Genomic DNA, 57,671 nt, shown 5'->3' with positions numbered 1-57,671 from the left:
TGGCGCATATTGCAGGCTTGGTGGCTTCAGGGTTGCACCCAAATCCAGTTCCGTATGCTGATATCGTAACAAGTACGACCCATAAAACATTGCGTGGTCCTCGTGGCGGTTTAATTTTGACAAATAGCGAAGAATTGGCGAAAAAAGTAAATAGTAGTATTTTCCCAGGCATTCAAGGTGGCCCGTTGGAACATGTGATTGCCGGAAAAGCCGCAGCTTTTAAAGAAGCTTTGGATCCAAGTTTTGCTGAATATAGTCAGCAAGTGATTGCAAATGCGCAAGCGATGACGAAAGTTTTCAATCAAGCGCCAGAAGCTCGTTTAATTAGTGGGGCAACAGACAACCACTTATTACTGATTGAAGTGACAGGTTTTGGTTTAAATGGAAAAGAAGCAGAAGCTATTTTAGATAGTGTAAATATTACTGTCAATAAAAATTCAATTCCGTTTGAACAATTAAGTCCATTTAAAACAAGTGGTATCCGTATTGGAACGCCTGCGATTACTTCACGTGGTTTTAAAGAAGAAGATGCGGTAGAAGTTGCTAAATTAATCGTTCAAGTCTTAAAAGATCCAGAAAATACAGCAGTTCATGATGAAGTCAAAGCAGCTGTAGCAGCGCTAACTAAAAAATATCCATTATATAACTAACATCAGGGATAGCTGAAGCGCGATTCTCTGTACAAATAAGAGTCGGAGCTTAGGATTTAAGGAATTCAACTTGTGTCCTAGGCTCTTTTGTTTTACAATAAGAAAGAATAAAATAATGAAGGAGAATAGATATGGGAAAATTTCAAGTAATTGATCATCCGCTAATTCAACACAAACTAACAATGATTCGCGAAAAGAACTGTGGGACAAAGGTTTTCCGCGAAGTTGTCAACGAAATTGCTATGTTAATGGCTTATGAAGTATCACGGGATATGCCTTTAGAGGATGTTGTCATCGAAACACCGATGGGTAAATCAACACAAAAAACACTTTCAGGGAAAAAAGTAGCAATCATTCCTATTTTACGTGCCGGCATTGGCATGGTTGATGGGATTTTAGAATTAATTCCAGCAGCGAAAGTTGGACACGTTGGACTTTACCGTGATGAAGAAACATTGCAACCACATGAATACTTCGTGAAATTACCTGAAGACATTGCAAGTCGTCAATTATTTGTTGTTGACCCAATGCTAGCAACAGGTGGTTCCGCAATTATGGCCATCGATTCATTAAAAGAACGTGGTGCTAGCAACATTAAATTTGTATGTCTAGTGGCCGTTCCAGAAGGTGTGAAAGCTTTACAAGAAGCGCACCCAGATGTAGATATTTATACAGCAGCTTTAGATGAGCGCTTAAACGAAGACGGCTATATCGTTCCTGGTTTAGGGGATGCTGGTGACCGTTTATTCGGAACAAAATAATAACAAAAAACCGTTAGGTAACCGATTATGGTTACTAACGGTTTTCTTTTGCTTAAAGAACTTTTCTAGGTGTATAATAAAAAATAAAAAAACAAAGGAGGAGCTATGAAAAAGAATAAAAAAGTCTTACACGCTATCGCTGTGATTGCTAGTGTGATGTCAGTTTTGATGTATGTTTCATATATTCCACAAATTTATGGAAATTTACATGGGGAAAAAGGCAATCCGACGCAACCATTAGTGGCAATGATTAATTGTATTTTTTGGACGATTCATGGGTTATATGGAGACGATGGAGAAACACGAGATAAGTCCATTATTTTTGCTAATGTGCCCGGAATTATTTTTGGTTTTTTTGCGTTTATTACAGCATTATAGTTTCCGACGAATTGGAAAGTATTCCAATTCTGTACATAAAAAAGAGCGGGGGAAATTTCCCACGCTTGAAGAATTAAATCTTTTTCAATTGTTTGTAATTAATAACAATCACACCATTGCTGTGCACCATTAAGTGATTGTTTTTTTGCGTTTCGTCAATTTCGACGACAGCGGCATTTTTTAATTGTTTCGTAACAACGCCTGTTTGTGGCTGTCCGTGAACAAGAAAAGTAACATGGGTGTCAACGGCGAAATCCTTACCAGCATCCGATGGAACAACAGGAGTAACCATACCATTAAAATTTGACATACAAAAAACCATCCTTTCTTGATATCTCTATTATACCACATTTTCAGAAAAAAGTTTGTAAAGTCGCTATTTGGCTTATTTTAAAGAGATTTTGCATAAATAAATAACAAACAGACTTTACAAATAAAGTAGAAAGTCCTATAATAGATTTGTTTCAGGCCAGCTTAGCTCAGTTGGTAGAGCAACGCACTCGTAACGCGTAGGTCACAGGTTCGATCCCTGCAGCTGGCATAGATTGAAAAGACAGATACACCAAGCCGTAAAGGTAATAGGTATATCTGTCTTTTTTTGTTTTGAAAGTTTGCGATGCCTAAAATTGCCTACTTATTAAAAATTAGTATTTAAAACATGTTATTTTATAGCTCGAAAATATCATAATTATCAAATTTGTCGCTCATTGATTTTTGAGAATTAGGGTATAAATGACCATAAGTATCAATCGTTGTAGTAATGGATGAATGACCTAATCGTTCTATTTAAATTGTTGAAAGACAATTTTGAAGAGACATACCTTAAACCTTTTGATAGTGCGGAATATGTATTGGGCATAAAAGGAATGATCCATTTACGGTTGCAAAAAATATTATATATGATTTATGCTGAATGTTTACTCAAAGGAGAAAAACTGTTTAAATAAAATCCTGTAGCTTTTACCTATGGACCAGTTTATTGGTCTGTATATCATAAGTATAAGAACGGAAATAAGCAAGTTGAAAAATCTGATATTTCGGAAACAACTGTAAAAAGTTTGTTAGATAATGAAAAATTAAATTGTTTAAATGATGCGATAATAAGGTTTTGTCTGTTACAGAGGGAAAAGAAGATTATGAAATTGTATCAGCGACTCATGCAAAAGACAGCCCATGGGAGTTAGTGTTTGAAGATGGTAAAAATAAAGAAATTACAGATAATTTGATTTTGAGTAATCATAATCAAGTGAAAAAATTTTTAGTTACAAATTAGTTAATTTGAATTGAAAGAGTAGAGTTCATGTATGGGCTCTATACTCTTTTTTTATGTAATTTGAAAAATAAAAACTAGCCGTTAAATATTATAGATATAGTAGAATATTTTGTTGCCGTAATAAGAGTATTTATTTTGAAATGATACATAAATAAAGTATATTTGTTGTAATTTCAACTAATTATATAAAACAAAATGAAAACCCGTCTCATTTGTGTGGAAAGAATACTTTAATTAAAATAAATTAAAGTATTCTATTATTTTTTTTGCTTCAACAAAAAACTTTAGAATAAACTGATGATACTCCATAGAAAAATAAAATGATTTAGATTATTCTATGGTCAGAAGAACGGAGAATATGCCATGAACTTTAATCTTTTTTTAGATGAAGAATTAAGAAATAAATATTATGTTGTGAAATTATTAGAGTTAAAGCAAAATACTTTTTTTTCTCAAGGACAGTTAATGGAACTTTTAGGTATTTCCAAATACAAATTGGAACGATATTTTACTGAGATTATAGAAGAGAGTACAATATTAAATTTGAAAATTGATATTTCAGTAGAACCTTCAGGAGAAATGCATATTAGTGGATTAGATAATTTAGCTACAAAAAAATTTCGTTTGTATTATCTAGAAGAAAGCAAACAATATCAATTATTATTTGAACTATTAACTGGAAGTAATCATAATGCTGAGTTCATAGCTAACAAATTGTTTCTTAGTAGGGCTTCTTTTTATAATGAATTAAAAGTTTTGAAAGAAAACCTAAAAGATTTTAATTTGAAAATTAAAAATCTAAAAATAATTGGTAATGAAGTATGGGTTCGGTCATTTTTTTTCTCTTTATTTACTGAATTTTATAGCGGTTTAGGTATGCCATTTTCAAGTAATATAAAACATAGGATTACTGAGTTTAAACACCTATTTTTAGTAAATGAGGGAATATTCCCAACTAGAGTTCAAGAGTATAGGTTGGATATATTTTTAGGTATTTCCTTTTTGAGAACAGAAAAAAAAGAAGCACTCACACAACCAATACTAGAATTATCTGATATAGAGATATATCCATATGCTAAATTCTACACAAAGTCTTTAAATAAAAATGTTCTTGCACAAAAGACTGAAATTCAACATTTGTATTTTTTCTGCTATACAGAAAATTTAATAAATGAAGTAGCCGAATGGAATGTAAATTTAGACGTGGATAAAGATGTAGAGAAAATAACAAATAACTTTCTTGGAGATTTTGAAGCTTTCGTTAACGTGGAGGAAGAATATAATCAGTTAATAAGAAAAGAACTATATAGAATTAATAGAAAGTGGTTGTATTTTCATTTTCAAGAATCCACATTTATATTTGATTCTCAAAAAAGCTATTTCCAGGAAGTATATTTTCGATGTGATTCGTTGATTCGTTCGTTTTTGAAAAAAACGACTTTGAATGAGTACTTTAAATCTGAAGAAGAACAGGTGAAAATTTATTATGATTACTTATTTTTAGTTACAACAGTAATTCCTATCCATTTTTTAGAAGAAGTTATATATGTGTGCGTAGATTTTTCTCATGGTAAATTTTATAACGAATTTATACAAAATAGTATAGAGTCTTTTCGTAATCTTAATATTGTATTTGAACATAAAGTAACGAATCATACTCAAATATATATATCAGATTTTATACTAGAAAATTTAAACTGTCACCAAGTTGTTTGGAAAAATCCGCCTGGACCAAATGAATGGAAAAAATTTGGTGATCTTGTTGTAAGCTTGAAAGGAGGTGAAGTATGAATAAGTATTTTCTATTTAGTTGTCAATTATTGGCTCCGTTTTTATTGTTGAATGTATCAGTAGGACAAGTACATGTGACAATAAAAAATGAAATAGTTGTTAAACCAAATACAATTGATAATCAAGCAGAATTTAATTATGGTGACAACCAAAAAAAATATTCTGAAAAACCAGATGTGCAAGTAAAAAAAGAAACGGATACTAGTGAAATAGACACAAAAAATCATAAAAAAAAGAAGGAACATCTGGAGAACATAGATCATACGATAACTATTATAGAAAATGCTTCTTGTATAAATGACAAAGATTCAAAGGAGAGTATTTTGGGAGAGATTTTATTTAATCTTTCTGGAACTGTTCTATATGGCTCTAGTCTGGAAGAAAGTTAGTTTATGAAAGGAAGTATATTGATGAAGTGGAAGAAAGGTCTATCAATAGTAGGGACGCTTGTCATGTTATTAGGACAAAATATTGCTGGCGTGGCTGCTTTTGCAGAAACAGTTACAAACAATAATAGTGTAGAAACACAAGATATTTACTTTGAAAACAATGAAACTAAATTAGCGAAACTAGACGTAACTCAAGGTGAGGATACCGCAGTAACCTTAGTTGATACCAATAAGGAAGACCAAGAAGTAACTGTAAGTTTACCTTCTTCAGTAACCTTGAATCAAGCAGTCACTAATACACAATTAGGGGATGCAAGTAGTGCAAATTATGATCAAAACGCGAATGAAGTTAAAGTGATTTTCAAAAACAAAGAACAAGATACAAAAAAAGTAAATCTTGTATTGACAGGAAAGGATGCAAACAAAGGAACAACTACTCCAATGTTTGCAAAAGCAATAAGATTAGATGGGCAAACCTATCGTTCGGTTGTTCTTCCAGTTTCGGTAATTCCAACTGAGACAAATAATAAACAAGCTAATTCAGAAGCTTCAACAACAGAAAATGATGGAGAGCCTGAGCAGAAGATGCCTACGCAGAATGATGTATCGAGCGTTAGATCAGGAAATATGAATGTTGACCTAGACATTTCTCCAGTAAGTGACTCTGTATTATCAGGTGAAGACTTAGTCTATGCTTTAAATTTTAAGGTAACAGGTAGCCAAACAACATATCACAATGCAAAAATATCAGTTACTCTTCCTACAGGGTATTCTTTAAATCAAGACTTGAATAATATTCAAATTGCAGGTGTTACACCAACGTTTGATGCTACTACAGGTGTTTTAAGCTATGTATTCCAAGAATTAACTGCAGGACAAACTGGCACAGTGAATTTAAAAGTAGGAACTATCAATGGAACTACTTCTAATGGATCTGAGGTTAAACTAACTGCTGATTTTTCTGCTGATGAATTTTCAGGTAATGCAAAAACAGAAGCAACAGAAGCGATTAATGCTAGTTCTAGTTTATCTACCTCAAAAACGTATCTAAAGACTTTAGATTCAAATGGAGACGAGAAAGATACACCTCCTTTGGCTGGAGATACAGGTATATGGAATATTAAAGTTTCTGCAGCAAAAAAAACAACAGGACTTTTATACTTTAAAGAACGTTCAAAAATTACAGTAGTTGATACGTTGCCTGATGGAATGACTTATGTAAGTGATAATGCAAATGGAACGTATAACAATAATGAAAAAACAATTACTTGGGAATTCGATGCTCCGAACTTAGCAGAACAACAAGTAGCAATTGATACATTGTTTGAAAAAGAAATTAATGTAACCGTAAAATTCAATAATGATATCGATAATTTTCAAAAATTTACTAATAAGGTACATGCGGAAGGTATAGATTTAGACGGAAATACTGTTCAAAGTGATGCTTCTGCGAATGTTTCCGCAGGGAAAAGTGATCCTAATGTGATTCCTCCAGGTAATCTGTTCTGGCCAAATCATGGTGGACCAGTAGATGGAAAAGCAAACGATGGTGGCGCTTTCAACAGTAACAACCCTGACCCAGTTGTATATGATACAGCATTGTTAAAATTTTCTGTTTCAGCAGTACCCGGCACTGCCAGTAGCCCTACTAAAGATTTTAAGAAATATGATATTACTTATGATGTTGACTCAAATTTAGAAGTATACTCTTTACCATTTGCTGGTGCGATGAGATATCAACCGGACACTTCATATCCTGATAATGTAGATATGAAGAAAGTACCCATCGCGACAATCTATTTAACAGTAAATGGACAAGAACGTAAAGCTTTAGACCATGTTGAAATTAGATCTAAAAATTTTAGTCGAAGTGATCTTGGTTTAAAAGATGGGGAGCACGTTAGTCAGATTCGAATTGTTAATGACTATATGCCAGCAGGCTTAATATCTGGATATTTCTATCCTATTTTTACAATCAAAAAAGATTTTACTGGAACAGTAACAAATAAAGTTAAGTATGACGTTGTCGGTTATAATGCAAATGGGGATGAAGTCTCTTGGAATAGAGATAGTGATTACGATGATATTAATTCATTAACAGGACCTAGAACAGCAGAAGTTGTACCAACTCCAGCTGATACATTACCAATTGTCAGGACTTCAGTAAGATTTGATAATTCGAATGGAGGAATTATCAAAGAAGGTGAAAATAGAGTTACAGGAAATTTTTATACAGACAAGAGTTCTTCAGTGTCTTTAAATAAACCATTAGAGTCTGTGGTTCTACTACCAGTAGGGGTAAAAGTAAAAACAGACGACCCTGAATATTCGGTAAAAAATACGGCGAATTGGGATAATAAAACACAAGATGGAAATAATACTAATGGAACAATCAAAATCATAACTGATAACTATAATAATAGTAATCAGCAATTAGTGAAAATTCAGTGGAATGAAGAGAAGTTAATACCAGGTAAAGATTTAGGATATGGTTTCAATATTGAAGTTAGTAAAGGTGCTCCTACACCATTGAGAGTAGACACATATGGATTTTCTGGAGATGAAAAATTTACTGTGCCTTCTGGAGCATCAACGCTAACGGATTCTTACTTACAAGTAGATTCCGATGATTTGAATTCGAATGGTAATAATACTCAAAATAGAGTTTTATCGTCTAATCAATACAGAATGCTTAAAGAAAACCAAATTAAGACTGAAAAATTAGTTAAAGGTGAAAAAGATACCGATTATTCTAAATTTGGATATACTACTTTAGGTGGACGAATTGATTATCAATTAAATATGGAGAACACTGGGAATGATATTGGCAACTTTGTGATGATGGATGTTTTACCTTCGGAAAACGATTTAGGAATTACAGATAACACAGAGCGCGGTAGTAAATTTACACCTGTTTTAACAGGACCAATTACAATACCAAATGAATGGCAAGATAAAGTAACTATTGAATATAGTGAAGCAATGAATCCAAGTCGTCAAGATTTAGATAAAGATGTGAATTATCCTTCTACTACAGATCATTTAGTTGATCCAGCAGGAGCGCAAGCACCGAATTGGAAAGCTGAAAAGGAAGTAACAGATTGGAGTAAAATTCATTCTTATATTGTGCATTTAAACGATGGACAATGGACGAAAGGGGATAAAATCACATTGACTTTTTCAATGAAAGCACCAGAAAAATTATCAAGTGATTTAACAAACCCTAAAATAGATGAAAAAACAAGAGCAGCTTGGAATTCATTTGCTTATTCAGCAAATAATTCACAAGTAGTTGAACCAGAACGTGTAGGCGTTGTTGTGGACTACGTAGGTTCAGTTATTTTAACAAAAACTGATGGAAAAACAGGAGAAGAATTAAAAGGTGCCGAATTTGAATTACAAGACAAAGACGGCAAAAAATTACAAGAAGGTTTAGTGACAGACGACAAAGGTCAAATCAAAGTGGATAATTTAGCTCCAGGAGATTATCAATTTGTAGAAACAAAAGCACCAGCAGATTATCAATTGGATGCCACACCAGTAACATTTACAATCAAGAATGACCAAACAGAAGCGGTCCAAGTAAAAATGGACAATACCTTGACACCAGGAAGTGTCGTGTTAACAAAAGTAGACGATAAAACTGGTGAAACATTAAAAGGAGCTGAGTTTGAGTTACAAGACAAAGATGGTAAGAAATTACAAGAAGGTTTAGTGACAGACAACAAAGGCCAAATCAAAGTGGATAATTTAGCTCCAGGAGATTATCAATTTGTAGAAACAAAAGCACCAAAAGATTACCAATTAGATCAAACACCGGTACCATTTACCATTGAACGGGGCCAAATAGAAGCGGTCCAAGTGAAAATGGACAATACCTTGACACCAGGAAGTGTCGTGTTAACAAAAGTAGACGACAAAACTGGAGAAGCATTGAAAGGTACGGAATTCGAGTTACAAGACAAAGATGGTAAGAAATTACAAGAAGGTTTAGTGACAGACAACAAAGGCCAAATCAAAGTGGATAATTTAGCTCCAGGAGATTATCAATTTGTAGAAACAAAAGCACCAAAAGATTACCAATTAGATCAAACACCGGTACCATTTACCATTGAACGGGGCCAAATAGAAGCGGTCCAAGTGAAAATGGACAATACCTTGACACCAGGAAGTGTCGTGTTAACAAAAGTAGACGATAAAACTGGTGAAACATTAAAAGGAGCTGAGTTTGAGTTACAAGACAAAGATGGTAAGAAATTACAAGAAGGTTTAGTGACAGACAACAAAGGCCAAATCAAAGTGGATAATTTAGCTCCAGGAGATTATCAATTTGTAGAAACAAAAGCGCCAAAAGATTACCAATTAGATCAAACACCGGTACCATTTACCATTGAACGGGGCCAAATAGAAGCGGTCCAAGTGAAAATGGACAATACCTTGACACCAGGAAGTGTCGTGTTAACAAAAGTAGACGATAAAACTGGTGAAACATTAAAAGGAGCTGAGTTTGAGTTACAAGACAAAGATGGTAAGAAATTACAAGAAGGTTTAGTGACAGACAACAAAGGCCAAATCAAAGTGGATAATTTAGCTCCAGGAGATTATCAATTTGTAGAAACAAAAGCGCCAAAAGATTACCAATTAGATCAAACACCAGTACCATTTACCATTGAACGGGGCCAAACAGAAGCTGTTCAAGTAAAAATGACCAATAAAAGAGTAATTCCTCCAGTTGATCCAGATATTCATAAAGATGTAGAGGATGAACAACATATTGATTTAACTAATAGAAATCAAAAATTTGATTGGCATGTGTATACAACTTTTGGAAGTGATACCTCTAATTGGAAACAAGCTTCGGTTGTTGATCCTGTTAATTCTCTTTTAGAGATTTTAAATGTAACAATTACAGATGAAAACGGAAAAGATGTTTCTAAAAATGGTGAACTTAAAATTGAAGGAAACAAAATTACGTTTACCTTAAATAAAAAAGATGGAAGCTATGGTTATTTAGCAAATCATGTATATAAGATGACAATTACAACTAAAATACGTGATGATGTAACAGATGATCAATTAGCTCCATATATTAATAATGGCAAGGGAATACCAAATCAAGCTGATTTAAATTTTGGAGATGGAGATACAAAATATTCTGAAATTCCTACCGTCACTCCTCCTAAAAACACTGTACCAGATAATAGTCATTCGAGTGATATGGTTGTCCCATCAAAAGGCGTCTTTCCACATACTGGTGAAAATACAACGATGAGCAATCTTTTATTACTTGCAGGGTTAATTATTATTGGTGGTTTAGCAGTATTGGTAGTGATTGTTAATAAGAAAAAAGAGTCATAAAAAAATATATACTAGCGAAATTCATTAATATAGTGTTAGTAGTTTTTGTTTATTTACAATGCTACTAACACGCTTTATAAAAGAGATTAAAAAGATATCATTTTAAAAGGGGAACAAGGAGTAGAATCAATTTGAATATTGATCATGAAGAATTAAGAATGGTTTTAAAAGCACACCCTAATGGGATATTTTTAGATGATATATTAAATGAACTACATTTAGAAGTGAAAAATGTAAATAGAATTCATTTGGTTAGTATTCTGAAATGGGAAAATGTAGAACGATGTTACAGATATCGTTTTGGAAAATTGAAAACAGTTTTTCTTTTGAAACAAGAAAAAATTTTGGAAGAAAGCTAGTAATGTTGTTTAAAGAAATAGAAAAATTTTCATATAGTTTTTGATATAAAATAGTACAGCTTATATACATCACTATGTAAGCTGTATTATTTTAAATTACATAGAAAAAACCTCAACCGACCACTGGCTGAGGTTACATAGATAATATATTAAAGAATAATTGTGTTCCAAAACAAAAGCCAACCAGTTTCCGCTAGTTGGCAAAGATAGATTTGTAACAAAGTGATAATACCTATGCTTCTCAATATATATTCTACAAGTTTATAAAAATAGTTTCAAGGAACTCATAATTTGCTTATTAGAACAAAAAAAAACATAAAAAGATGTTTTTTGGATAATTTGTATATTATTTTCAAATAAATATAGGATATTTAAAAAATATTATAAATTTTCACTTATTTTTTTATATAAAATTTTGGATTAGTGCAAATGAAGCAATGCCTACCAGTACAATAAGCAATAAGTTTTTAGTAAGTATTGCGGCTAAAATTGTAGGAAATGAAGCGAATAAATAAGGAAGATTGAGGCTTGGTAAATGCCCAATTCTTTGTTCAAATAAGCTACTAAACCATAAGGCGGACATAATCACAATGGGAACAAAACTTAGATATTCTAATAATTTCTGTGGCAGACTGATTTTTTTTAAAAGTAAAAATGGCAGTATTCTTGAAAGCCAGGTTGCAACGGTACAGCCTAAAATTGTTAGAAAGAGATACTCAGAAGAAGGCATGTTTTATCATCACTCCTATTCCACACCCGATTAACGTGACAACTAAGACAATTAAATTACTGGGAATAAAAATTAGACCAATAGACATCAACCCAAAAGTAATCAGGACCATGATGAGTTGTAAAGCGATTTTCATGGAACGATCACTAATTATCTGCAGATAAAGTAAACCAATGAACATAGCCACGACCGCAAACTCAAGACCTAATGCTTGAGGGTTTGCAATAAAGCGCCCTAGATAGGCACCGATGATCGTCGAAAAAACCCAAGTCGCATAGGAAATCAAATTGGCAGCATTAAACCACTCAAAACTTAAACGTCCTTTGGTATGGTTTAATTTATTCATTCCTAGTGCAAAACTTTCATCCGTCAGTAAGGTTCCCAACCAGAGATTTTTACCGAGAGATTCGGCTTTAAAGTAAGGCGCAATGGTCATTCCCATAAGAATCATACGCGCATTTACTAAGAAAGTCGCTAACACAATAGATAAGATAGGGCTGCCGCCAGTCAACATACTAACTGTTACAAACTGAGCAGATCCTGCAAAAATAAAAAACGACATCGCACTAACAATAAGAGGGGAAAAACCTGCTGCTTGTCCTACGATACCAAAAGCAATGCCAATACCAATATAGCCAAAAACCGTTGGCAAGGCTTCACGAATGCCAGTGCGTGCATCTAATTGGTGGTTCATTCTCTTTTTTTCCTTCTTTCTGTATAAAATTTAAACACGTGTGTCTGAAAATCTAGACCTTCGATAATGAGGCACAACGAGCGAATGAGCGTTTTCATTATTAACCACTCCTTTTGAACAACTAAGATATATATTGTATAATACAATAAAGAATACTTTTGTTCAATATATTAAACTTTTGGATGATAAAAAGAAACAGAAGGAGCAACTATTTTGGAGATTAATACAATTATTGGCAATAATTTAAAAAAAATTAGACAAGAAAAAAAACTTACGTTAGATGAACTAGCTGGGATAACCGGAGTGAGTAAAGGGATGCTTTCACAGATTGAAAAAGGAACCACCAATCCTACCATAAATACAATTTGGAAAATAAGTAATGGACTCAATGTTCCATATACGTATTTATTAGAAGATGACTATGTTAAAAAAAATCCCGTGGTAAAAAAAACTGAGACGGTAACACAACATTCTGAAGATCACTCCTATCGAGTCTTTAATTACTACTCAGACAACCAGGAAAGAAACTTTGAACTCTTTCAGTTTGAATTAGATTCAGGGAAAAAGTATCAAGCTGTTGGGCATTCAAAACGTTCGACAGAATATGTCATGGTTATTCAAGGAACATTAGCTCTTGAAGTGGGCGATCAGAGATACCTTCTTCCAAAAGACGCCGCTATGTATTTTGATGCTAATCAAGTACACACGTATATAAATGAGGGAACAGAGCAAGTCCAAGCTGTCGTTATTAACTATTATACGTAACAGTAGAAAATAAACATTAGGAAATCGCTGCATCTGTTATTTTATGGACAAAAAAAGTAAACAATGCTACCCTAAAAATAATAGAAAATGAAAGATAAAAGAAGAGGTCAAAATGAATAAAAAAATTGAAAGTCTTGGTAATACAGCATTAAGTTTACTAAGTAATACGATTATTGTTGTGCCTTATTTACTTTACATTCAATTGAGTGATGGACACAACCTTCTAACAATTTTACCATTTGTCTTATTTTATACATTGCGTATGACAGGCATTTTTCTGGTTCGAGGAATTAATTTGTCTTTAACTAGTCTAGGTCTACTAAAGATTTCTCTATTGCTAGGCTTGGCAGGTTCCTTAATTGGGACCGCCGGCGCTTTTTCTTTCCCGCTTTATAGTATTTCAGGAATGTTGTTAGGACTTAGTGGGGCGTTGTTGCCACCAAGTAATCAATCAATTCGCTTTTTCTTGAAAGAAGAAGGTCAAAAAATCAGTCACAGCAATCTTTTAACGACAGTCTTATTGACCGCTGTTTTATTTGGCGCTTTATTTTTTAAAGCGACTGAGATTGGACTGGCGTTATTGGTGTACGCGCTCTATTTTCTGCTTGCTTTAGTAGCAATCAAGAGCTATCCTGTTTCATTAAACGAGCTAGAAGAAGAATCAGCAGAAGTTTCACGAAAAGAATTAATTCTGTTTATTATCTTTTTTGTGTTATTACTTTTATTAAGAAGTGGTCGCTTATTAACGAATGCGGTGGAATTTGATTATGCGATTGTCGGCGCCTGCTGTTTCTTTGTGGTGGCTGTCCTTTTCGTTAGTCATTATGGCAAACGCGGTGCGTATAAAGTATCATTAGAAATGAATCTTGCGACCTTGATTAACGGGATTGTCGGGAACTATTTATTTTTATTTGGTTCCATTTATGTTGCAGGGGTTTATGGCAGAGCTCATATGGGCATCTATCTCTATTTACCTTATGTTTTAGGGATGATTTTTGCAATGATTGTAGCTAGTAAAACGAAACAATGGTCAAACAACATACCAATGGTTGGACTGGCGGGAAGTTTGGGAATATTACTTCTTACTTCGTGGACTATTTTAGGCCTGTTTCTCTTGAGTTTTTTCAAAAGCACATTGAACAGCTTTTTAGCTAGGCGATATTATCAAGAGACAGATTTGCCAAAAGATAGCCGCATCCTTATCAAATATACAACACAAACAAAAGGGAGTTTATTCCATCAATTTATTTTGATGGCGCTTATGTTAGTCACTGTAGTAGGCAAAGGTGGCACGACACAATTTTTATTAGAATTGACTGGCGGCAAAGGTATTTCAACGCAAACAAGTCAATTTTTAACTTTCATTAAAAATAGTAACTCGCTCTTAGTGTTATTGTTTATTGCAGTTTATTTCGTGGTCGTTTTTCGTCAAAAGAAACGATAATTTACAAATATTCATAAAAAAATACTTGGAAAAACAGTGATTGTGGCTGATTTTCCAAGTATTTTTTTATGAAAAGCTGTTTTTTTTTTTCGAAGATTCAAAAAAAATTAATCAATTGTTTCATTTTTAACAAGCTATTATTAGGTTATATGAATTTTATTGAAAGGGGATTAGTATGAAGAAAAAAACTTTTTCTTTTGTGATGTTAAGTATACTTCTCGCACAAAATTTCGGTTTTGCCGTAAATGCCTATGCTGTAACAACGACAGAAGCACAAACAGAGACCACTGATACAGCAAAAAAAGAGGCAGAGTTATCGAACTCAACACCATCTTTACCTTTAGCAACAACGACTACTTCAGAAATGAATCAACCAACTGCAACAACTGAATCGCAAACCACAGAGGCGAGCACAACAGCTTCCAGTGATGCTGCTACACCATCTGAACAACAAACAACGGAGGACAAGGACACCTCACTTAATGAAAAAGCCCTGCCAGATGTTCAAGCGCCAATTACAGATGAACTACTTGACAGTATGAGTCTTGCGCCGATTGGTGGAACAGAATACAGCCAAACAGAGGTTCACCGCGAATTAAATACAACACCGGTAACCGCTACGTTCCAATTTGCTGTTGGAAACACAGGTTATGCACCTGGATCAGTTTATACAGTTCAATTACCAGAACATTTAGGTTATTCAACTGTCAGCGGAGAAGTGACAGGCATTGGCGCAACTTGGGCAGTCGATGCGGCGACCAAAACATTAAGTATTACGTTTAATCAACGAGTTTCAGATACTTCCTTTAAAGTAGAACTAAAAAGTTATCTAACAACAGAGGCGGAACCATTAGTCAAAATTGAAACTCCAGGAAAAAATAAAAAAACCTACTCGTTTGATTTATATGAACAAGTGGAACCAATTCAATATAACGAACGAACCAGAACGACGGGGTTAGATGGCGAAATTTTTTATAATTTAGACCGGACATTAACTGGCAATCAAACATTAGAATTATTAACAACAGAGACGCCAGGCGCTGTCTTTGGAAAACAAGATAACTTGGAACCTCAAGTTTTCAGTTACGATGTCGACATTAATGGTCAAATTTTACCAGAAACGCAAACCTTGTTAACACCTGGCAAAGATTATACATTAAGCGATAATTCACTCGGGCGGATTGCTGTAACTGTTCCAAACATGAATCAACAAAAAGCCTATTCCTTATCGATTAATCGGACAATTTATTTAGAGAGTGCTTCGGACTATAACTACTTATATTCGCAGCAGTATCCAACAACAAAAATTGGGTCAATTTCTTTGAAAAGTACGACAGGAACTAAACAAACAACCGATTTTACTGCTAAGACGAGTCAAACAAGTAAAGTAATTGCTGATCGTGAAATGCGTAGTATGTCCTATATCAGTTTTCAAAGCAAAGGGAAATATTATGTAACAATTTATGGCACGTTAACAGAAACAAAAGTGGGTCAACAAATCGTATTAGAGAGTACAAACGGTCAAGAAATTAAGAATCCTAAATTTACGGCGTATGGTCCTTTATATGAAAATGTAAAATTGGAAGACTATTTTGATATTAAAACTGAAGGTGGCAAGCTCACTTTAACGGCCACAAAAGATAGCTATTTAAGAATAAATATTTCTGATTTAACAATGGATTTTGACAAGAAGGACATTAATCTATCATTAAGTACACCTGTAATTGGTCCTAATAAAGCCATTCAATTAGTATCCGATCAATATATTGAACCAATTAGTGTTGTTAATCCTTTGAATGCTGAAACTGCTTGGGGTAATTATGATCAAAATGGTGCCTATTCATCAAGAACAACTGTCTCAGTTATGGGAAGCAAAGATAAACCGATTCAAAATTTAGAAATTAAAGTAAAGCATCCTAATTATCTTTCATTACGAGCTACAAAAGAAATTTATTTTTATTACAAGTTAGGAACGGATTATACAGTAACGCCAACGTCAGATGGTTCAGTTATTAAGTTCACTACGCCAATAACCAACGAAATCCAAATTCCAATAGGTTTTAATTATGTGCCAGATAGTTTGCCAAAAGATAAAAGTATCCCAGTCGATACGATACCCATAACAATGAGTGCTGAAGGTTTAACTCCAGTTGATACGACAGTAACTACTAATAGTAAGCGTGGTTCAGAACGAACACTTCAAAGTAGTAAAAATCAATTCCTTGTCAATGCACGAAATGATTCTTTTGACTCACTAAGCGTCCGTACAAAAATTCCAGCTGGCGCCGATGTTCTTTTTGACATTTATGATGTTTCAAACGATCAGGTAGATTCAATTTATCCACAATACTGGGATCGTGGCTATTATTTTGATAAACCAATGTCACCAAACAGTCCTGGATACCCAACGATTACTTTTGACGAAAATACCAATAGTTACACGTTTGATTTTGGAAAAACCAACAAACGTTACATTATTGAGTATAAAAACGCCAATGGCTGGATCGATGTGCCAACTCTTTATATAACAGGGACAGCTAAAGAACCACAATCGAATAATAATGAAGGGTCTGCTTCGGTTTCTGTTCAAAATGAAGCGTTAGACATTTTGAGTGCAACACAAGCGGCGAATCCAACATTAAAAAATGTAACAAAAACGACAGTAACAACAAAAAATATTGATAATAAAACACATCGTGTGAAAAATCCAACGATTGAATTAACACCAAAAGGCACAACCAATGCTCAAATCGATTTGAATTCTATTACCGTGAAAGGTGTGCCAGAAGATGCTTATTCATTAGAGAAGACTACAAACGGTGCGAAAATTATTTTTAAAGACTATACATTGACAGAAAACATTACGATTGAATACAATACTGTCTCTGCAAACGCTGGCCAAATCTATACAGAAACAACAATCGACTCTGAAACATTGAACCAGATGTCTGCTAGCAAGAAAAAAGTCGCCACTGCGCCAATCACATTGAAATTCTCAGAAGGCGATGCGGAAGGTATTGTTTATTTAGCAACTGCCACATTCTATACGCATAACATAGAGGATGAAAACCAAGCAATTGCGAAGGTTTCTTTTGAACTAATTGATAATGTTACGCATACAGCAACCGAATTTACAACAGATGAAAAAGGTCAATACTCCTTTGATGCCATCATGACAGGTGATTATACTTTGCGAGTAACGAATGTACCGCAGGAATATTCCGTGGATGAAGAGTATTTGACAGGTAAAGTCATTAAGCTGGTCAAAGGAGACAATCAACTAAAAATTCCATTAACTAAAACAATTGATCACAGTCGTTTACAAGTCAAAGATTCAACGATTTATGTCGGTGATTCATGGAAACCAGAAGAGAACTTTGTTTCAGCGACAGATAAAACAGGTCAAGATGTCCCATTCGAAAAAATCACTGTTTCAGGTCAAGTTGACACTAGCAAAGCAGGTGTTTATCCAATCGTATACAGTTACGAAGGTAAAGAAGAAACAGCTGATGTGACCGTCAAACCCGACCAATCTAAGTTAGAGGTTAAAGATACAACGATTTATGTGGGCGATAAATGGGAACCAGAAGATAATTTCGTTTCAGCAACAGATAAAACAGGTCAAGACGTTCCTTTTGAAAAAATTGACGTTCAGGGAACAGTGAATGTTGATAAAATAGGCGATTATGAAATTGTCTATAAAAATGGCACAAAAGAAGCGAAAGCAATCGTTCATGTCCGTGATGACAGTCAGTTAGAGGTCAAAGATACAACAATTTATGTGGGTGATAAATGGGAAGCAGAAGATAATTTCGTTTCAGCAACAGATAAAACAGGTCAAGACGTTCCTTTTGAAAAAATTGACGTTCAGGGAACAGTGAATGTTGATAAAATAGGCGATTATGAAATTGTCTATAAAAATGGCACAAAAGAAGCGAAAGCAATCGTTCATGTCCGTGATGATAGTCGTTTACAAGTCAAGGATACAACGATTTATGTGGGTGATAAATGGGAAGCAGAAGATAACTTCGTTTCCGCAGCAGACAAAACAGGTCAAGACGTTCCCTTCGAAAAAATCACTGTTTCAGGTCAAGTTGATACTAGCAAAGCGGGCATTTACTCAATCATTTACAGTTACGAAGGTAAAAAAGAAACAGCTAATGTGACCGTCAAACCCGACCAATCTAAGTTAGAGGTTAAAGATACAACGATTTATGTTGGTGATTCATGGAAACCAGAAGATAATTTCGTTTCAGCAACAGATCGTGACGGTCATGCTATATCCTTTGATAAGGTTCAAGTAAAAGGGGAAGTTGATACAAAGAAAACAGGAGAGTACCAGATTTCCTATACCACTGAGCCAGTTAATGAAACCAAACCAGCTGTGCAGTCACGACTTTTCTCAATGTTTTCAAACGAAACACCTCGTCAATTAACGACAGTAGCAACTGTTCATGTGATTGATCGTAATCCTACACCGCTACCAGATAAAAATGAGAACAACCAGACTAGTTCCTCAACGAATCAAACCACGATAAAAAGTAGTCAGTATGTCACACACATTGTGAAATCTGACAAGCAAGGACGTTATCCAAAAACGGGAGAACAAACTAATGGTTTATATCGTGTGCTAGGACTTGTTGTATTACTTATTGTGATTATTAGTGGTATAGTCATCAAGAAGAAACGAAAATAATTAAATGAGCGTGGGGCAAAAGTTTAAAGTGACTTTTGTTCCACGCTTAAAAGATGAATAAGTGCATGAATGAGGGTAGCTGTTTCCTTGGAAAATAGGAAGTTTTACAAGTTACTTAGTTTAAGAACACCTATTAGCAGGTTTTTCTGTTAAGATAGTTGTTTTTATGAAATAGTTTGGAGGAATAATAAACGAGATGAACCAGCGAACTATTTATTATGGTAGTATCGGCACAGCCTTATTTCTTTCTTCAGGAATGTTAATTGCTTCAGTGAATAGCTATGCCAACGAAGTGACAACACCAGGCAAATACACCGTGACTTATGAAGTAGATGGCAAAATTGAAACAGCAACCATTACGGTCAAAGAAAATCAAACGGAACTTAAATTAAAAGACACGTTTGTAGGAGTTAATCAAGCATGGTCACCATTAGACAATGTTGTTTTTCTAAAAGATAAAGAGGGACGCCCTCTAAATTTAGAAAATGTAATTATAGAAAATAATGTAAATACTCAAAAAGTAGGCCTTTATTTTGTAACCTTCCGTTACGAGTCATACCTTTCTATTGCGAAGGTGTATGTCAACCCTACTAATTTTGCTGCAGAGGGGAATATGCTTGCAGAGCTTCCTTATAGTCAAGCAATGATTGGGCCAGAAAGACCAATTATTGCCTCAAGACAGGACAAGGAGCAACAAACAAAACAGGAGAAAAAGAAAAATAAAATTGAACAGGAACGAGTAAATAAAAAGGTGCTGTTAAATGATGAGTTGTTGAAAAAAATAGATACGATAGCCCCAGTGGAAATTACTGGAGGAGCGGCAAGTGGGTCCTCTCAATTTGGCACCACTTTAAGCTTCCTGTCAGGCTCACTTTTGTATGGAACAAGGAGAGTTTAAATGGAATTCTTGTTATTAGATGATCGGGAAAATTTAAAATTAGCGATTATTAGAAAGTTAGAGCAACAATATTCATTTTCTGAACGAAAAGATCGTTTATGTAAGCAATTAGCTATTTCTCCTTATTTGCTAGAACGGAACATAACAGAAATCAATGCAGATTTGCAACGCTTTGGTCTGATTAATGAGATGGAAATCAGTGAAAAAAATAATGAAATTTTTTTATCTCAAAGCCTTCGTATTTCTTCAAGTATTATTGAAGAATATTATTTAAAAGACTCGTTAGAATTTAATCTATTAAAAACGATTTTCTTTCATCAGTTTACCTCAATCAAAAAATATGGCGAAAAGCACGGGATGAGTCGAACGGTTGTATACAAAATTGTTGACCATATCCGGAAAGAATTGGGGCAATACGGTATTAAGTTATCCAAAAATTTACAACTTAGCGGCAATGAAATGGCGATTAGACAATATTTTACTATGCTCTATTACCGAATTTACAAAGATTCTGAAGAAGTATATAATCAAACAGATCTTCGCGCAGTGAACCAATTATTGGCTCAATTGAAAGGCTCTTATGAAAATATCACTAATTTTCATTTATTTAAACATTATGTATTGGTGGCGTTAGAACGAACGCAAAGAAAAGCTAATTATTTTTTATCCCAAGAAGAAAATCCATTCGCTTTTGACGAAGAAAGTTCGATTTATCAAGAAATTCAATGTTGGATCAACGAAGTAATGAAGGCGACTCATGCAGAGAAAAATGCAGAAATTCAAGGAATTATCGGCAATTTATCGGTCTATCAAAGTGAACTTATTTCGGAACATTTGCTGAGTTCTCACAATGAGGCAATTACGGCTACGAAAACATTATTCTTTTCTTATATGCCGTTTACAATTTCGGAAGAAGAATTTTATCAAGAAATTGTTCCGATTATTTATCAACACCGTTTTATTACGCCGTTTATCGATATCACCTTACGAATTATGGATTTAGAATTTTTTCAGGAACGCTACCCAATTGTTTTTGATAGCTGTCGTCAGTTTTTATTTGCGTTGGACTGCTCGGCGTTTGAGTTTAGTAAGCTTTCTTTATTTTTTGATTTACTATTAGTGTTATCCCGTCTTTATGACCAAAGGAATGAAAAAAGCACGATCAATCTTTATGTGAATTTTACGCAAGGAGAAAAATATACTCAGTTTATCAAAGAACAAATCAAAATATTCGAATCTTTCAGCATTCACTTTCATTCAGCGATTCGACCAGATACTGATTTAGTAGTTTCAGATTATTTACCAAAAACGTTATTTTCAGTAAAATGTTTAATTTGGCTAGCGCCCCCGCGAGCCAGTGACTGGCAAAATTTTGGCAACGAAATTGTCCGAATTAATAAAGAGCTACAACAAACAAAACAAAGAAAAAGCGAATAACAGACGAGGGCGGGACAGAATTGTTTAGCTTCGAGGACCAAGTTGTACGCTGATTTTATCTGTTCGTATTTTACAGAGAAATATCGAAGCGTGTAGTGTTGATGCTATTCCCGCCGTTTATCAGGTTTTGAGTGTGGAACAAAAATCCAAAGGGATTTTTGTTCCACACTCGTTTTTTACGAGTAAGAATTGAGAATCAAAAAAAATATCGATATAATTAAAAATAGATGAGTTTTTATTTCCGTTAATTCTCATTTAAAAAAGAAAAAGGAGTGTATTTTTATGAAAAAATTTTTAAAAATTAGTCTCGTCTCAGTCATATTATTGTTGATTCTAACTAGTTGTGTCATTGTGAGGATGTGAGAAAATGAAAAAAAATATCTGGTTATCTGTACTGGCATTATTAATTTTGACTGGTTGTAAAATTAACATTAATAGTCCACAATCTGCCAGAGATGATAATTACGGTGAGACAACCCAGGCAAGTACTAGTATTAATGAAGTAGATGATAAGCTAGCTGGAACAATGTTTTCAAAAAAAGGAAGCGGTGATGATGTATTTACAAACTTAGCTTTTAAAAAGGGGCCAGTTATAGCAAACATTACTTTCAAAGGAACGGAAAAAATAGTTGTTCGGATCGTGGACAGTGATGGACAAGAAATTGCAAAGTTAATTGATACGCAAGGAAATTACATCGGAAAAACAATGGCTCAAATTCCTAAAGACGCAGATACGTATATTTTAGAAATTAAAGCAGAAGGAAGTTGGTCCATTCAATTTTCAGAAGCAAATACGAAAGCCAATCAATAGCTATTTCGGAAAGAAAGCAATCTATACCTATCTGAAGTGGAAGAAACGTAATTTTTGTAGAAAAATTAAGCATGAATAAATGGCGATCGAAAAGAAAAATTTTTATTGAATTCTCTAAAGTTTTTCTCAAATATAGTAGAATTCCTTTCTTTTCTTCTGTGAGAAAGATATAATAAAAAACGTATGAACAAAGGAAAAGGGATGACGAATGAATAGAAAAGAGAAAACAAATTTAGATAGTCGAATTGATTACGGCGTGATATTACCAGTTTTTCTTTTATCACTAATTGGTATGCTATCGCTTTACGTAGCGCTTTACAATGATCCAAGCAAACCTAAAATTGGTAGCTTGTTAATGAAACAAGGACTGTGGTATTTAGTCGGAGGATTAAGTATTGTCATTATTATGCATTTTAGCTCAAAATTACTCTGGCGGTTAACGCCCGTTTTTTATGCACTTGGATTAGTATTAATGGGATTACTACTGAAATTCTATGATCCCGTGCTAGCAGAGCAAACAGGTTCTAAAAACTGGATTCGCTTTGGAGGCACCACATTCCAACCATCGGAATTGATGAAGATTGCGTTTATTTTGATGTTGGCCTATATAGTGACCATGCATAATGTTAAATATGTGGACCGAACACTCAAAAGCGACTTTTGGCTAATCGCTAAAATGCTATTAGTCGCGATTCCGGTAATTGTTTTAGTACTTTTACAAAAAGACTTCGGGACGATGTTAGTTTTCTTAGCCATTTTTGGGGGAGTTTTCTTAATGTCTGGCATTACTTGGAAAATTATTGTGCCCGCCTTTATCATAGCTGCTCTAGTCGGAGCTGGAACCATCTACTTGGTAACAACAGAAACAGGAAGAGACTTATTGTCTAAAATTGGCATTAAAGCTTATCAATTTGATCGGATTGATTTATGGCTAAATCCTTTCCATACAGATCCAGATCGCTCATTCCAACCAGCGCTAGCATTAACAGCAATTGGTTCTGGGGGCCTTTTCGGAAAAGGCTTTAACGTGAGTGATGTGTATGTCCCTGTTCGTGAGTCAGATATGATTTTTACAGTTGTTGGTGAAAACTTTGGCTTTATTGGTGGCTGTTTCATTATTTTGTTGTATTTTATTTTAATCTACCGCATGATTCGCGTTTGTTTTGATACAAATAATGAATTCTATGCCTACATTGCCACAGGAATTATCATGATGATTTTGTTCCATGTTTTTGAAAACATTGGAGCGAATATTGGTTTACTACCATTAACTGGGATTCCATTACCGTTTATTAGTCAAGGTGGTTCTTCCATTTTAGGTAACATGATTGGGGTGGGCTTAATTATGTCCATGCGTTACCAACAAGAAACGGTTCGTACCAGAAGTGGTCGTTAAAGAAAGAAGAAAGAAGGGGTAGAAATGTACACACTTTATGAATATCCTAAATGCTCAACTTGTAAAAAAGCGAAAGCGTGGTTAGACCAACAAGGCGTTAAATACCAAGCAATTGATATTAAAGCAACACCGCCTAGTAGTGAACAACTAGCAAAATGGATGAAAGAAACCGGCTTGCCTGTTCGTCGTTTTTTTAACACAAGTGGGGTTTTATATAGAGAACAAGGCTTAAAAGATCTTGTTGACAGTTTTTCTATTGAAGAAGCAAGTCAGCGTTTAGCTGCGGATGGCATGTTGATTAAGCGTCCAATTCTCTTAAAAGACAATACATTTCTAACGAATGGTTTTAAAGAAGCAGATTACGAAGGAGTGCTTGGAAAATGAGTGAAATGAAACAAATCGATCAATTATGGATCTTACCAACAGAAGCAGGTTATAAAATTGGTTTAACTGCCGAAGCCCAAGAGGATTTAGGGAAGATTACTTTTGCAACATTTCCAAAAGTCGGACAAACATTAGCTAAAGGTGATTCTTTAATTGAATTAGAAGCAGAAAAAGCAGTCAGTGAATTCAGTAGTCCATTATCTGGTAAGGTAGTTGCGATTAATGAAGCGGCTGATCAAGAGCCAAGTGCATTAGATGAAGAAAATGCCTGGATTGCTGTTTTAGCAGATGTTGAACCAACAGAATTTGAAAATCTTTAGTCTTACGTTGACAAGGCCAATGTTTATTGCTATAATTTTCTCAATCTAATCAAAAGAAAGCTTTGAAAAGAAGAGTACATGTTAAGGACGTTTGAAGAGAGCCCTGTTTGCTGAGAATGGGTAACAGATTTAAGATGGAAGATGGTCTTTGAGCAGAGTAAGTGAGCGAAGCAGTGAACTTACTACGGGGCGCCCGTTACAGCCAACGGTATGCGAAGAATCAAGTACCGTATGAGGTTATTATTGAGAAATAATAGCGAATTAAGGTGGTATCACGAAATGACAAACTTTCGTCCTTTTTGCTGTAATAGCAAAAGGATGGAAGTTTTTTTGTTTTTATTAAGCAAATTCGTTTCATAAAAAGTGCGAAACCTTCAAAATAAGAAAGTAGAACAGAAAGAAGAGGAGAACAAAATGGCATTAATTGAATTACGTCATGTAAAAAAAGAGTTTTCCGGTAAAGCGGGTAAAGTCACAGCTTTAAAAGATATTGATTTAACGGTTGAATCTGGTGATATTTATGGCATTATTGGCTATTCAGGTGCAGGAAAAAGTACGTTGGTTCGCTTATTGAATGGACTTGAAACACCTACAGAAGGTGAAGTAGAAATTCAAGGACAAGATATTGCATTGTTGCCAAATAAAGAACTACGAAACTTCCGTAAAAAAATTGGGATGATCTTTCAACATTTTAATTTATTATGGTCACGGACAGTTCTAGAAAATATCATGCTCCCATTGGAAATTGCTGGTGTTCCAAAACAAAATCGGAAAAGCCGCGCAGAAGAGTTAATCAAATTGGTTGGTTTAGAAGGACGGGAAAATGCCTACCCAAGTCAACTCTCTGGTGGGCAAAAGCAACGAGTGGGGATTGCCCGTGCCTTAGCTAACAATCCTGACATTTTGCTTTGTGATGAAGCAACAAGTGCTTTGGATCCGCAGACAACCGATGAAGTGCTAGAATTACTACTAAAAATCAACCAAGAATTAAATTTAACGGTTGTATTAATTACCCACGAAATGCACGTGATTCGTAAAATTTGTAATCGCGTAGCCGTGATGGAATATGGTGAAATTGTTGAAGAAGGTAAAGTAATCGATATTTTCAAAAAGCCTCAAACAGAAATTGCGAAACGCTTTATCCAACAAGAAGCGGATAAAAACATTGAAGAAACGGAACTGGTTGTCGAAGAAATGTTGGAACAATATCCGAATGGAAAAATTGTTCGCCTACTTTTCCACGGTGAACAAGCGAAATTGCCAATTATCTCGCATATTGTCCAAGAATATCAAGTAGAAGTCAGCATTATTCAAGGGAACATTCAGCAAACGAAACAAGGCGCAGTGGGTTCTCTTTATATTCAATTATTAGGCGAAGAGCAAAATATTCTAGCAGCCATTGAAGGATTACGTAAACTTCGTGTAGAAACAGAGGTGATTGGAAATGAATAATCGTGGCTTAGCAAGTTTCTTTGATTTTTCCCAAATTGATATAAGTAAACTACAAGAAAAAACGATTGAAACACTCTATATGACAGGGATTTCAATCATAGTGGTCGCCATTTTAGGGCTGATTTTAGGACTACTACTTTTTGAAACGTCAGGCAGAAAAGGGATTTTGAGCCGATTACTGTATTGGCTAGTGGCCATTTTTGTAAATATTTTCCGTTCGATTCCGTTTATTATCTTAATCGTTCTGTTAATTCCTTTTACAAAAATTATTTTAGGGAGTATGTCTGGTGTCAAAGGCTCCTTACCAGCTTTGATTATTTCCGCAGCACCTTTTTATGCTCGCATGGTCGAAATTGCTTTTCGTGAAGTTGATAAAGGCGTGATTGAAGCAGCCAAAGCAATGGGGGCCAATCGTTTCCAAATAATTTGGAAAGTTCTATTACCAGAAAGTCTGCCAGCGCTTGTTTCTGGCTTAACCGTTACAACCATTTCCTTAGTGGGCTATACTGCAATGGCAGCTGCTATTGGAGCGGGCGGTTTAGGAAGTTTGGCGTATCAAGATGGCTTCCAACGTGGTCAAAATACAGTTACCTTAGTAGCAACGATTTGTATCTTAATTATTGTCTTTGCGATTCAATGGATTGGGGATACAGTCGCTAAAAAAATAGATAAACGATAAATGGAGGGAATAAGATGAAAAAACGTACATTATGGTCAGTAATTACTGTTGCAGTAGCTGTCTTAGTTTTAGGGGCTTGCGGCAATAAAAAGAGTGATGACTCGGTCTTGAAAGTTGGAGCTTCACCAGTTCCACATGCAGAGATTTTAGAACATGTAAAACCTTTATTAGAAAAAGAAGGCGTAAAACTAGAAGTGACGACTTATACAGATTACGTGCTACCTAACAAGGCGTTGGAAAGTGGCGATATCGATGCCAACTATTTCCAACATGTGCCGTTCTTTAATGAAGCGGTTAAAGAAAATGATTATGACTTTGTGAATGCAGGTGCGATTCATTTAGAACCAGTAGGGCTTTACTCGAAAAAATACAAATCGTTACAAGAAATTCCTGATGGTTCAACGATTTACGTTAGCTCTTCCGTTTCAGATTGGCCACGTGTTTTAACGATTTTAGAAGATGCTGGTTTAATCACGCTGAAAGAAGGGGTAGACCGGACAACTGCTACTTTCGATGATATTGATAAAAACACTAAAAAGTTGAAATTCAATCATGAAAGTGATCCAGCAATCATGACCACTCTTTATGACAATGAAGAAGGGGCTGCGGTTTTAATTAACTCAAACTTTGCCGTGGATCAAGGATTAAATCCGAAAAAAGATGCGATTGCCTTAGAAAAAGAAAGTTCACCTTATGCCAATATTATTGCGGTTCGTAAAGAAGACGAAAACAACGAAAATGTAAAAAAATTAGTCAAAGTATTACGTAGCAAAGAAGTCCAAGATTGGATTACAAAAAAATGGAACGGTGCCATTGTTCCAGTCAATGAATAAAGAGAAAAAGACAATAGAATAAAAACTTGAGGTCGGGACAGGCGTGTTAAGCTTCAAGAAATAAGAAGAAAGTTCTGAAAGATGCTTTTTGTCTCTCAAGGACGTTCAGCTTATTTCCGAAGAAGCTACTCCTGTCCCGTTGTTTATTTAAAATTTTAGGGCTAGGCAGATATATCAGGTTGATTTACCTACCAAGCCTAAGTTTTTTTCTTTTAAAAAAGGACCATAAATGATAAAGTTACAAGGAATTTCTTAATTATCAGGAAAATTCAGGGACTATGCATAGGCATTTGCATTAGTTATTGTTATAATAATTAAGATAGATTTTTTGGAATGGAGGGAAAAAGATGTTACGTTTTTTTCCGCAAAAAAATAAATATGTAGAAGAAGCAAGCCAGTACGCCTTTGATAAAGAAGGCCAGATTCCACAGCACATTGCCATTATTATGGACGGAAATGGCCGGTGGGCACAGAATCGAAGACTGCCGAGAATTGCTGGACATAAAGAAGGCATGGATACGGTCAAAAAAATAACGAAGCATGCTAGTCATTTAGGCGTTAAAGTTTTAACACTTTATGCATTTTCAACGGAAAATTGGAAGAGACCAACAGATGAAGTCAATTTCTTAATGCAATTGCCTGTTGATTTTTTTGATACATTCGTGCCAGAATTAATTAAGGAAAATGTTAAAGTCAATGTAATGGGCTACCAAGAGTTTCTACCAAGCCATACGCAAGATGCTGTTAAGCGGGCCATTGAGCAAACCAAAGACAATACGGGCATGGTTTTGAACTTTGCTTTAAATTATGGGGCGCGTGCGGAGCTACTAACTGCCATGAAACAGATTGCTACAGAGGTTTCAGAAAAAGCATATACGGCAGATGAGATTACAGAAGAAACGATCGCAGATCACTTAATGACTGGCTTTTTACCCACGGAACTTCGCGATCCAGAATTGTTGATTCGAACAAGTGGGGAAGAGAGAATTAGTAATTTCTTGCTATGGCAAATTGCTTATAGCGAGTTGTTTTTTACAAAAGCATTATGGCCTGATTTTTCAGGAGACACTTTAGAAACCGCGATTGCTTCTTTCCAAAATCGTAATCGTCGTTTTGGAGGTCTAAAAGAAACTACAGAAACAGAAGGGAGCGATCCGCAGTGAGACAACGTGTCATCACAGCTATCGTCGCATTAATCATCTTTATTCCAATTATCTGGTATGGTGGTTTTGCAATTGAGATTGCCGCTGTTGCTTTGGCAGTAGTCGGCGTGTACGAGTTATTCCGTATGAAAGGATTAACGTTATTAAGTTTTGAAGGTGTTTTATCAGCATTAGGGGCCGTTTTTTTAGTTATTCCAACAATTAAGTGGTTAAACTTTTTGCCGGAAATGCAAACAAATTTCATTTTATTTTATGTCACTGTGATGTTGTTGTTAGGTGCTTCGGTGATTTCTAAAAATACATATACGATTGAAGAAGCTGGCTTTCCAGTTATTGTCAGTTTATATGTAGGGATGGGGTTCCAGAACTTTATTAGTGCCCGTTCCGCAGGTTTTGAAGTCTTGTTATTTGCTTTATTCATTGTCTGGGCAACGGATATTGGTGCATATCTATTTGGACGCCGATTTGGTCGTCATAAATTGATGCCAGATGTTTCACCCAACAAGACAATAGAAGGTGCACTTGGTGGTATTTTATCAGCCGTGGTTGTAGCAGCGTTGTTTTTAGTTTTCACAGCTAATAAAGGGCTATTTCCTTATCCGATGCCGGTGATGCTCGTATTGACGGTTCTATTTTCTATAGTAGGGCAATTCGGTGATTTGGTTGAATCTTCTATCAAACGTCATTATGGCGTGAAAGACTCTGGTAACATCTTGCCAGGACATGGCGGTATTTTAGATCGTTTTGATAGTTTATTATTTGTATTCCCAATTATGCACTTATGTGGATTATTTTAAATTGATTAACAAAATTTAAAAAAGTATCGTCAAATAAGCAAAAATCCAGAAGAGAGACTCTTCTGGATTTTTGTTTATTTGTTGAGATAATGCGTGAAACACCGACAGGGTATGTTTGAGATAAGTTTAATTTTAAACATGCGGTGGTTTTACTCTTTAATTGACAATAGCCTTCTCTTTAAAGAGAAGGCTATCTAACGAATCAATATTATTATTTTAAAGTTGGATCAGACTATTTCTAGTATTCAAGTATTTTTCATTTAAGCGATGTATTCCCTACCTCTAATACATCCTTGTATCTCTCTAGACACGCCAGTTTTGAATAAAATCATCAAAACAATTGAATGGTTCGTTTAAAAATATTTTTCGTGTTCTAATTATTATAACATAAAACTCGTCAACTGACCACTAGCTGACGAGTTCATAATTTTTCCAGATAAATAGACAGCCGTTTTCCGCCGACTGTCTAAGATTAAGATAGATTTGTAAAGAAGTGAATAAATGCTTCCTACTATCTCTTTATAACATGAGGAAAAGAAAACTGCAAAAGATAGCTGTGTTTTTTGAAAAAAAGATCAGCTGGTTTCCGCCAGCTGATCATCCGTTGAAAAGAGATATAAAGAAGTGAATAAAGCTTGCTTTACCTCTATTTTATACCATGTTTTGATTCAAATAACTATTCAGTATTAGTTATACTTAAATAATAAATATGTATACGGATGTATTGTTTTGAGGTATAGTCATAGAGAAAAGAGGGAACGTTTATGAAAAAATTTTGTTTAAGTTATAGCTCTGGTAAAGATTGTTTATTGGCGATGGATCGATTGGTACAAGCAGGAAATCAGCCAGTTGCGTTAGTGACAACATTAAGTGATGAAATTAATCGTTCTTGGTTTCACGGCATACCAATCTCCGTCTTAGAAGCAGCAGCCGAAGCGTTAGATTTACCACTTGTTATCTCACATAACAATGAAACAAATTACACAGAAAAAGTGGTTGAGGCACTGCAGGAAACCAAAAAATTAGGTGCAGAAACGGTTTGTTTTGGCGATATAGATATTGAACAAAATGGTGCTTGGGATCGCCAAGTTGCATTAAGTGCTGGGCTTGAGCCACAATTACCTCTTTGGCAGGAGAATCGCGAAGCACTTGTGAAAGAATTCTTGGCAAAAGGATACACAGCAATTATCAAAACGATCAGCAAAGAGGCAGGTATTCCAATAAAATTTTTAGGAGAACCGTTAGATGAAACATTTATCACGTACCTTAAAGAGCATCAATTAGATATTTGCGGAGAAAACGGGGAGTACCATACGTTGGTAATTGACGGCCCGCTATTTAAAAAGAGGCTCAATTATTATGCTTCAGGAATTTATGAAAGTCCTTATGCTTATTCCTTGATTATTGATGCTTAAATGAAAGTAAAAGGACACAAGCTGCCACTTTTTCTAGGGATATGCTATAATTGACTTAAGAAAAGTAGAGAAAGTGAGTGGTTAATTATGGAAGAAACTGTCTTTTTTAATTTAGGAAATGCCCTTGCTTCAAAAAGAGATCAAAAAGAATTAATTAAAGAAGCCCAAATTGCGAAAGATACTCGAAAGATTCCAGGAAAACTGATTATCGTTGAAGATGAAGAAAATGGTACCCATATTTTATTTGAATTAGCTGATCAAACAGAACCGTCTGCTGAAACAAAAGAATTCAAAGTAAAAAAAGTGATTGATTAAAAAAAAAGCAACGAATTTTTCTAAATTCTGTAGCGACCCCAAAAAGTTAGACTTTTTATAGAGTGGATTTTTCCACTCTATTTTTTATGCAGTTTTTTGATTGAATTGTCGAAATTCTACTGGGCTTTTCCAGTTAAGTTTTTCTTTGATTCGGTGATGATTGTAATAATAAATGTAGTTCTCAATTGCTTCTCTCAATTCATTTTGACTTTGATAGATTTTTCCATAGTACACTTCTTGTTTTAGGATACTGAAGAAATTCTCCATAGGAGAATTATTTAAACAGGTTCCTTTTCGAGACATACTTTGAAAGATATTATTGTCCTTTAATGTTTGTATATAGACATTCATTTGATAAGCCCAGCCTTGATCAGAGTGAAAGGTGCGCCGATAGGGACAATCATTTGTTTGAGAAATTGCTTCTTTCAGACCTTCCATAACTGTTTTACCATTTGGTTGAGTAGAAAGGCTATAGCTTAGAATTTCACTATTATACATATCCATAAATGGATCTAAGTATAGTTTTTTCTGACGAAAGATGCCTGCGTTATCTGCTTCAAAGTACTTAAATTCAGTTGCATCAGTTGTAATTTTTTGATGAGGAACAGAGGTTTTAAATCGGCGACGAATCAAATTTTTAGCGATTTTACCAACGGTTCCTTTATAGGAATTATATTTTCTGGATTTCTTAGTAAAAGCTTTGACTTGTAACTTTAACTTTTGTATTAATCGCTGGACTTTCTTTTTATTCACTTGAAATCCACGTCGTTTCAATTCTTGGGTCATCCTTCTATAGCCATAATGTTGATGTTTTTTACGAATCGCTTGAATTTCTTCTTCAATGATTTGTGTTGAAGCTGTTCTGTCGAGGCGTTTTTGCCAGTACATGTAAGTAGATTTTGGAAACCTTAGGGTTTCCAAAATATCTTTTAATCGAAAGTGTCTTCGGAGACTGTGAATGATTCGTGCGATTCGTTCATTTTTTGTTCGTCCTCTAAACGCAGTCTTCTCAATTCTTTTAAATAGGCATTCTCAATTTTTAACATTCTATTTTCTTTTTCTAGTTTCTCTACTTGAGATCGTTCACTTGGTAATGGTTGGCTTTCCTTTTGTTTCTTCTTAGGCATGGTAGGTGGACGTCCTTTCTGTTTAGAGAGTCCCTCTATACCAAACTTCTGATACGTTCTAAGCCAATTCGCAATCAATGCTGGATTGTTCATTTTTAGAAGATTAGCTACTTCTTGATAGGACAACTCTGTTGTTAAATATAACTCTATCGCATCTAGCTTAAATTGAACAGAGTAATTCTTATTTTTTTGACTGCGAAGTAGGCCTTCTTCACCAAGTTCTTTATAGGCATTTATCCATTTGCTTATTTGAGAACTATCTTTAAACCCATACTTCTTTGCGAGAAACCTTAGACCTCCTTGACCAGATAAGTAGTCATGAACAAGTTTAAGTTTAAATTCAAAACTGTATTTTGCCATACAAAAAAACCCCAAAAAGTTAGATTTCTAGGTCTAACTTTTGGAGGTCGGCTCATTCGTTGCTTTTTTATATTTTTTTACACAAATGATACAAAAAGAATATCAAAATCAAATAAATGATTAGTATACTTGAAGAAACAAATAGGAAGCAAAGCAAACGTTTTGAGGTGTTCTTTCATGGAAAATCGAGGAATTTTATTTGATAAAGATGGTACGTGTATTCGTTTTGATACTCTTTGGCAAGCAGGTTTGAAAGCTTGTTTTGAAACACTAAGTATGTTAGCCCCTCATCATTCAGCAGAAATAAAAAAGATATTAGCTATTCAGGAGCAACGTTTTTTGCAAAAACATTTACTTGATGAAGTCCTTTATCAGGAACTTTATCAGGAATTGGCGCAATTTGAGGAATTAGTCGAACAGGGAATCAGCAGTCGATGGCTGGAGCAATTTTTTTATGATTATTTACGAAAAAATCTGAAAAAGATTGAACCAATTGGTGATTTAAAACAGTTATTTCTTGAGCTGAAACGGAAGAACTATAAAATTGGATTAGCAACTTCAGATACTTTGCCAGCGACTATGTTGATTATGGAATATCTTGGTTTAACAGAAATGTTTGATTTTATTGCGACAGGAGATCGTTACTTACCGAAACCAGATGCGGCCATGCTCCAAGCCTTTTGTCAGTCATGTCAATTGAAGCCGACAGAAGTAATTATGGTAGGTGATTCGCTCGTGGATGTTTTCATGGGAACTTGTCATGGTAAAGCGGGAATTGGTGTTTTAACAGGTAACTGCCAGTCAACTGATTTTGAAAAGTTTGAAGTAGCCTATTTTCGTGATATCCATGAAATACCTTATCAAGAATTATGGGAAAATACCAAGAATAAAAAAATCCTGAAAAGATGACGAGTCTTTTCAGGATTTTTTTATTAATCTAATTGAAGCAATTGCCGTTTCTTTTGTTGAAATTCTTCTTCTGTTAGAATTCCTTCATCAACTAACAGTTTTAAATTTCTTAACTCAGCCATTACGTCTTCAATAGTGCTAGATGAGTTTTTTTGTGAATCAGATAGCTTTGGTTCAATCGGTTGGTTTTCATCACTCTTTATAGGAGTTGGTATTTCTTTTTCTTTTATTCGACGAACAATAGTGTCTAATGATGAAAGGGCTCGTTCGGCGTTGAAACGGGCTCTATCGATCGCTAATTGACGATCAAATTCAGTGGTTTGCTCACTAAGTGTCTTTAAAAAGGAAATAGTGATGGTTGGGCGTTGCAAATCATCTAGATTAATCAAAATATAGACACTACTGACGCGATCATAAGGTACGTTTTCTTCGGTGAAATGGGTATTTTTTTTCTCTAAAATTTTGTAATCAGCGATAATGCTTACTGGCAAAATTTTTGATGAACCAACCAGTCGAAATTTTTTTTCAGGTTCATCGAATTCAATCGAGCCAGCAATGGTTGTTGTAGGATTGAATAGCCGGTTGTCTTCTTGGACATTTCTTAAATCCGTCAATGTCCAAGTTTGGGTATATCCTTGTCCTTGGACACCGAGTTGACCTGCACATTTCTTACAGATTTGGTAATTATCTGAAGTTAAATATTTTCCTTTATTATCCTGACAAAGAGCACATAGATTTCCATAAACTTCAGCATTTTTTTCATTTGCTTTTGCGATTTCAGACTGCTTGTTTATTAACTCTTGCATTTGTTGTAAATCAGCTAAACTTTTTTTATCAACGGACCAAGTGGATACTTTAAGTTTTTTTAAACAGCTTTTTCCTACGCGATAAAAATCACTCGTAAAGTACTTGCCAGTTTCCTCTTCGCAAAGATAACATAAATTTCCCTTTGCTTGCATTGCTTGATCCTTTTTTATAATTTCTTCTTGACGTTTTATAATACTTTCCATTGTTCGATCTTTAATTTCTTTTGGTTTTAACTCTAAATGTTCTGCACAATGTTTACAGATACCGTGATTATCAAAGGTGATGATTTTACCAGGATTTAGATCACACAGTTCGCACATACTTTTCATGGGATGACTCCTTTTGGTTAAGATAAATTAATTTTACCATTCAACTCTATGAAGAACAAACCAAAAAAGCAAGTAGAACTAAGTGCCTACTTGCTTACAGACTATTTAATTGTAATTTCTTCAACAGCGATAGGATCTCCCATGCTGAACATACTGTCTCTGAAAGTAAAAGTTACAGGTTTTGTTTCATCAGCAAATTCATAAGGGTATGCTGCTTGGACAGTTGCGCCAGGATTAACTTTTTTATTTAACATGTCAATTCTATCTTTAATCGGAGAATCATTAACAATTCCATAAGTTAAATCTTCTGTTGTATCGCCGGTATTTTGTGATACGCTAACAAAGCTAGAGTATAACATTTGTACATCTTGTGCTTCCTTAGTGTTATTAGTCAAATCAAATAGTACATAAAAGATTGGTTTACCATCGAAACTTGTACCTTTTTGGAATTCGGTGATTTTTAATACACCATCAGGAACAGTCAATGTTCGATCTTTATAAGTCCCTTTATCTTCTTTAGCTTTTGTTTCAGTTGTTGCGGTAGCAGTACTTGAAGTTTTTTTAGTTTTATTAGTGTTGTTTGTTCCAGAACCACATGCACCTAAAATCAGAGTACTAATTAAAACTAATCCTAACATAGAAAATTTTTTCATTTTCACTTTACCTCCCATAGTTTAGTTAATGATTTGTAGCGCTTACTAAATAGTTGAAAACAATCCCCAATTAAATAACTTTGGACTACAAAGCACTTAGTTTAAATGAAAATAAGTATACCGTCCTGTGTAAAAATAACACACCACAGTATACTTATTTTATCATTATTCCATAAAAATAACACCATTATTTTTATGAAATAATGAAAAAAGATAAAAAATCTAAAAACTTCGACCGCCGCCACCGAATGTGCCGCCGCCAGTTGAGTGGGTGGTGCTGCCACCACCGCCCATTCCGCCACTGCCGCCATTGTTTTTAGGAATACGACGAGTAGTGATGAAAGAGTTGGTTAACTGATCTGTGCGGGAGGTTAAGTTTAACGTTGTTTTTTCCCTAAAAGGATATTGATAACTTGAAAATTTTAATTGATATTTAGAAATATTGATGCCTAAGAAGACCAAGCTGAGTATCAGCGCAGCAGCAAAAGCAATTACCATTTCCAGCGGGGTAATGACTTTATAACGAGTGATTTTACCTGTTTCGCTGTCCACACGATAGTGACCCCCAGGAACCCCTTTATCAACAAATGCTTGAGTTTCCTGAACAAAGGTTTGAGCAGCCGCAAAATAATTTCCTTGACTCATTCCATCCATTACTTTATCTAAGGTATCATCAATTCGTGCATCCGTCATATAATCAATCATGTTTCCAGAAGTAGAGATGTAGACTTTCCGTAAGTCCATATCAATGAGAAAAAGAATCGCATTTTGATCCTTACCAACTTTATTTAAAAGATAATGATCTGCATAGTCTTGTTCATCACCATAAGTATTATTATTTGTGGTCACGATAAAGACAGAGGCTTTGGTCTTTTCTTCTAAAGGTTGTATCTCTTGTTTTAGTTGGTTGATTTGATCAGGTGTCAGTAATTGTGCACCATCATCAATTGAATTTTCAGCCGCCGAAACGGGTAGGGCAAGGCCAAAGGCAAGAAGTATTAGGAAAAAAATAGGTAAAAGTCGTTTTTTCATAGGAAATAACCTCCTAATAAAAAGAGTGCTAAGAGTCCAGCAAAAATGCCTAACGTTGCTAGCCCTAAACGAGTGTAACTAATTGGAAGTACACCGCTTACTTTACCTGTTTGTCCATTCATGGCGTAATAATAAACCTTTTTTGATTGTTCCTGACTGCGATAGGTGACTAACCAAATTGGTAAAAGCATATAGTGATTATTTTCTTGGTTTAGAGAAATATCCGTGCGAACATTTGTCAACGTAGTATAACCAGAAGCAGAGTCCCGTAACAATGATTCCGAATAATCTTGTAATTCTTGTTGGACGTGTTTTTTGATTGCTTCATATTCAATATCGCGTTTTTCTGCTTGAAAACCTGCTAGGTATTGGCTTTTGAAAGGCACTGCTTGATCAATTAAAAATGGTTGAACGCCTTCCACCATTTTTTGTTGGACGTTTTTTGACAAGGCATTTTTAACTAATTCTTTAAACGATAATTTTCCTGAACGTCCCACATTGAAACGTTTTGTTTCGGTGTATTCAATATCACCTACGCGCCAAATGCGAATACTTGTGCCAGTAGCTTGGAGTTGTCCATCGACTTCTGCATCAACGACCCAATAGGGGAAGTAAACCCCAGTTAATTTATCAATTTGATTTTTGCTGAAAAAATCTCGGGGAATGAACCATTTTTTCTTGGTCCAAGCGAGAAATTTTTCAATCGCTTCGTCTTTTTCAATTGTAAAGGGTAAGACGTTTTCTGGTAAAAATTCGCCACTTAATCGACCAGCCAAGACAACTGGATTATGGCAATAATAACAGTATGTGGCTGCTGTTGTTGCATCGGTGACAATTTGAGCGCCACAGCTTGGACAATTAAAAATTTCCATTGTGCCTGCATCGGCAGTTGTTTCATTCTCAGTGGTCTCTGTTTGTTGCGTGGCGGAGGATTCTTCTTCCGCTGTGAAAGTCAAATTTTCCTCGGCGGTCGTTGTTGAGGGATTCTCTAAATGTGCCTCATGTTGCTGTTGCTCATAACGAGTCACTTCTTCTTCCGTGTAAATATTTAAACAATATTCACAATGAAATTTTTGATCTTTGGGATTAAATAAGAGCGGGCCGCCACAGTTGGGGCATTTATGGGTAAATGTTGTTTCCATTGCAACCGTCCTTTCTAATAGAGTGAGTAAATAACAGGAATCTGATTCAAAGAAAAAGGGTAGACTTGTGCCTGACCCTTTTCTTTAATTGTTCACTACTTGCTTATAAAGGAACCCCTTGGAATGGTTTACCACAATGTGGACAGAACTTAGGAATACCATTACTTAAGTCAACAATTTCGCTACATTCACTACATTTCATTTCTAATTTTGGCTTCTCGTTTGTTGGTTTTGGTGTACCACAGTTTGAACAAAACTTCCCAGTGTTTTCAGTCCCACATTGTGGGCAAGTCCAAGTGTCTGTAGACCCTTGTGCGTTTTGCTGGTTTTGTTTTTCTTGCATTTGTTGTTGGTTTGTTTGAGACGCTTGCGCAAAGTAGTTGCCATTCGCATTCATGCCCATACCAACGCCCATAAAGCCGCTCATAGCGCCACCTTCATTTTTACCAGCAGCCTCCATACCACGAGCCAAGGAACCTTGAACATAGCCTTCGCGAACACCTGGATCGCTGAGCATAGCTCCTTCATTTCGCATGTTGATTAATTTTGTTGAATCATCTGTATAAGAAATGCTCGCAACTGCTACAGAAACAATTTCCATGCCGCGATTGGTGCGCCAATCCTCATCAAGTGCAGTTTGCATATATTTGCTTAATTCAACACTTTTTGAGGGAACATAAGAAATACGTTGCCCATCAGCAGACATTTGATTGATTGCTGCTTGCAATGCTGTAATGAACTCTGCCAAATATTGTTCATTAATATCATTAATATCTACTTGCGTTTGATTTTTAGGAATCGCATTAGTATAAAATAGTAAAGGATCTGTAATTTTAATTGAGTAATTTCCGTGTGCACGTAAGAAAAGTTCGGCATTATAAAAATTATCAAAATAGTTTAATGGCGCAGGTGTTCCAAATTTAATGCCTTTAATTTCTTGCAAGTTAATATAAAAAACTTGTTGTTTTTGTGGAGTTACGCCACCAAATTTGAAACGACTGAAGGTCTCTGCAATCGCATCTTTTAAAGAACCGTTAAACATTGAAGGCGCAGAATCATTTTTGACTGTATAATAGCCTTCTTCAGCAGTGTAATCGATGATTTTGCCCCCATCGACAAGAAGCATCATCATGTTGGGATAGACATGTACAACAGAACCATCTGTTAAAACATCGTCCGTTCCTTTACGATTAGAACCACGTTTATCATCTTTACGCACAAAAACACCTTTTGTCATGACGGTTGTGTCCCCCATATTATCAGGTTCAATAACCTCTAGCCATTGATCGGCCAAGCCACCGCCAACTGAACTTGTTGCTGCTTTAATAAGTCCCATGTTCATTCCTCCTAATAAAAAACTAATTGTTACAGCTAGTATACCACACAATGAATGCAGAGAAATCCAACGAAAGCCTGATGAAATGGAAAAAATTGATCAAACTTTATTAAGAAATTAAAAAAAGTATAGGTGAAACACAAGCATTTTAAAAAAAGTTACGTATAATAGAAGAAAAGACATATTATATAGTTAGGGGATTATTGAATGGAACGAAGCAATCGTAATAAAAAATCTTCAAAAAAACCACTTATTCTTGGTGTTTCTGCCTTGGTTCTAATCGCTGCTGCCGGTGGCGGGTATTATGCTTATAGTCAATGGCAAGCCAAACAAGAATTAGCCGAAGCGAAGAAAACAGCTACTAAATTTTTAAACGTATTGTCAAAACAGGAATTTGATAAGTTACCGTCTGTTGTTCAAGAAGCTAGCTTAAAGAAAAATGGCTATGATACTAAATCTGTTGTTGAAAAATACCAAGCAATTTATTCAGGGATTCAAGCAGAAGGAGTCAAAGCTAGTGATGTCCAAGTCAAAAAGGCGAAAGACAATCAATACACATTTACCTATAAATTATCTATGAGCACGCCTTTAGGCGAAATGAAAGATTTGTCTTATCAATCAAGTATCGCCAAGAAAGGCGATACCTACCAAATCGCTTGGAAGCCGTCTTTAATTTTTCCAGATATGTCAGGAAATGATAAAATTTCGATTCAAGTAGATAATGCCAAACGTGGAGAAATTGTCGATCGTAATGGTAGTGGGCTAGCAATTAACAAAGTGTTTGACGAAGTGGGCGTAGTGCCTGCCAAACTCGGTTCTGGCGCAGAAAAAACAGCCAATATCAAAGCTTTTAGTGATAAGTTCGGCGTTTCTGTTGATGAAATCAATCAAAAGTTAAGCCAAGGGTGGGTCCAAGCAGACTCCTTTGTACCAATCACAGTTGCTTCTGAACCAGTGACAGAATTACCAACAGGGGCTGCGACAAAAGATACAGAGTCACGTTATTATCCACTGGGGGAAGCAGCTGCGCAATTAATCGGGTATACGGGCACCATTACTGCAGAAGATATTGAAAAAAATCCAGAGTTAAGTAGTACGGGTGTAATTGGTAAAACTGGCTTAGAACGAGCGTTTGATAAAGAGTTAAGAGGGCAAGATGGTGGCTCACTAGTTATTTTAGATGACAAAGAGAATGTCAAAAAAGCTTTACAAACCAAAGAGAAAAAAGATGGTCAAACGATTAAATTAACGATTGACAGTGGCGTACAACAACAAGCCTTCGCTATATTTGACAAACGCCCTGGTAGTGCGGTCATTACCGATCCTCAAAAAGGCGATTTATTAGCAACGGTTAGTTCACCTTCGTATGATCCTAATAAAATGGCCAATGGTATTTCTCAAAAAGAATATGATGCTTACAATAACAACAAAGATTTACCATTCACAGCACGTTTTGCGACAGGCTATGCACCAGGCTCTACCTTTAAAACAATTACCGGTGCCATTGGTTTAGATGCAGGGACATTGAAGCCAGATGAAGAGCTAGAAATTAATGGCTTGAAATGGCAAAAAGATAAATCTTGGGGCGGCTATTTTGCGACACGTGTAAAAGAAGCAAGTCCAGTCAATCTGCGTACCGCTTTAGTTAATTCAGATAATATTTATTTTGCCCAACAAACATTACGGATGGGAGAAGACAAATTTAGAGCGGGTCTTAATAAATTCATTTTCGGTGAGGAACTAGATTTACCAATTGCCATGACGCCTGCTCAAATTTCAAATGAAGATAAATTTAATTCTGAAATTCTTTTAGCAGATACGGGCTATGGTCAAGGTCAATTGTTAATTTCGCCAATCCAGCAAGCTACCATGTATAGTGTTTTCCAAAATAATGGAACATTAGTCTATCCAAAACTAGTTTTAGACAAAGAAACGAAGAAAAAAGACAATGTAATCAGCGCCAACGCAGCGAATACAATTGCCACAGATCTTTTAGGTAGTGTGGAAGATCCTTCAGGTTATGTTTATAATATGTACAATCCGAACTTCTCATTGGCTGCTAAAACAGGAACAGCTGAAATAAAAGATAAACAAGATACAGATGGCAAAGAAAACAGTTTCCTTCTAACGTTAGATCGTAGTAACAATAAATTCTTAACAATGATTATGGTTGAAAATTCAGGAGAAAATGGTTCTGCAACAGATATCAGTAAACCATTAATTGATTACTTAGAAGCAACCATTAAATAAAAAGAGAAAATGAACGAAACGAGGTTTCTGTAAAAAGAAACCTCGTTTTCCCTTTTTAGAAAAAGGAAAGTGTGCTACAATGAAGCGACTAAATTGTAGAAGGAAAGGGATTCGTGTGCGAATTTTAGCAATAGATACATCTAACCAAACATTGAGTATTGCTGTGTGTGAAAATCAAAAAATTCTGGGAAGTTATACAGCAACGGTTAAAAGAAATCATAGCTTAACATTAATGCCGGCAATTGACTATTTGATGAGTCAATTGAACTTGGCGCCAACGGGAATTGATCGTTTTGTCGTAGCAGAAGGACCTGGATCATACACCGGCTTACGTTTAGGCGTGACGACTGCCAAAACATTGGCCTATACTTTGAAGAAAGAGCTAGTAGGCATTTCCAGTCTACAAACGTTAGCTGCCAATTGTGTTGGGCAAACCGGTTTAGTTGTGCCTCTTTTTGATGCGCGTCGTAAAAACGTCTATGCTGGTGCTTATCGGTTTGTCGATGGCGTGTGGCAAAATGAGTTACCGGACCAACATATTTCATTGCGGGAGTTATTAGAACAACTAAAAAATGAACCAAATCTTTTTTTTGTTGGTGAAGATGTTGAAAAATTCACTGAAGAAATAGCTCAAATCATTCCTCATGGGGAAATTTGTGATGTCCCGCAATGGCAAATTCCTAATGCTGCAGTTTTGGCTGCGTTAGGTAGTGTGGCTGAACCTGTTGAAAATGTTCATGGGTTCTTACCTGCATATTTGAAAAAAGTAGAAGCGGAAGAAAATTGGTTGAAGACACACACGCCTAATGGAGAAAGCTATGTGGAAAAACTTTAATTTTGTGACAAAATACTTTACAAAAAGACGGCAACGGTATATAACTAAAACCATTGCAATGAACCAGCAAGAATTTCAATTGCGTGAAATCACCTACCAAGATATTAAGGATTTACTAGCAATTGAACGTGAAGTTTATGCTGGGGAACTTCCTTGGACGATGTCTGCTTTCATGGCAGAACTTGGCTCAAAAGCGCCGCATCTCTATTTGTTAGCGGCAATTAACGGAAAAACAGTTGGCTTTATTGGTTGTCGAATTCAAGGAACGGATGCACACATTACGAATGTTGCTGTTCACACAGAATACCAAGGCTTAGGTTTAGGTCGTTCTTTAATAGAAGAAACGCGAATTTTTGCCAAGAAAAATCGTTGTGAAACCTTATCGCTAGAAGTACGAATGAGTAATGTTAAAGCCCAACGTTTATATCGAAAAATTGGCTTTGCCTCACAAACGGTGAAAAAAGGCTATTATGACGAAAATAATGAAGACGCACTAGAAATGATAATTGATTTAAAAGAAGAGTGAAGAAAAAATGTTAGTAACAAAAAAAGAAATATCTGTAGCAAATATTGGTGAAGAATTATGGCGTTTTAGTAATTCTTCTTATACAACTGGCTCCCCTTGGACAGAAACACAATTCGCGGAAGATTTTGCTCAGGAAAATAGCGAATATCTTTTTTTAGTTGAAAATGGCCAGTGGTTAGGCTATATTGCCTATCATTTTATTTTAGATGAAGCAGAAATTAGTCACGTTGTTGTGAATGGTCAGAAACAACACCAAGGAATTGGTTGTCAATTAATGAAAGCTTTTAAAGAATATGTTAAAAGTCGTGACATTACACAAATTTTCTTAGAGGTCAGAGAATCGAATACATTAGCTCAACAACTTTATGAGAAAACAGGATTTCGGAAAGTAGCTGTTCGAAAAAATTATTATAAAGAACCGCAAGAAAATGCCTTTGTAATGTGTGCGAAATTAAGGAAGGAAGCCCGATGACAATTTTTACAAAAGAACGTAAATTATTATTAGCTGTGGAAAGTAGCTGTGATGAAACAAGTGTGGCTGTCATTGAAGATGGCGACAAAATTCTTTCCAATATCGTAGCTTCGCAAATTAAGAGCCATCAACGTTTTGGTGGAGTCGTTCCGGAAGTTGCGAGTCGTCATCATGTTGAACAAGTGACGATCTGTATTGAAGAAGCATTAACAGAAGCAAAAGTCACACCAGAAGAACTCAGTGGCGTTGCTGTGACCTATGGGCCTGGGTTAGTCGGTGCTTTATTAATAGGACTTTCTGCAGCAAAAGCATTTGCTTGGGCGCACCAATTACCACTTATTCCAGTCAATCATATGGCTGGGCACATTTATGCTGCCCGTTTTGTGGCACCGCTCGAATTTCCATTGATGGCCTTACTTGTTAGTGGGGGACATACGGAATTGGTCTACATGAAAGAAGATGGCTCTTTCGAAATTGTTGGTGAAACACGTGATGATGCAGCTGGTGAAGCGTATGATAAAGTCGGACGGGTGTTAGGGTTGCCTTATCCTAGTGGCAAAGAGATTGATGCTTTGGCCCATGAAGGCACAGATACCTATCAATTTCCACGGGCGATGCTAAAAGAGGATAACTATGACTTTAGCTTTAGTGGTTTGAAAAGTGCGTTTATTAACACGGTTCATAATGCAGAACAACGTGGTGAAGCACTGTCTACAAAGGATTTAGCCGCAAGTTTTCAGGCGAGTGTGGTAGAAGTATTAGTGGCTAAAACCATTCGTGCTTGTCAAGAATATCCTGTTAAGCAATTGCTAATTGCTGGGGGCGTTGCTGCGAATCAAGGATTACGAGAAGCAATGAGACATGCAATCAGTGAACAATTGCCAACAGTAACATTACTTATTCCGCCATTAAAACTTTGTGGGGATAACGCGGCGATGATTGGCGCTGCCGCTTTTATCGAAGCTGAAAAGAATCATTTTGCTTCGTATAACTTAAATGCAGAACCTGGCGTTAGTTTTATGACAATTAGTGAAGAAGGCTAGCCAGCTAGACAAAAATTTGCTATAATGAAGCCAGTTTAACAATGACATTCGATGATAAAGAGAGTACTTATTTCAACATCAGCTTAGCGATCTTGGGAAGGTGGGAGCCAAGAGTGATCGGAATGAGGAAGCGCACTTTTAGAATTCTGCTGAAAGCAGACGGCAATCACCGTTATCGATGAAGCAGGTCTATCCAAGTAGTATAGACAATTAGAGTGGTACCGCGGGTAAATTCTCGTCTCTGACAAAACAAAATATTTTGTTTTGTCAGAGACGTTTTTGTTTTTTTATACTTACAAATTAATCAGGAGGGTTCTTATGAACAACAAAGAAATCGTAGCAAAAGCGTTACATGATGTTTTAAATGAAGAATTAACGATGGATCAAATCGAACAATTATTGGAAAATCCTAAATCTGTTGATCATGGAGATGTGGCTTTTCCAGCCTTTTCATTAGCTAAAATTTATCGTAAAGCACCACAACAAATTGCAGCAGAATTAGCAGAAAAAATTGATGGCACAAATTTTGAAAAAATTGAAGTGGTAGGACCTTATTTAAACTTTTTCATGAATAAAGAAGCAGTCAGTCAAGCTGTCATTGGCGCAGTAGTCAAAGAAAAAAACAACTACGGAAACAGTACCTTTGGTAATAATGGCAATGTTCCTATTGATATGTCTTCACCAAACATTGCTAAACCAATTTCTATGGGGCACTTACGTTCTACGGTAATCGGGAATTCAATTGCCTTTATTTTAGAAAAAATTGGGTATCAGCCAATTCGGATTAACCATTTAGGTGACTGGGGTACACAGTTTGGTAAGTTAATTGTAGCTTATAAAAAATGGGGTTCTGAAGAAGCAGTCCGCCAACAACCAATTAATGAATTATTGCGCTTATATGTGCAATTTCATGAAGAAGCAGAAGAAAAACCAGAATTAGAGGACGAAGCACGTGCTTGGTTTAAAAAATTAGAAGAAGGAGACCAAGAAGCTAATGAATTATGGAAATGGTTCCGTAGCGAGTCTCTAAAAGAATTTGATAAAATCTATTCCATGTTAGAAGTTGAATTTGATTCATACAATGGCGAAGCCTTTTATAATGATAAAATGGATGAAATTGTTACTTTATTAGAAGAAAAACATTTATTAACAGAAAATCAAGGTGCAGAAATTGTTGATTTGACAGAATATAATTTAAATCCAGCACTTATTCGTAAATCAGATGGTGCGACGTTATATATCACACGGGATTTAGCTGCTGCGCTTTACCGTAAACGGACGTATGATTTTGCCAAATCGCTTTATGTAGTCGGCAACGAACAAAGCAATCACTTCAAACAATTAAAAGCAGTCTTGAAAGAACTAGGGTTTGACTGGTCAGATGATATGGAACACATTCCGTTTGGTTTAATTACTCAAGGCGGTAAAAAATTATCCACACGTAAAGGGAAAATCGTTTTATTAGAAGAAGTATTGAATGAAGCCGTTACTTTAGCAGGAAATCAAATTAACGAGAAAAATCCAGACTTAGCAAATCGTGATGAAGTGGCGAAACAAGTAGGTGTAGGTGCAGTTATTTTCCATGACCTTAAAAATGATCGTCTAAATAATTTCGATTTTGTATTAGATGAAGTTGTTCGTTTTGAAGGCGAAACTGGGCCATATGTTCAATATACGCATGCTCGTGCGATGAGTATTTTACGTAAAGCAAACTTTACACCAGACGCTACACAACGTTATGCACTAAATGACAAGGATAGCTGGGAAGTCGTGAAGTTGTTACAAAAATTCCCTGAAACTGTGATGCAAGCTGCTGAAAAATATGAACCATCTGTTATTGCGAAACATAGCATTCATTTAGCACAAGCGTTCAATAAATATTATGCCCATGTTCGGATTTTGGATGAAGATGATCAAAAAGGGGCACGCTTAGCGTTAGTTTATGCAGTAGCTACTGTTTTAAAAGAAGATTTACGTTTACTAGGATTACATGCACCAGAAGAAATGTAGAAGTTTTTGTGAAAATTTTGCTACGCTGAACGCTAAACTTATTAAGCAAATATTAAAGTTAAGTTACAGATTGAGAAATTCATAGTAATTAAATAGCTGGGGTGCTATACTCGAGTCAAGTTATAAAAGGATTAGAAAAGGTGGCACCCAATTATATGACAGAAAAATGGCGTGAAGACGAAGAATATCTTTCTTATGTAGAAGATTTATTAGCAACCGAAGAAGTCCAAAAATTAGCAGAATACACACAACATATGCATTCAACTCGTTTAGAACATTCAATTAGTGTTTCCTATCATAGCTATAAATTAGCAAAGCGTTGGAACGGCAATGCTCGTGCAACAGCTCGTGCTGGATTATTACATGATTTGTTTTACTATGATTGGCGCACAACAAAGTTTGACGAAGGCTCTCATGCCTATGTTCATCCACGAATTGCAGCCAAAAATGCTGAAAAAATTACAGAGTTGTCTGATTTAGAGCGAGACATTATTATTAAACATATGTGGGGCGCAACTATTGCACCACCAAAATACAAAGAAAGTTACATTGTAACCTTTGTTGACAAATATTGTGCTGTGAAAGAAGCGGCGTTGCCGATGACGACAGCCATGAAAAACAAATGGCGTCAGTATTTTGGCCAACAGTCAATCTAATAAAAAGCTTATCCGGAAGGATAAGCTTTTTTTGTTTAACGTTGACTAAAAAGTCTAACATTCATCTATTTAAAATAAATATTAAAAGTAATTTTGTTCTGTTAATTTCTTTTGAGCATATCGATAGACTGCTTCTTGATTTTCAGTTGTCAATTGTTTGTAAACATTCATAATATTGGTCGGGACAACAAATGGCGTTTCTTCCGTTTCAGGAATACCTAAGATTTCAAGAGGTGATACATCTAAAACTTTAGATAAGGCGACAATTTTATCCCTCCCCATATTTTCAATCATTCCAGTTTCCCATTTCCTGACGGTACTTTTTCCAACACCAACAAAATTTCCAACTTGTTCTAATGTAAGATTTTTCTCCATCCGTTTTTGCTTTAAAAAATTCTCTTTCAAAAAAATCACCTCCGTAAAAACATTCTAGCACAAAAAGTGTCGCAAAAGAAACATGTTTTTTTGAAAGTAGATATAACAAATATAACAAAAAAGTTATTTGATTTTAATGATATTGACGTTTTTTTCACAAAATGATATAATTTCTGTGTCTTATTAGACACTAAGAGTGAAAAAGGGGGAGAGTAAAATGGAATCAAATTTAATACACTCAAAATTGAGAATGAAAGGAAAAAATGTTGAGTGGTTGGCAAATGAAATGACTGCATACGGACAACCAATATCCGCTTCAACGATTTACAAAAAATTAAAAGGAGAAGTTGTTTTCAAAGCAGCGGATATTAAATTGATTTCACAGTTGTTGGATTTGAAGAATGAAGAAATTATGACTATTTTTTTTAGTGAATTAGTGTCTAAAAAGACACATATTGATATTGAAAGGATTGTGATGAATGAAAAAAATTATTAATAAGTTATTTTCACTTTGTTTAATTATCTTTATTATTTTAGGATCTAATACAAGTATTATTTCTTATGCGATGGATAATGAAAGTGGACCGCAAATTCGGTCTATATCTGTGGAGTATCCAGAAAATAAGACGGAAATAGTTGCAACAAAAGATTGGGCAACTGTTTCCTTGGCATTATCAATTTCCGAATTAACAAAGGGCGAGGTCCTTACGTTAAAAATGGCTAGTGAAAAATATTCCTATTCAATGACGCCTTTTGAAATTGGAGATGCACTCCAAGTGATTCCAAATGATGATGGTACTTGGACGATTAAAGCCTTACAAACAATCACAGATTACTCTGCTAACTTACAACTGAAATTGCGATATAATCAAAATTTATCAGAAGATTTTGAAGATCAAGTCGTTTTTACTTTTGGTGATTCACAAAAAGTTGCAATGATTAACATTGGGCAATATGTTGAGAAAGTTCCAGAAACTGAGCTCGTTCGGAAAGTTCCTTTAGGTTTTACGCCAGAAGGAAGAGTTGCTTGGGTCATCTATTTTAACTATAACCAAGCAGGACTTTCAGGTTCAGAAAAAACAACCTTTAAATTTTTAGATAATGTAGGTCCAAACCAAACATTAGCTGTTGACAGTATTGCCGCGTATCTCACCAAGCAGCCTATTTTAGAAGTAAATGGTGAAATGATTCGGAATTTAGAGCATGATGAATACAGTTACGATGCTAGTCAATTTTTCCAAAAACATGCTTCTAAAAGCGGACTTAATTATGAAGCGGAGAAATTTGAAGGAATACCAACGGCTACGGGCAGTTATCTTTCTAACAAAAACGCCTATTATATTTATTTAGAAACAATTCCAAATGAAAATATTCCAAGTGATGCCTTACTATCAAATTACACCTATATGCGTATTTCTAATGAGGGATTCGATGCTTGGGAAGATGAAGACATCGCTTATATCACTGCTGATGAAAATAGTGGAGGAACAGGTCAAGGTGGTGTTATTTTAGAAAAAATAGACGCAGAGACAGCTGAAGTGCTGCAAGGCGCTATTTTCAAACTTGTGAATAAAAAAACACAACAAGTTATTCAAGAGAATTTAAGGACCAATCAATCTGGACAAATCCGTTTAGCTGGTTTAGAACCTGATCAATATGAATTAATTGAGGTTAAAGCACCACCCGGCTATAAATTAGATGCAACGCCAGTATCATTTGAAATTAAATCAGGCCAAACTCAGACGATTCGTCTGAAAAAAGAAAATACACGTTTAGAAAATCAATTAAAAGTAGAAAAAGTAGATGAAAATAATGAGGCGAAGCGTTTAGCGGGTGCTGAGTTTTCGTTGTACGACCAAAAAGATAATTTAATAGAAAAAGGTGTCACGAATGAAAATGGCGAACTGTTATTTTCAAACTTATCACCTGATGGAGAATATTATTTAGTTGAAACGAAGGCGCCTAATGGCTATGAATTAGACGAAACTAAACATCCTATTTCATTTGCTGGAAAAGCCGACTACACTTTAACATATCGGGTGAAGAATACGCAGCAAGTACAAACTGGCTCTATTAAAATTGTCAAACAAGATAAAGACAGCAAAAAACGTTTAGCAGGCGCAGAATTTCAGTGGAAAGATACGGTGACAGGAAAGACAGGAACAGTGACAGTTGGAACCGACGGAACAGTCACAATTCCCAATTTATCCGTCAATCGTACGTATGAACTCACGGAAACAAAAGCACCCGCAGGTTATGTATTAGATAAAACTGTGCATAAAGTCACGTTAACAACTGCACAAGCTAATAAAATAGTGACAGTAACCATTGATAATGTAGCGCAAAAAGGTTCCATCAAAATTGTCAAACAAGATAAAGACAGCAAAAAACGTTTAGCAGGCGCAGAATTTCAGTGGAAAGATACGGTGACAGGAAAGACAGGAACAGTGACAGTTGGAACCGATGGAACAGTCACGATTCCCAATCTATCCGTCAATCGTACGTATGAACTTACGGAAACAAAAGCACCCGCAGGCTATGTACTAGATAAAACTGTGCATAAAGTCACTTTAACAACTGCACAAGCTAATAAAGTAGTGACAGTCACCATTGATAATGTTGCGTTACGTGGCAATTTAAAATTAGTAAAACAAGATGGTTATTCAAAACAACGTTTAGCAGGTGCACAATTTAGATGGCGTGACACAGTGAATGGGAATACAGGCGTAGTAACTGCTAATACTAATGGTGAAGCAACTTTGTATAATTTTTCCGTCAACCGGATTTATGAAATTACAGAAATAAAAGCACCAAATGGTTATATACTTGACAAAACGGTGCATAGAGTTCTTTTACCTTCGAATTATGCTGGCAAAACCTACACGTTTACCAAAAATAATCAAGCACAAAAAGGCGCCATCAAAATTGTTAAGCAAGATGGATATACGAAACAACGTTTAGCAGGCGCACAATTTAAATTCCGAGACACAACCAATAATTATACTGCAACGTTTACAGCGGATAGAAACGGTGAAGTACTGATTCCTGGATTAGCCGGTGATCGTATCTATGAGATCACAGAAATCAAAGCGCCGAATGGCTATATCATAGATAGACGTGTTCATAAAGTTGATTTACGTGGACAAGGTGGTAAAACCTATACATTAGTTTTAAATAATCAAGCACAAAAAAGCGCCATCAAAATTATTAAGCAAGATGGATATACGAAACAACGTTTAGCAGGCGCACAATTTAAATTCCGAGACACAACCAATAATTATACTGCAACGTTTACAGCGGATAGAAACGGTGAAGTACTGATTCTTGGATTAGCCGGTGATCGTATCTATGAGATCACAGAAATCAAAGCGCCGAATGGCTATATCATAGATAGACGTGTTCATAAAGTTGATTTACGTGGACAAGGTGGTAAAACCTATACATTAGTCTTAAATAATCAAGCACAAAAAGGTGCCATCAAAATTATTAAGCAAGATACGGATACAAGAAAACGTTTAGCAGGAGCGAAATTCAGATTTCGCGATACCACCAATAATTATACTGCAACATTTACAGCAAATGGAAATGGTGAAGTACTGATTCCAGGATTATCATCGGATCGTATTTATGAAATCACCGAGATTCAAGCGCCAACTGGGTATGCGTTGGATAGGAAGGTCCATCGGATTGATTTACGAGGTCAAGGCACAAAAACGTATACGTTAGTGTTAAACAATAAAGCAAACTATGGTGCTATCAAAATTATTAAACAAGATGTTGAAACAAAAACACGTTTAGCGGGCGCTGTTTTTGAATGGAAAGATACAACTAATGGCTATACACAAAGAGTGACAACTGGGAGGGATGGTACAGTTACTATCAGTGGACTATCCGTAAACCGAGTGTATGAAATTAGAGAAGTTCAAGCGCCAGCTGGTTATTCACGAAATACTACGCCAACACGCGTCAGTCTGATGCAAAATCATGCGGGTCAAACAATAGCAATTGTTCGAGAAAATCGCAGAATACCAGTTTATAATCCACCGCCACCAACATATTGGCCCTATGTGCCGCCAATCACTAACTATAATCCACCTGTGTACTATAATCCGCCAAGATATTATTATGGGGGATGTGTCATGGTCATTGTGGTGGTGTGTTGGTAAAAAACAAATAGAGAGAAAGGAGTATTTAATGAGTCAATCCGCTTTACCTAAACTTGGGGTGATTTCAACGGGCGCCCTTTTTGTGACTGATTTAATTGGTGTTATTCTTCTTTCAATCGTCACTTCCTACATTCTATACCGTTATTTTTTTAAAAGAGGTCAAATTACATGAGTTATTTATATCAGTTATACAAAGTAATTATGTTCATCTTTTTAACCTATTTATTTACAAGTTTATTTCTCAGTTTTCGAACAAGAAAAAAAACAAGAAGAGAAGTCGAAGTAGCAGAAGAATTTTTCTGCTACTTTCTTGTACCGTGTGTAAACGAGGAGAAAGTCATCGGAGGAACATTAAAAAAACTGGTTGCTTTACCAATTCAGAAAAAAATAATTGCGATTGATGATGGATCAACGGACCAAACCAAAGCAATGATGGACAGTATTGCTGGTCCAATCCAAGTTCTGTCTCGTCAATTTCCCAATGCACAACAAGGCAAAGGCGCCGCATTGAACCACGCTTTCCAAATTGTATTAGCCGATGCAGAAAAAAAAGACTACTCAAGAAATCAAATATTGGTGGGAGTAGTGGATGCAGATGGTTTTTTTAGTGAGAATATTGTCAATGAACTAACTGATGTTTTTGCAGATACGACAATCTGTGCTGCACAAACAAGAATCAAAATGAAAGATGTCACAAATTTTATGTTTATTGCACAAGATGTTGAGTTTTTTACGATTAATAATTTTATTCAAAAGGCGCGTCGAGCAACAAAAACCATCGGACTTGGTGGCAATGGTCAGTTTTTTCGGTTATCCATGATTACCGAACACTTAGGCTATCAGCCTTGGGGAAATGCTTTGTTGGATGACTATGAGTTAACCATTAAATTAATGCTGAAAGAGTTATCGATTGCTTATATTGATGAGGCCTTTATGGCTCAAGAAGCGCTAAAGGATGTGAAGCGGTTTATTCGGCAACGAAGCCGTTGGGTCCAAGGGAATTTAGATTGTCTAGCGTATTTACCCAGGGTGATCAAATCAAAGTCATTAACGCTAAGACAGAAGTGCGGAATCTATTATTTTTTAGCGCAACCCTTTATTAATCTCGTCGCAGGAATTCTCGTTTTTGTTTTAACTGGGCTTCAACTGCAACACTTGTATAGGTTAGGTTTTTCGTTATCTCTAGGTATTAGTTTTGCTTTGGCTGTCAGTATTTCGCTCGTTTTCGGCATTTTTTTTACAATCAACTATTATCGCGAGTTGAAAAGTTTTCAATTAGCAGTACCGGCAAAATTGGGGCTAATTAGTTTACCTTTTACTATTTCCTACATGTACTTAATTTTATTTGTTAGTGTAGTAATGGCTTATTATCGATTTATTAAAGGTAATACTACGTGGATAAAAACGGAACGCAATTGATTTTTTATTGCACTTTCCAGAGTTGCGTGGTATTATTTTTAATAGTTTAATAGCAACATGGTGATGGTGTTCACCACGAACTATTTATTGGACGAATAAATTAATGACGCCTACCAAACGGGAGAAGTGTACCCTTTGGTAGGCTTTTTCTGTACGCTAGGATCGGCGATAAGAAAATTGTAAAGGAGCATGTAAAGTGAAAAAAGAAACAAAGCAACTACTATCAATTGGCGGGTATATGACAAAATGGTTGCTCATTACCGCAATTATTGGTTTATTTATGGGGGCGTTATCCGCCTTTTTTTTAAAGAGTCTCACTTATGTAACAGATGTTCGTTTAGCAAATCCTTGGTTACTCTTTATCCTCCCCATTAGCGGTGTCGTTTTTACGTATTTCTATACGCGTTTTGGGAAAAATGCTAGCCGAGGAAATAACTTAGTGATTGAACAAGGCAATGGCGGGGAAGAAGATATTCCCTTGCGCTTAATTCCGTTAACGTTGTTTGGCACGATTACTACGCACTTATTTGGTGGTTCTGTTGGTCGTGAAGGGACGGCGGTGCAAATGGGGGGCGCAATCGCAAATGCTGTAGGAAAAGTCTTTAAACTGTCCGCTTTGGAACGACAAGTAATTATTATTAGCGGAATTAGTGCAGGTTTTAGTTCTGTTTTTGGCACACCATTAGCGGGAACGGTTTTCGGATTAGAAGTTTTGGCGATTGGAAAAGTTCGTGCAGAGGCACTTTTCCCAAGTTTTTTTGCAGGCTTATTTGCTAATTTTGTGACTGAAAGTTTTGGTGTAACACATACGCATTATCCGATGGGTAAAATTCCGACTTGGTCGGTTGAGCTATTCGTAAAATTATTTTTGGCATCGATTTGTTTTGGCTTGGCAGGTTGGGTTTTTAGTCGTTCTATTGTCTTTTTAAAAAAGACCTACGCAAATTGGTTTGCTAATGTCTACCTTCGTGCGTTTCTTGGGGCGTCCATTGTTGTTCTGTTTGTGCTCATCTTAAACAACCAACGTTATTTAGGCTTGAGTTTACCTTTATTAGAAGATGCATTTGCAGGCAATGCGCAGCCTTTTGATTTTGTTGGGAAATTATTCTTTACGGTGTTATCCTTGGGTGCCGGATTCCAAGGAGGAGAAGTGACGCCATTGTTTGAAATTGGGGCTACGTTAGGGAGTTCTTTGGCCCCTTTGTTACATCTGTCAATTCCTTTTTTAGCAGGTTTAGGATTTATTGGTGTTTTTTCTGGCGCCACGAATACGCCGATTGCTTGTTTCATTATGGGCATTGAACTATTTGGTAGTGAAGCGGCGGTCTATTTTTTCATGGTCTGCTTAATTAGTTTTATGTGTTCAGGAAATAGCGGTATTTATGCTTCACAACAAAGTTTGTATCGCAAAGGAACAGCAGAATATCCTCTCTTTAATGCATTAAAAAATCGACGTAAATAAGATATTTTTTTATGAAAATATGCTAAACTAGAGAAGATGAGGTGAAGACATGAAAGACTATCAATATCCATTAGATTTAGATTGGACGACAGAGGAAATGGTGATTGTCACTAATATGTGGACAGCAGTTGAGCAAGCCAACGAAACAGGCTTACCTGTTGACAAATTTTTAACAACTTATCAACAATTTAAAACGGTCGTTAAAAGTATCGGCGAAGAAAAACGCTTAGGTCGTGAATTTGAAAATGCTTCAGGATATTCGTTATATCGTACGCTTCAACAAGCTAAAAAACAGGGAAGCGGTAAATTAAAGCTGGGGGATGATTAGATGACTGAAACGCAAAAATTTGTTCAAACAATTCAAAGTTGGCTTTTTGAAGCAGCCGATGTGATTCGAATGAACTTGGAATCAGAGTTAACCGTTCAACAGAAAAATGGCCGCACTGATTTAGTGACAAATATGGATGAACAAACCCAAGAATTTTTAATGAATAAAATTCAAACAAATTTTCCCGAAGATCAAATTTTAGGGGAAGAAAAAGGCTACAATACTTTAAAAAGTTTTGCTGGTCGCGTGTGGATCATCGATCCGATTGATGGCACAATGAATTTCGTGATGGAAAGAGAAAATTTTTGTATTATGTTAGCTGTTTATGAAGAGGGCATTGGTAAATTAGGTTTTATCTATGATGTGATGCGAGAAGAACTTTATTGGGGTGGCAAAGGGCTTGGCGTTTATCGGAATAATCAATTATTAAAAGCGCCTACTATGAAAGCCTTGGCAGATGGATTATGGGGCATGAATGCTTACATGCATGGAAAAAATATTCATCACGCAACGGAAATCGGACAAGCAAGCATGGGCGTGCGTATTAGCGGTTGTGCAGGTTTGGAAATTATTGCTATGTTAAAAGGCAACCATCATGGCTATTTATCTAATCTAAGTCCTTGGGATTATGCAGCAGGCTTAGTACTTTTGGAAGAATTTGGGTTTAAATACTCTGGTATTACAGGAAAACCATTAACTTTTGATGGCCGTGAATACTTTATTGCAGCAACTCCTGAAACCTATGATGAAGTATTTACCCGATATTTAAATGAATCGGAATAATCAAAGAAGAGCGTTGCTGAAAGGTAAGGCTCTTCCTCTTTTAAAAGAGAAAAATTTGTAAAAAAATGTCCTTGTTTTCAGAAAAAGCCGAATAATTTCTAAAACTTTCATTATTTTTGCAGGCGAAAGCCTTTTTTTAATGAAAAAAGTTTGCTATAATAAGCAGTCGGCTTTTATGGACTTAAGTAACATAAGCGTATATAGATAAGGAGCAATTAAATTGAAATACAGAGATGATATTCGTAACGTGGCAATTATCGCCCACGTTGACCATGGTAAAACAACCTTAGTAGATGAACTTTTAAAACAATCTGACACTTTAGATGGACACACACAATTACAAGAACGTGCAATGGATTCCAATGCACTTGAAAGTGAACGTGGAATTACTATCTTAGCAAAAAATACAGCCGTAGATTATAACGGTACACGTATCAACATTCTAGATACACCAGGACACGCGGACTTCGGTGGTGAAGTAGAACGTATCATGAAAATGGTAGACGGTGTTGTTTTAGTTGTCGATGCGTATGAAGGAACAATGCCTCAAACACGTTTCGTATTGAAAAAAGCATTAGAACAAAAAGTAACACCAATCGTGGTTGTTAACAAAATTGACAAACCTTCTGCCCGTCCTGAACACGTAGTAGATGAAGTTTTAGAGTTATTCATCGAATTAGGTGCAGACGACGATCAATTAGATTTCCCAGTTGTTTATGCTTCTGCTTTAAACGGAACTTCAAGTGAATCAGATGATCCAGCAGATCAAGCGCCAACAATGGCCCCAATTTTTGATAAAATTATTGAACATGTGCCAGCTCCAGTTGATAATTCAGACGAACCACTTCAATTCCAAGTCTCATTACTAGACTACAACGATTACGTTGGACGTATTGGGATTGGCCGTGTGTTCCGTGGCACAATGAAAGTCGGCGACCAAGTTGCGTTGATGAAATTAGATGGCAGCGTGAAAAATTTCCGTGTAACGAAAATTTTAGGTTTCTTTGGCCTACAACGTGTGGAAATTGATGAAGCAAAAGCGGGCGATTTAATTGCCGTTTCTGGAATGGAAGACATTTTCGTTGGGGAAACAGTTGTAGATGTTCACAATCAAGAAGCATTACCAATTCTACACATTGATGAGCCAACCTTACAAATGACTTTCTTAGTTAACAATTCTCCATTTGCGGGACGTGAAGGAAAATACATCACCGCTCGTAAAATCGAAGAACGTTTAATGGCTGAGTTACAAACAGACGTATCTTTACGTGTTGATCCAATTGGCCCAGATTCTTGGACTGTATCAGGTCGTGGCGAATTGCATTTATCAATTTTAATTGAAAACATGCGTCGTGAAGGCTATGAATTACAAGTTTCTCGTCCAGAAGTTATTGAACGTGAAATTGATGGAGTTAAATGTGAACCATTTGAACGTGTTCAAATTGACACACCTGAAGAATACATGGGTAGCGTGATTGAATCACTAAGTTTACGTAAAGGCGAAATGCAAGATATGATTAATGCCGGTAACGGACAAATGCGTTTAATCTTCTTAGCACCAGCTCGTGGCTTAATTGGTTATTCAACAGAATTCTTATCAATGACTCGTGGTTATGGTATTATGAACCACACCTTCGATCAATACTTACCAATGATTCAAGGAACGATTGGTGGCCGTCATCAAGGTGCACTAGTTTCAATCGATACTGGTAAAGCAACGACTTACTCAATCATGAGTATTGAAGAACGTGGTACAGTTTTCGTTGAACCAACGACAGAAGTTTACGAAGGAATGATTGTTGGGGAAAACAACCGCGACAACGATTTAACTGTGAACATCACAAAAGCTAAACAAATGACTAACGTTCGTTCGGCAACGAAAGACCAAACATCAGTCATCAAAAAACCGAAAAAATTAACGTTAGAAGAATCATTAGAATTCTTGAATGAAGATGAATACTGTGAAGTAACACCAGAAAGCATCCGTTTAAGAAAACAAATTCTTAACAAAAACGAACGCGAAAAAGCAAGCAAGAAAAAGAAAAAAGCTGAATAATTTTTCGACAAATAAACATTTAAACCAACTATGCTCGTTTTACTACGAAAATAGTTGGTTTTTTTGATGGCAAAAACGAATTAATGCGTATTTTAAGATAAGATTATTTTTTTATGTGTGGATAACTACTCGTTATCCACAACAAGCAAATGTCGCTATTTTTGAAAGCTTTTGATAGCAAGCTTTCACAATTTTTCATTCTTTTTGATGTTTCACGTTAACTGGTGTTTCACGATTGTGTCTTGTTTTAACACACCTTGTTCCTGTTAGATTAGCGTGTTAAAATGACTTGTAGAACAAAGATTGGAGCGCAATAAATGAGTGCATTACAAGAATTATTAAAAGATACATTTGGCTATGATGATTTTCGGCCAGGACAAGAAACGATTATTCGTCATGTATTGCGA

General features: G+C 35.7%; 49 protein-coding genes, 1 tRNA gene, 2 pseudogenes, 1 riboswitch and 2 other annotated features (2 of these 55 cut by a window edge). Of the genes and pseudogenes, 41 read left to right on the top strand and 11 right to left on the bottom strand.

Annotated features, from left to right (window positions below; translation table 11 throughout):
* The 3 genes from glyA to MKZ30_RS09705 form a co-directional block, all read left to right on the top strand.
* Positions 1-650 carry the 3' portion of a serine hydroxymethyltransferase gene (gene glyA / locus MKZ30_RS09715; RefSeq protein ID WP_249958760.1) on the top strand. The gene continues 589 nt to the left of window position 1, outside the view, so the window shows 650 of its 1,239 coding nt (coding positions 590-1,239); its start codon lies beyond the left edge, outside the window; the stop codon is at positions 648-650.
* Between the two features lie 131 nt (positions 651-781).
* Positions 782-1,411, top strand: coding sequence for a uracil phosphoribosyltransferase (gene upp, locus MKZ30_RS09710; RefSeq protein WP_002356624.1), 630 nt, complete (start codon positions 782-784; stop codon positions 1,409-1,411).
* Between the two features lie 105 nt (positions 1,412-1,516).
* Positions 1,517-1,789, top strand: coding sequence for a membrane protein (locus MKZ30_RS09705; RefSeq protein ID WP_002356625.1), 273 nt, complete (start codon positions 1,517-1,519; stop codon positions 1,787-1,789).
* Positions 1,790-1,862: 73 nt separating this feature from the next.
* On the opposite strand, the gene MKZ30_RS09700 is transcribed toward MKZ30_RS09705, so the two are convergent.
* Complete coding sequence (locus tag MKZ30_RS09700; protein ID WP_002381528.1) at positions 1,863-2,099, bottom strand: hypothetical protein; 237 nt, start codon at positions 2,097-2,099, stop codon at positions 1,863-1,865.
* A 158-nt stretch (positions 2,100-2,257) separates the two neighbouring features.
* Between MKZ30_RS09700 and MKZ30_RS09695 the strand changes: the two genes are divergently transcribed.
* Positions 2,258-2,330 (top strand) — tRNA-Thr (locus MKZ30_RS09695).
* Between the two features lie 125 nt (positions 2,331-2,455).
* Here MKZ30_RS09695 and MKZ30_RS09690 read toward each other — a convergent pair.
* A pseudogene (locus MKZ30_RS09690) lies at positions 2,456-2,572 on the bottom strand (tyrosine-type recombinase/integrase); the annotation flags it as partial.
* A 325-nt stretch (positions 2,573-2,897) separates the two neighbouring features.
* On the opposite strand from MKZ30_RS09690, the gene MKZ30_RS09685 reads away from it, so the two are divergent.
* From MKZ30_RS09685 to MKZ30_RS09665, 5 genes are all read left to right on the top strand, one after another.
* The gene (locus MKZ30_RS09685; RefSeq protein WP_154230836.1) at positions 2,898-3,062 is read left to right on the top strand and encodes a hypothetical protein; all 165 of its coding nucleotides are present in this window, start codon (positions 2,898-2,900) and stop codon (positions 3,060-3,062) included.
* A gap of 363 nt (positions 3,063-3,425) precedes the next feature.
* Positions 3,426-4,853, top strand: a complete 1,428-nt coding sequence (locus MKZ30_RS09680; protein WP_033600958.1) for a helix-turn-helix domain-containing protein — start codon at positions 3,426-3,428, stop codon at positions 4,851-4,853.
* Positions 4,850-5,242: a hypothetical protein gene (locus MKZ30_RS09675; protein WP_033600959.1), complete on the top strand. Its 393-nt coding sequence runs from the start codon at positions 4,850-4,852 to the stop codon at positions 5,240-5,242. Before MKZ30_RS09680 ends, MKZ30_RS09675 begins: the two co-directional genes overlap by 4 nt.
* Before the next feature lie 21 nt (positions 5,243-5,263).
* Positions 5,264-10,600, top strand: a complete 5,337-nt coding sequence (locus tag MKZ30_RS09670) for a SpaA isopeptide-forming pilin-related protein (protein ID WP_249958759.1) — start codon at positions 5,264-5,266, stop codon at positions 10,598-10,600.
* A gap of 131 nt (positions 10,601-10,731) precedes the next feature.
* Complete coding sequence (locus tag MKZ30_RS09665; RefSeq protein ID WP_033600817.1) at positions 10,732-10,959, top strand: hypothetical protein; 228 nt, start codon at positions 10,732-10,734, stop codon at positions 10,957-10,959.
* 403 nt (positions 10,960-11,362) lie between these two features.
* On the opposite strand, the gene MKZ30_RS09660 is transcribed toward MKZ30_RS09665, so the two are convergent.
* Positions 11,363-11,689: an AzlD domain-containing protein gene (locus MKZ30_RS09660; RefSeq protein WP_002362235.1), complete on the bottom strand. Its 327-nt coding sequence runs from the start codon at positions 11,687-11,689 to the stop codon at positions 11,363-11,365.
* Positions 11,676-12,383, bottom strand: a complete 708-nt coding sequence (locus MKZ30_RS09655; protein ID WP_002356628.1) for an AzlC family ABC transporter permease — start codon at positions 12,381-12,383, stop codon at positions 11,676-11,678. Before MKZ30_RS09655 ends, MKZ30_RS09660 begins: the two co-directional genes overlap by 14 nt.
* A gap of 213 nt (positions 12,384-12,596) precedes the next feature.
* Between MKZ30_RS09655 and MKZ30_RS09650 the strand changes: the two genes are divergently transcribed.
* From MKZ30_RS09650 to MKZ30_RS09575, 16 genes are all read left to right on the top strand, one after another.
* Entirely contained in the window at positions 12,597-13,148 is a 552-nt protein-coding gene (locus MKZ30_RS09650) for a helix-turn-helix domain-containing protein (protein ID WP_033600818.1), read from the top strand.
* A 112-nt stretch (positions 13,149-13,260) separates the two neighbouring features.
* Positions 13,261-14,592, top strand: coding sequence for a hypothetical protein (locus tag MKZ30_RS09645; RefSeq protein ID WP_002419494.1), 1,332 nt, complete (start codon positions 13,261-13,263; stop codon positions 14,590-14,592).
* A gap of 175 nt (positions 14,593-14,767) precedes the next feature.
* Positions 14,768-19,288 (top strand): bacterial Ig-like domain-containing protein, encoded by a 4,521-nt coding sequence (locus tag MKZ30_RS09640; protein ID WP_202566529.1) that lies wholly within the window; start codon positions 14,768-14,770, stop codon positions 19,286-19,288.
* 196 nt (positions 19,289-19,484) lie between these two features.
* Positions 19,485-20,186, top strand: a complete 702-nt coding sequence (locus MKZ30_RS09635) for a bacterial Ig-like domain-containing protein (RefSeq protein WP_002382689.1) — start codon at positions 19,485-19,487, stop codon at positions 20,184-20,186.
* The gene (locus MKZ30_RS09630) at positions 20,187-21,623 is read left to right on the top strand and encodes a helix-turn-helix domain-containing protein (RefSeq protein WP_033601311.1); all 1,437 of its coding nucleotides are present in this window, start codon (positions 20,187-20,189) and stop codon (positions 21,621-21,623) included.
* Positions 21,624-21,990: 367 nt separating this feature from the next.
* Complete coding sequence (locus tag MKZ30_RS09625) at positions 21,991-22,434, top strand: hypothetical protein (RefSeq protein ID WP_002381534.1); 444 nt, start codon at positions 21,991-21,993, stop codon at positions 22,432-22,434.
* Positions 22,435-22,642: 208 nt separating this feature from the next.
* Positions 22,643-23,830, top strand: coding sequence for an FtsW/RodA/SpoVE family cell cycle protein (locus MKZ30_RS09620; protein WP_002367107.1), 1,188 nt, complete (start codon positions 22,643-22,645; stop codon positions 23,828-23,830).
* Positions 23,831-23,854: 24 nt separating this feature from the next.
* Positions 23,855-24,214 carry an arsenate reductase family protein gene (locus tag MKZ30_RS09615; RefSeq protein WP_002359675.1) on the top strand — a complete coding sequence of 120 codons (360 nt, stop codon included), beginning with the start codon at positions 23,855-23,857 and terminating at the stop codon, positions 24,212-24,214.
* A gap of 5 nt (positions 24,215-24,219) precedes the next feature.
* On the top strand, positions 24,220-24,534 hold the full coding sequence (locus tag MKZ30_RS09610; RefSeq protein ID WP_011109554.1) for a glycine cleavage system H family protein: 315 nt from the start codon (positions 24,220-24,222) through the stop codon (positions 24,532-24,534).
* 53 nt (positions 24,535-24,587) lie between these two features.
* Positions 24,588-24,835, top strand: a binding site (T-box leader).
* 113 nt (positions 24,836-24,948) lie between these two features.
* Positions 24,949-25,986 carry a methionine ABC transporter ATP-binding protein gene (locus tag MKZ30_RS09605; protein ID WP_002364465.1) on the top strand — a complete coding sequence of 346 codons (1,038 nt, stop codon included), beginning with the start codon at positions 24,949-24,951 and terminating at the stop codon, positions 25,984-25,986.
* The gene (locus MKZ30_RS09600; protein ID WP_002362617.1) at positions 25,979-26,665 is read left to right on the top strand and encodes a methionine ABC transporter permease; all 687 of its coding nucleotides are present in this window, start codon (positions 25,979-25,981) and stop codon (positions 26,663-26,665) included. The genes MKZ30_RS09605 and MKZ30_RS09600 overlap by 8 nt, the downstream gene beginning before the upstream one ends.
* A gap of 14 nt (positions 26,666-26,679) precedes the next feature.
* Positions 26,680-27,498 carry a MetQ/NlpA family ABC transporter substrate-binding protein gene (locus MKZ30_RS09595; protein WP_002359679.1) on the top strand — a complete coding sequence of 273 codons (819 nt, stop codon included), beginning with the start codon at positions 26,680-26,682 and terminating at the stop codon, positions 27,496-27,498.
* Between the two features lie 347 nt (positions 27,499-27,845).
* Positions 27,846-28,661 (top strand): undecaprenyl pyrophosphate synthase, encoded by an 816-nt coding sequence (gene uppS, locus MKZ30_RS09590; RefSeq protein WP_010816669.1) that lies wholly within the window; start codon positions 27,846-27,848, stop codon positions 28,659-28,661.
* Positions 28,658-29,458 carry a phosphatidate cytidylyltransferase gene (locus tag MKZ30_RS09585; RefSeq protein ID WP_002359680.1) on the top strand — a complete coding sequence of 267 codons (801 nt, stop codon included), beginning with the start codon at positions 28,658-28,660 and terminating at the stop codon, positions 29,456-29,458. Before uppS ends, MKZ30_RS09585 begins: the two co-directional genes overlap by 4 nt.
* A gap of 764 nt (positions 29,459-30,222) precedes the next feature.
* Positions 30,223-30,873, top strand: a complete 651-nt coding sequence (locus tag MKZ30_RS09580) for a Dph6-related ATP pyrophosphatase (RefSeq protein ID WP_033601309.1) — start codon at positions 30,223-30,225, stop codon at positions 30,871-30,873.
* 87 nt (positions 30,874-30,960) lie between these two features.
* The gene (locus tag MKZ30_RS09575; protein ID WP_002362220.1) at positions 30,961-31,188 is read left to right on the top strand and encodes a hypothetical protein; all 228 of its coding nucleotides are present in this window, start codon (positions 30,961-30,963) and stop codon (positions 31,186-31,188) included.
* Positions 31,189-31,272: 84 nt separating this feature from the next.
* On the opposite strand, the pseudogene MKZ30_RS09570 reads toward MKZ30_RS09575, so the two are convergent.
* A pseudogene (locus MKZ30_RS09570) lies at positions 31,273-32,675 on the bottom strand (IS3 family transposase).
* 177 nt (positions 32,676-32,852) lie between these two features.
* On the opposite strand from MKZ30_RS09570, the gene MKZ30_RS09565 reads away from it, so the two are divergent.
* Positions 32,853-33,584: an HAD family hydrolase gene (locus tag MKZ30_RS09565; protein ID WP_002419511.1), complete on the top strand. Its 732-nt coding sequence runs from the start codon at positions 32,853-32,855 to the stop codon at positions 33,582-33,584.
* 23 nt (positions 33,585-33,607) lie between these two features.
* Here MKZ30_RS09565 and MKZ30_RS09560 read toward each other — a convergent pair whose 3' ends face one another.
* The 5 genes from MKZ30_RS09560 to MKZ30_RS09540 form a co-directional block, all read right to left on the bottom strand.
* Positions 33,608-34,720 (bottom strand): SHOCT domain-containing protein, encoded by a 1,113-nt coding sequence (locus MKZ30_RS09560; RefSeq protein ID WP_033601306.1) that lies wholly within the window; start codon positions 34,718-34,720, stop codon positions 33,608-33,610.
* 101 nt (positions 34,721-34,821) lie between these two features.
* On the bottom strand, positions 34,822-35,373 hold the full coding sequence (locus tag MKZ30_RS09555) for a DUF5067 domain-containing protein (RefSeq protein ID WP_010783600.1): 552 nt from the start codon (positions 35,371-35,373) through the stop codon (positions 34,822-34,824).
* Positions 35,374-35,595: 222 nt separating this feature from the next.
* The gene (locus tag MKZ30_RS09550) at positions 35,596-36,405 is read right to left on the bottom strand and encodes a TPM domain-containing protein (protein WP_033601305.1); all 810 of its coding nucleotides are present in this window, start codon (positions 36,403-36,405) and stop codon (positions 35,596-35,598) included.
* Positions 36,402-37,547 (bottom strand): TFIIB-type zinc ribbon-containing protein, encoded by a 1,146-nt coding sequence (locus MKZ30_RS09545; RefSeq protein ID WP_002359695.1) that lies wholly within the window; start codon positions 37,545-37,547, stop codon positions 36,402-36,404. The genes MKZ30_RS09550 and MKZ30_RS09545 overlap by 4 nt, the downstream gene beginning before the upstream one ends.
* A gap of 103 nt (positions 37,548-37,650) precedes the next feature.
* Positions 37,651-38,883 (bottom strand): SPFH domain-containing protein, encoded by a 1,233-nt coding sequence (locus MKZ30_RS09540; RefSeq protein ID WP_002381543.1) that lies wholly within the window; start codon positions 38,881-38,883, stop codon positions 37,651-37,653.
* A 207-nt stretch (positions 38,884-39,090) separates the two neighbouring features.
* Here MKZ30_RS09540 and pbp4 point away from each other — a divergent pair, with 207 nt between their 5' ends.
* The 7 genes from pbp4 (at position 39,091) to MKZ30_RS09505 (ending at position 46,675) form a co-directional block, all read left to right on the top strand.
* The gene (gene pbp4, locus MKZ30_RS09535) at positions 39,091-41,133 is read left to right on the top strand and encodes a penicillin-binding protein PBP4(5) (protein ID WP_033601304.1); all 2,043 of its coding nucleotides are present in this window, start codon (positions 39,091-39,093) and stop codon (positions 41,131-41,133) included.
* Positions 41,134-41,248: 115 nt separating this feature from the next.
* Positions 41,249-41,968: a tRNA (adenosine(37)-N6)-threonylcarbamoyltransferase complex dimerization subunit type 1 TsaB gene (tsaB, locus tag MKZ30_RS09530; RefSeq protein ID WP_010827628.1), complete on the top strand. Its 720-nt coding sequence runs from the start codon at positions 41,249-41,251 to the stop codon at positions 41,966-41,968.
* Positions 41,940-42,494, top strand: coding sequence for a ribosomal protein S18-alanine N-acetyltransferase (gene rimI, locus MKZ30_RS09525; protein ID WP_002382714.1), 555 nt, complete (start codon positions 41,940-41,942; stop codon positions 42,492-42,494). Before tsaB ends, rimI (MKZ30_RS09525) begins: the two co-directional genes overlap by 29 nt.
* Before the next feature lie 7 nt (positions 42,495-42,501).
* Complete coding sequence (rimI, locus tag MKZ30_RS09520) at positions 42,502-42,966, top strand: ribosomal protein S18-alanine N-acetyltransferase (protein ID WP_249958758.1); 465 nt, start codon at positions 42,502-42,504, stop codon at positions 42,964-42,966.
* Complete coding sequence (tsaD, locus tag MKZ30_RS09515) at positions 42,963-44,009, top strand: tRNA (adenosine(37)-N6)-threonylcarbamoyltransferase complex transferase subunit TsaD (RefSeq protein WP_016626731.1); 1,047 nt, start codon at positions 42,963-42,965, stop codon at positions 44,007-44,009. Before rimI (MKZ30_RS09520) ends, tsaD begins: the two co-directional genes overlap by 4 nt.
* A 42-nt stretch (positions 44,010-44,051) precedes the next feature.
* Positions 44,052-44,255, top strand: a binding site (T-box leader).
* Positions 44,256-44,327: 72 nt separating this feature from the next.
* Positions 44,328-46,019, top strand: a complete 1,692-nt coding sequence (gene argS / locus MKZ30_RS09510) for an arginine--tRNA ligase (protein ID WP_002382717.1) — start codon at positions 44,328-44,330, stop codon at positions 46,017-46,019.
* A gap of 155 nt (positions 46,020-46,174) precedes the next feature.
* Positions 46,175-46,675: an HD domain-containing protein gene (locus MKZ30_RS09505; protein WP_033601302.1), complete on the top strand. Its 501-nt coding sequence runs from the start codon at positions 46,175-46,177 to the stop codon at positions 46,673-46,675.
* An 81-nt stretch (positions 46,676-46,756) separates the two neighbouring features.
* On the opposite strand, the gene MKZ30_RS09500 is transcribed toward MKZ30_RS09505, so the two are convergent.
* Positions 46,757-47,089, bottom strand: a complete 333-nt coding sequence (locus tag MKZ30_RS09500) for a helix-turn-helix domain-containing protein (protein ID WP_002382719.1) — start codon at positions 47,087-47,089, stop codon at positions 46,757-46,759.
* A gap of 178 nt (positions 47,090-47,267) precedes the next feature.
* Between MKZ30_RS09500 and MKZ30_RS09495 the strand changes: the two genes are divergently transcribed.
* The 8 genes from MKZ30_RS09495 to recQ all read left to right on the top strand — a co-directional run.
* Positions 47,268-47,546 (top strand): hypothetical protein, encoded by a 279-nt coding sequence (locus MKZ30_RS09495; protein ID WP_010816664.1) that lies wholly within the window; start codon positions 47,268-47,270, stop codon positions 47,544-47,546.
* Entirely contained in the window at positions 47,530-51,216 is a 3,687-nt protein-coding gene (locus tag MKZ30_RS09490) for a SpaA isopeptide-forming pilin-related protein (protein WP_129276999.1), read from the top strand. Before MKZ30_RS09495 ends, MKZ30_RS09490 begins: the two co-directional genes overlap by 17 nt.
* 168 nt (positions 51,217-51,384) lie before the next feature.
* Positions 51,385-52,635 (top strand): glycosyltransferase family 2 protein, encoded by a 1,251-nt coding sequence (locus MKZ30_RS09485; protein ID WP_002420020.1) that lies wholly within the window; start codon positions 51,385-51,387, stop codon positions 52,633-52,635.
* Between the two features lie 50 nt (positions 52,636-52,685).
* A riboswitch (Fluoride riboswitch) is annotated at positions 52,686-52,755 on the top strand.
* A 76-nt stretch (positions 52,756-52,831) separates the two neighbouring features.
* Positions 52,832-54,097, top strand: coding sequence for a voltage-gated chloride channel family protein (locus MKZ30_RS09480; RefSeq protein ID WP_033601293.1), 1,266 nt, complete (start codon positions 52,832-52,834; stop codon positions 54,095-54,097).
* A 49-nt stretch (positions 54,098-54,146) separates the two neighbouring features.
* Entirely contained in the window at positions 54,147-54,425 is a 279-nt protein-coding gene (locus MKZ30_RS09475; protein ID WP_002356679.1) for a UPF0223 family protein, read from the top strand.
* Positions 54,426-55,208 carry an inositol monophosphatase family protein gene (locus tag MKZ30_RS09470; protein ID WP_002420023.1) on the top strand — a complete coding sequence of 261 codons (783 nt, stop codon included), beginning with the start codon at positions 54,426-54,428 and terminating at the stop codon, positions 55,206-55,208.
* A gap of 220 nt (positions 55,209-55,428) precedes the next feature.
* A complete protein-coding gene (gene typA, locus MKZ30_RS09465; RefSeq protein WP_033601294.1) occupies positions 55,429-57,264 on the top strand; it encodes a translational GTPase TypA in 1,836 nt (611 codons plus the stop codon).
* A 317-nt stretch (positions 57,265-57,581) separates the two neighbouring features.
* Positions 57,582-57,671 carry the start of a DNA helicase RecQ gene (recQ, locus tag MKZ30_RS09460; protein WP_002368957.1) on the top strand. The gene runs 1,680 nt beyond the window's last position, so 90 of the gene's 1,770 nt are visible here — the first part of the coding sequence; it begins with the start codon at positions 57,582-57,584; its stop codon lies off the right edge, out of view.

Origin of the sequence: Enterococcus sp. LX10 (assembly GCF_023539285.1) — a bacterium.
Classification (GTDB): Bacteria; Bacillota; Bacilli; order Lactobacillales; family Enterococcaceae; genus Enterococcus; species Enterococcus faecalis.
This window is presented reverse-complemented; position numbering and strand designations above follow the sequence as displayed.

Excerpts from the sequence above, each read along its gene's own strand:
- MKZ30_RS09565 (WP_002419511.1), top strand. The coding sequence starts at position 32,853 with ATGGAAAATCGAGGAATTTTATTTGATAAAGATGGTACGTGTATTCGT.
- MKZ30_RS09635 (WP_002382689.1), top strand. The coding sequence starts at position 19,485 with ATGAACCAGCGAACTATTTATTATGGTAGTATCGGCACAGCCTTATTT.
- MKZ30_RS09625 (WP_002381534.1), top strand. The coding sequence starts at position 21,991 with ATGAAAAAAAATATCTGGTTATCTGTACTGGCATTATTAATTTTGACT.
- MKZ30_RS09610 (WP_011109554.1), top strand. The coding sequence starts at position 24,220 with ATGAAACAAATCGATCAATTATGGATCTTACCAACAGAAGCAGGTTAT.
- rimI (WP_249958758.1), top strand. The coding sequence starts at position 42,502 with ATGTTAGTAACAAAAAAAGAAATATCTGTAGCAAATATTGGTGAAGAA.
- MKZ30_RS09475 (WP_002356679.1), top strand. The coding sequence starts at position 54,147 with ATGAAAGACTATCAATATCCATTAGATTTAGATTGGACGACAGAGGAA.
- MKZ30_RS09550 (WP_033601305.1), bottom strand. The coding sequence starts at position 36,405 with ATGAAAAAACGACTTTTACCTATTTTTTTCCTAATACTTCTTGCCTTT.
- uppS (WP_010816669.1), top strand. The coding sequence starts at position 27,846 with ATGTTACGTTTTTTTCCGCAAAAAAATAAATATGTAGAAGAAGCAAGC.
- MKZ30_RS09640 (WP_202566529.1), top strand. The coding sequence starts at position 14,768 with ATGAAGAAAAAAACTTTTTCTTTTGTGATGTTAAGTATACTTCTCGCA.
- MKZ30_RS09470 (WP_002420023.1), top strand. The coding sequence starts at position 54,426 with ATGACTGAAACGCAAAAATTTGTTCAAACAATTCAAAGTTGGCTTTTT.
- MKZ30_RS09655 (WP_002356628.1), bottom strand. The coding sequence starts at position 12,383 with ATGAACCACCAATTAGATGCACGCACTGGCATTCGTGAAGCCTTGCCA.
- MKZ30_RS09605 (WP_002364465.1), top strand. The coding sequence starts at position 24,949 with ATGGCATTAATTGAATTACGTCATGTAAAAAAAGAGTTTTCCGGTAAA.
- tsaD (WP_016626731.1), top strand. The coding sequence starts at position 42,963 with ATGACAATTTTTACAAAAGAACGTAAATTATTATTAGCTGTGGAAAGT.
- MKZ30_RS09630 (WP_033601311.1), top strand. The coding sequence starts at position 20,187 with ATGGAATTCTTGTTATTAGATGATCGGGAAAATTTAAAATTAGCGATT.
- MKZ30_RS09555 (WP_010783600.1), bottom strand. The coding sequence starts at position 35,373 with ATGAAAAAATTTTCTATGTTAGGATTAGTTTTAATTAGTACTCTGATT.
- MKZ30_RS09675 (WP_033600959.1), top strand. The coding sequence starts at position 4,850 with ATGAATAAGTATTTTCTATTTAGTTGTCAATTATTGGCTCCGTTTTTA.
- MKZ30_RS09615 (WP_002359675.1), top strand. The coding sequence starts at position 23,855 with ATGTACACACTTTATGAATATCCTAAATGCTCAACTTGTAAAAAAGCG.
- MKZ30_RS09595 (WP_002359679.1), top strand. The coding sequence starts at position 26,680 with ATGAAAAAACGTACATTATGGTCAGTAATTACTGTTGCAGTAGCTGTC.
- MKZ30_RS09700 (WP_002381528.1), bottom strand. The coding sequence starts at position 2,099 with ATGTCAAATTTTAATGGTATGGTTACTCCTGTTGTTCCATCGGATGCT.
- MKZ30_RS09600 (WP_002362617.1), top strand. The coding sequence starts at position 25,979 with ATGAATAATCGTGGCTTAGCAAGTTTCTTTGATTTTTCCCAAATTGAT.
- MKZ30_RS09495 (WP_010816664.1), top strand. The coding sequence starts at position 47,268 with ATGGAATCAAATTTAATACACTCAAAATTGAGAATGAAAGGAAAAAAT.
- MKZ30_RS09505 (WP_033601302.1), top strand. The coding sequence starts at position 46,175 with ATGACAGAAAAATGGCGTGAAGACGAAGAATATCTTTCTTATGTAGAA.
- MKZ30_RS09490 (WP_129276999.1), top strand. The coding sequence starts at position 47,530 with ATGAAAAAAATTATTAATAAGTTATTTTCACTTTGTTTAATTATCTTT.
- MKZ30_RS09705 (WP_002356625.1), top strand. The coding sequence starts at position 1,517 with ATGAAAAAGAATAAAAAAGTCTTACACGCTATCGCTGTGATTGCTAGT.
- MKZ30_RS09645 (WP_002419494.1), top strand. The coding sequence starts at position 13,261 with ATGAATAAAAAAATTGAAAGTCTTGGTAATACAGCATTAAGTTTACTA.
- upp (WP_002356624.1), top strand. The coding sequence starts at position 782 with ATGGGAAAATTTCAAGTAATTGATCATCCGCTAATTCAACACAAACTA.
- MKZ30_RS09485 (WP_002420020.1), top strand. The coding sequence starts at position 51,385 with ATGAGTTATTTATATCAGTTATACAAAGTAATTATGTTCATCTTTTTA.
- MKZ30_RS09560 (WP_033601306.1), bottom strand. The coding sequence starts at position 34,720 with ATGAAAAGTATGTGCGAACTGTGTGATCTAAATCCTGGTAAAATCATC.
- MKZ30_RS09540 (WP_002381543.1), bottom strand. The coding sequence starts at position 38,883 with ATGGGACTTATTAAAGCAGCAACAAGTTCAGTTGGCGGTGGCTTGGCC.
- MKZ30_RS09580 (WP_033601309.1), top strand. The coding sequence starts at position 30,223 with ATGAAAAAATTTTGTTTAAGTTATAGCTCTGGTAAAGATTGTTTATTG.
- MKZ30_RS09670 (WP_249958759.1), top strand. The coding sequence starts at position 5,264 with ATGAAGTGGAAGAAAGGTCTATCAATAGTAGGGACGCTTGTCATGTTA.
- MKZ30_RS09680 (WP_033600958.1), top strand. The coding sequence starts at position 3,426 with ATGAACTTTAATCTTTTTTTAGATGAAGAATTAAGAAATAAATATTAT.
- MKZ30_RS09660 (WP_002362235.1), bottom strand. The coding sequence starts at position 11,689 with ATGCCTTCTTCTGAGTATCTCTTTCTAACAATTTTAGGCTGTACCGTT.
- MKZ30_RS09575 (WP_002362220.1), top strand. The coding sequence starts at position 30,961 with ATGGAAGAAACTGTCTTTTTTAATTTAGGAAATGCCCTTGCTTCAAAA.
- pbp4 (WP_033601304.1), top strand. The coding sequence starts at position 39,091 with ATGGAACGAAGCAATCGTAATAAAAAATCTTCAAAAAAACCACTTATT.
- rimI (WP_002382714.1), top strand. The coding sequence starts at position 41,940 with ATGGAGAAAGCTATGTGGAAAAACTTTAATTTTGTGACAAAATACTTT.
- MKZ30_RS09545 (WP_002359695.1), bottom strand. The coding sequence starts at position 37,547 with ATGGAAACAACATTTACCCATAAATGCCCCAACTGTGGCGGCCCGCTC.
- argS (WP_002382717.1), top strand. The coding sequence starts at position 44,328 with ATGAACAACAAAGAAATCGTAGCAAAAGCGTTACATGATGTTTTAAAT.
- MKZ30_RS09620 (WP_002367107.1), top strand. The coding sequence starts at position 22,643 with ATGAATAGAAAAGAGAAAACAAATTTAGATAGTCGAATTGATTACGGC.